This is a genomic window from Rossellomorea sp. NRS-1567 (assembly GCF_050467885.1).
GTDB classification, from domain to species: Bacteria; Bacillota; Bacilli; order Bacillales; family Bacillaceae_B; genus Rossellomorea; species Rossellomorea aquimaris_C.
In genome coordinates this window covers 1-57,671 of the sequence record NZ_JBITPL010000016.1, presented here as the reverse complement: position 1 = coordinate 57,671, position 57,671 = coordinate 1, and the positions used below count along the sequence as shown (strand labels likewise).

The 57,671-nt window shown below is 41.1% G+C and carries 46 protein-coding genes, 24 tRNA genes and 1 pseudogene (1 of these 71 running past the window's edge); 59 read left to right on the top strand and 12 right to left on the bottom strand.

The window, feature by feature from the left end:
- Window positions 1-610, bottom strand: partial view of a response regulator transcription factor gene (locus ACIFOD_RS11705; protein WP_430314775.1) — the 5' portion only. Its footprint begins 104 nt before the window's first position; 610 of the gene's 714 nt are visible here — the first part of the coding sequence; it begins with the start codon at window positions 608-610; the stop codon falls past the left edge of the window.
- Between the two features lie 107 nt (window positions 611-717).
- Between ACIFOD_RS11705 and ACIFOD_RS11700 the strand changes: the two genes are divergently transcribed.
- Both ACIFOD_RS11700 and ACIFOD_RS11695 read left to right on the top strand, forming a co-directional pair.
- The gene (locus ACIFOD_RS11700) at window positions 718-1,386 is read left to right on the top strand and encodes a hypothetical protein (RefSeq protein WP_430314773.1); all 669 of its coding nucleotides are present in this window, start codon (window positions 718-720) and stop codon (window positions 1,384-1,386) included.
- Window positions 1,386-2,315: an ATP-binding cassette domain-containing protein gene (locus tag ACIFOD_RS11695; RefSeq protein WP_430314772.1), complete on the top strand. Its 930-nt coding sequence runs from the start codon at window positions 1,386-1,388 to the stop codon at window positions 2,313-2,315. Before ACIFOD_RS11700 ends, ACIFOD_RS11695 begins: the two co-directional genes overlap by 1 nt.
- 144 nt (window positions 2,316-2,459) lie before the next feature.
- Here the strand turns inward: ACIFOD_RS11695 and ACIFOD_RS11690 are convergent, their stop codons facing one another.
- Window positions 2,460-2,672, bottom strand: coding sequence for a response regulator transcription factor (locus tag ACIFOD_RS11690; RefSeq protein ID WP_430314770.1), 213 nt, complete (start codon window positions 2,670-2,672; stop codon window positions 2,460-2,462).
- 219 nt (window positions 2,673-2,891) lie between these two features.
- Here ACIFOD_RS11690 and ACIFOD_RS11685 point away from each other — a divergent pair, with 219 nt between their 5' ends.
- From ACIFOD_RS11685 to ACIFOD_RS11670, 4 genes are read left to right on the top strand one after another with little or no spacing between them, the layout of a single operon-like run.
- Window positions 2,892-4,208, top strand: coding sequence for a sensor histidine kinase (locus ACIFOD_RS11685; protein ID WP_430314769.1), 1,317 nt, complete (start codon window positions 2,892-2,894; stop codon window positions 4,206-4,208).
- A gap of 10 nt (window positions 4,209-4,218) precedes the next feature.
- A complete protein-coding gene (locus ACIFOD_RS11680; RefSeq protein WP_430314768.1) occupies window positions 4,219-4,818 on the top strand; it encodes an accessory gene regulator ArgB-like protein in 600 nt (199 codons plus the stop codon).
- A 1-nt stretch (window position 4,819) separates the two neighbouring features.
- Window positions 4,820-4,942, top strand: coding sequence for a cyclic lactone autoinducer peptide (locus ACIFOD_RS11675; protein ID WP_430314766.1), 123 nt, complete (start codon window positions 4,820-4,822; stop codon window positions 4,940-4,942).
- A gap of 24 nt (window positions 4,943-4,966) precedes the next feature.
- On the top strand, window positions 4,967-5,662 hold the full coding sequence (locus ACIFOD_RS11670; protein WP_430314765.1) for a LytR/AlgR family response regulator transcription factor: 696 nt from the start codon (window positions 4,967-4,969) through the stop codon (window positions 5,660-5,662).
- Window positions 5,663-5,727: 65 nt separating this feature from the next.
- On the opposite strand, the gene ACIFOD_RS11665 is transcribed toward ACIFOD_RS11670, so the two are convergent.
- Both ACIFOD_RS11665 and ACIFOD_RS11660 read right to left on the bottom strand, forming a co-directional pair.
- Entirely contained in the window at window positions 5,728-6,081 is a 354-nt protein-coding gene (locus ACIFOD_RS11665; protein WP_430314763.1) for a hypothetical protein, read from the bottom strand.
- 133 nt (window positions 6,082-6,214) lie between these two features.
- Window positions 6,215-6,643 (bottom strand): helix-turn-helix domain-containing protein, encoded by a 429-nt coding sequence (locus ACIFOD_RS11660; RefSeq protein WP_430314762.1) that lies wholly within the window; start codon window positions 6,641-6,643, stop codon window positions 6,215-6,217.
- Between the two features lie 660 nt (window positions 6,644-7,303).
- Here ACIFOD_RS11660 and ACIFOD_RS11655 point away from each other — a divergent pair.
- A complete protein-coding gene (locus ACIFOD_RS11655; protein ID WP_430314760.1) occupies window positions 7,304-8,689 on the top strand; it encodes a hypothetical protein in 1,386 nt (461 codons plus the stop codon).
- A gap of 221 nt (window positions 8,690-8,910) precedes the next feature.
- Here ACIFOD_RS11655 and ACIFOD_RS11650 read toward each other — a convergent pair whose 3' ends face one another.
- Window positions 8,911-9,246 (bottom strand): hypothetical protein, encoded by a 336-nt coding sequence (locus ACIFOD_RS11650; protein ID WP_341357063.1) that lies wholly within the window; start codon window positions 9,244-9,246, stop codon window positions 8,911-8,913.
- 294 nt (window positions 9,247-9,540) lie between these two features.
- Between ACIFOD_RS11650 and ACIFOD_RS11645 the strand changes: the two genes are divergently transcribed.
- The 9 genes from ACIFOD_RS11645 to ACIFOD_RS11605 all read left to right on the top strand — a co-directional run bounded on the left by ACIFOD_RS11645 (window position 9,541) and on the right by ACIFOD_RS11605 (window position 17,241).
- Window positions 9,541-9,870: a 2Fe-2S iron-sulfur cluster-binding protein gene (locus ACIFOD_RS11645; RefSeq protein ID WP_430314758.1), complete on the top strand. Its 330-nt coding sequence runs from the start codon at window positions 9,541-9,543 to the stop codon at window positions 9,868-9,870.
- Between the two features lie 59 nt (window positions 9,871-9,929).
- Entirely contained in the window at window positions 9,930-10,700 is a 771-nt protein-coding gene (locus ACIFOD_RS11640) for a creatininase family protein (protein WP_430314756.1), read from the top strand.
- A 32-nt stretch (window positions 10,701-10,732) separates the two neighbouring features.
- Window positions 10,733-12,199 carry a hypothetical protein gene (locus ACIFOD_RS11635; protein WP_430314754.1) on the top strand — a complete coding sequence of 489 codons (1,467 nt, stop codon included), beginning with the start codon at window positions 10,733-10,735 and terminating at the stop codon, window positions 12,197-12,199.
- 255 nt (window positions 12,200-12,454) lie between these two features.
- Window positions 12,455-13,183 (top strand): TenA family transcriptional regulator, encoded by a 729-nt coding sequence (locus ACIFOD_RS11630; RefSeq protein WP_430314753.1) that lies wholly within the window; start codon window positions 12,455-12,457, stop codon window positions 13,181-13,183.
- A gap of 101 nt (window positions 13,184-13,284) precedes the next feature.
- Complete coding sequence (locus ACIFOD_RS11625; RefSeq protein WP_430314752.1) at window positions 13,285-14,748, top strand: aldehyde dehydrogenase family protein; 1,464 nt, start codon at window positions 13,285-13,287, stop codon at window positions 14,746-14,748.
- A gap of 23 nt (window positions 14,749-14,771) precedes the next feature.
- Entirely contained in the window at window positions 14,772-15,245 is a 474-nt protein-coding gene (locus ACIFOD_RS11620; protein WP_430314751.1) for a GlcG/HbpS family heme-binding protein, read from the top strand.
- 50 nt (window positions 15,246-15,295) lie between these two features.
- Window positions 15,296-15,892 carry a chromate transporter gene (locus ACIFOD_RS11615; protein ID WP_430314750.1) on the top strand — a complete coding sequence of 199 codons (597 nt, stop codon included), beginning with the start codon at window positions 15,296-15,298 and terminating at the stop codon, window positions 15,890-15,892.
- A complete protein-coding gene (locus tag ACIFOD_RS11610; RefSeq protein WP_430314748.1) occupies window positions 15,889-16,422 on the top strand; it encodes a chromate transporter in 534 nt (177 codons plus the stop codon). Before ACIFOD_RS11615 ends, ACIFOD_RS11610 begins: the two co-directional genes overlap by 4 nt.
- A gap of 141 nt (window positions 16,423-16,563) precedes the next feature.
- Window positions 16,564-17,241, top strand: a complete 678-nt coding sequence (locus ACIFOD_RS11605) for a GntR family transcriptional regulator (RefSeq protein ID WP_430314747.1) — start codon at window positions 16,564-16,566, stop codon at window positions 17,239-17,241.
- A 59-nt stretch (window positions 17,242-17,300) separates the two neighbouring features.
- Here ACIFOD_RS11605 and ACIFOD_RS11600 read toward each other — a convergent pair whose 3' ends face one another.
- Complete coding sequence (locus tag ACIFOD_RS11600) at window positions 17,301-18,107, bottom strand: aspartate dehydrogenase (protein WP_430314745.1); 807 nt, start codon at window positions 18,105-18,107, stop codon at window positions 17,301-17,303.
- A 172-nt stretch (window positions 18,108-18,279) separates the two neighbouring features.
- Between ACIFOD_RS11600 and ACIFOD_RS11595 the strand changes: the two genes are divergently transcribed.
- From ACIFOD_RS11595 to ACIFOD_RS11565, 7 genes and pseudogenes are all read left to right on the top strand, one after another.
- Window positions 18,280-18,627 carry a 2Fe-2S iron-sulfur cluster-binding protein gene (locus ACIFOD_RS11595; protein ID WP_044339899.1) on the top strand — a complete coding sequence of 116 codons (348 nt, stop codon included), beginning with the start codon at window positions 18,280-18,282 and terminating at the stop codon, window positions 18,625-18,627.
- A 263-nt stretch (window positions 18,628-18,890) separates the two neighbouring features.
- Window positions 18,891-19,370 carry a RidA family protein gene (locus tag ACIFOD_RS11590; RefSeq protein ID WP_430314743.1) on the top strand — a complete coding sequence of 160 codons (480 nt, stop codon included), beginning with the start codon at window positions 18,891-18,893 and terminating at the stop codon, window positions 19,368-19,370.
- Window positions 19,371-19,399: 29 nt separating this feature from the next.
- A complete protein-coding gene (locus ACIFOD_RS11585; RefSeq protein ID WP_430314742.1) occupies window positions 19,400-20,422 on the top strand; it encodes an NAD(P)/FAD-dependent oxidoreductase in 1,023 nt (340 codons plus the stop codon).
- 12 nt (window positions 20,423-20,434) lie between these two features.
- Entirely contained in the window at window positions 20,435-20,668 is a 234-nt protein-coding gene (locus ACIFOD_RS11580; RefSeq protein WP_430314741.1) for a ferredoxin, read from the top strand.
- A 172-nt stretch (window positions 20,669-20,840) separates the two neighbouring features.
- Window positions 20,841-22,364: pseudogene (locus ACIFOD_RS11575) on the top strand (YifB family Mg chelatase-like AAA ATPase).
- 53 nt (window positions 22,365-22,417) lie between these two features.
- Window positions 22,418-22,684, top strand: coding sequence for a DUF4160 domain-containing protein (locus ACIFOD_RS11570; RefSeq protein ID WP_430314739.1), 267 nt, complete (start codon window positions 22,418-22,420; stop codon window positions 22,682-22,684).
- 11 nt (window positions 22,685-22,695) lie between these two features.
- A complete protein-coding gene (locus tag ACIFOD_RS11565; protein ID WP_430314738.1) occupies window positions 22,696-22,995 on the top strand; it encodes a hypothetical protein in 300 nt (99 codons plus the stop codon).
- Between the two features lie 79 nt (window positions 22,996-23,074).
- Here ACIFOD_RS11565 and ACIFOD_RS11560 read toward each other — a convergent pair whose 3' ends face one another.
- Both ACIFOD_RS11560 and ACIFOD_RS11555 read right to left on the bottom strand, forming a co-directional pair.
- The gene (locus ACIFOD_RS11560; protein ID WP_430314736.1) at window positions 23,075-25,177 is read right to left on the bottom strand and encodes a GDYXXLXY domain-containing protein; all 2,103 of its coding nucleotides are present in this window, start codon (window positions 25,175-25,177) and stop codon (window positions 23,075-23,077) included.
- A 233-nt stretch (window positions 25,178-25,410) separates the two neighbouring features.
- Entirely contained in the window at window positions 25,411-27,585 is a 2,175-nt protein-coding gene (locus ACIFOD_RS11555; RefSeq protein WP_430314735.1) for a N,N-dimethylformamidase beta subunit family domain-containing protein, read from the bottom strand.
- Between the two features lie 426 nt (window positions 27,586-28,011).
- Here ACIFOD_RS11555 and ACIFOD_RS11550 point away from each other — a divergent pair, with 426 nt between their 5' ends.
- Window positions 28,012-28,722 carry a hypothetical protein gene (locus ACIFOD_RS11550; protein WP_430314734.1) on the top strand — a complete coding sequence of 237 codons (711 nt, stop codon included), beginning with the start codon at window positions 28,012-28,014 and terminating at the stop codon, window positions 28,720-28,722.
- A gap of 391 nt (window positions 28,723-29,113) precedes the next feature.
- Here the strand turns inward: ACIFOD_RS11550 and ACIFOD_RS11545 are convergent, their stop codons facing one another.
- The gene (locus ACIFOD_RS11545; protein WP_430314732.1) at window positions 29,114-30,181 is read right to left on the bottom strand and encodes a LysM peptidoglycan-binding domain-containing protein; all 1,068 of its coding nucleotides are present in this window, start codon (window positions 30,179-30,181) and stop codon (window positions 29,114-29,116) included.
- 527 nt (window positions 30,182-30,708) lie between these two features.
- Window positions 30,709-31,800 carry an acyltransferase gene (locus ACIFOD_RS11540; RefSeq protein ID WP_430314730.1) on the bottom strand — a complete coding sequence of 364 codons (1,092 nt, stop codon included), beginning with the start codon at window positions 31,798-31,800 and terminating at the stop codon, window positions 30,709-30,711.
- 1,030 nt (window positions 31,801-32,830) lie between these two features.
- On the opposite strand from ACIFOD_RS11540, the gene ACIFOD_RS11535 reads away from it, so the two are divergent.
- Window positions 32,831-33,154, top strand: a complete 324-nt coding sequence (locus ACIFOD_RS11535; protein WP_430314729.1) for a DUF2628 domain-containing protein — start codon at window positions 32,831-32,833, stop codon at window positions 33,152-33,154.
- Window positions 33,155-33,515: 361 nt separating this feature from the next.
- On the top strand, window positions 33,516-34,772 hold the full coding sequence (locus ACIFOD_RS11530; protein ID WP_430314728.1) for an MFS transporter: 1,257 nt from the start codon (window positions 33,516-33,518) through the stop codon (window positions 34,770-34,772).
- Window positions 34,773-34,809: 37 nt separating this feature from the next.
- Here the strand turns inward: ACIFOD_RS11530 and ACIFOD_RS11525 are convergent, their stop codons facing one another.
- The gene (locus ACIFOD_RS11525) at window positions 34,810-37,380 is read right to left on the bottom strand and encodes a ThiF family adenylyltransferase (protein ID WP_430314726.1); all 2,571 of its coding nucleotides are present in this window, start codon (window positions 37,378-37,380) and stop codon (window positions 34,810-34,812) included.
- An 823-nt stretch (window positions 37,381-38,203) separates the two neighbouring features.
- Here ACIFOD_RS11525 and ACIFOD_RS11520 point away from each other — a divergent pair.
- The 9 genes from ACIFOD_RS11520 (at window position 38,204) to ACIFOD_RS11480 (ending at window position 52,287) form a co-directional block, all read left to right on the top strand.
- Window positions 38,204-39,100: a DUF1672 family protein gene (locus ACIFOD_RS11520; RefSeq protein ID WP_430314725.1), complete on the top strand. Its 897-nt coding sequence runs from the start codon at window positions 38,204-38,206 to the stop codon at window positions 39,098-39,100.
- 16 nt (window positions 39,101-39,116) lie between these two features.
- Window positions 39,117-39,998 carry a DUF1672 family protein gene (locus ACIFOD_RS11515; RefSeq protein ID WP_430314723.1) on the top strand — a complete coding sequence of 294 codons (882 nt, stop codon included), beginning with the start codon at window positions 39,117-39,119 and terminating at the stop codon, window positions 39,996-39,998.
- A 46-nt stretch (window positions 39,999-40,044) separates the two neighbouring features.
- Window positions 40,045-40,968 (top strand): DUF1672 family protein, encoded by a 924-nt coding sequence (locus ACIFOD_RS11510; protein ID WP_430314722.1) that lies wholly within the window; start codon window positions 40,045-40,047, stop codon window positions 40,966-40,968.
- A gap of 54 nt (window positions 40,969-41,022) precedes the next feature.
- Window positions 41,023-41,418: a DUF1672 family protein gene (locus tag ACIFOD_RS11505; RefSeq protein ID WP_430314720.1), complete on the top strand. Its 396-nt coding sequence runs from the start codon at window positions 41,023-41,025 to the stop codon at window positions 41,416-41,418.
- Between the two features lie 10 nt (window positions 41,419-41,428).
- Window positions 41,429-41,950, top strand: a complete 522-nt coding sequence (locus ACIFOD_RS11500; protein WP_430314718.1) for a DUF1672 family protein — start codon at window positions 41,429-41,431, stop codon at window positions 41,948-41,950.
- 320 nt (window positions 41,951-42,270) lie between these two features.
- A complete protein-coding gene (locus ACIFOD_RS11495) occupies window positions 42,271-43,200 on the top strand; it encodes a DUF1672 family protein (RefSeq protein ID WP_430314717.1) in 930 nt (309 codons plus the stop codon).
- Between the two features lie 19 nt (window positions 43,201-43,219).
- Window positions 43,220-45,334 carry an SA1320 family protein gene (locus tag ACIFOD_RS11490; protein ID WP_430314715.1) on the top strand — a complete coding sequence of 705 codons (2,115 nt, stop codon included), beginning with the start codon at window positions 43,220-43,222 and terminating at the stop codon, window positions 45,332-45,334.
- A 663-nt stretch (window positions 45,335-45,997) separates the two neighbouring features.
- A complete protein-coding gene (locus tag ACIFOD_RS11485) occupies window positions 45,998-51,586 on the top strand; it encodes a pullulanase (protein ID WP_430314714.1) in 5,589 nt (1,862 codons plus the stop codon).
- A 398-nt stretch (window positions 51,587-51,984) separates the two neighbouring features.
- Window positions 51,985-52,287, top strand: a complete 303-nt coding sequence (locus ACIFOD_RS11480) for a DUF5658 family protein (protein WP_430314712.1) — start codon at window positions 51,985-51,987, stop codon at window positions 52,285-52,287.
- A gap of 79 nt (window positions 52,288-52,366) precedes the next feature.
- On the opposite strand, the gene ACIFOD_RS11475 is transcribed toward ACIFOD_RS11480, so the two are convergent.
- Entirely contained in the window at window positions 52,367-54,595 is a 2,229-nt protein-coding gene (locus tag ACIFOD_RS11475; protein WP_430314710.1) for a hypothetical protein, read from the bottom strand.
- A gap of 376 nt (window positions 54,596-54,971) precedes the next feature.
- On the opposite strand from ACIFOD_RS11475, the gene ACIFOD_RS11470 reads away from it, so the two are divergent.
- From ACIFOD_RS11470 to ACIFOD_RS11355, 24 genes are all read left to right on the top strand, one after another.
- Window positions 54,972-55,046, top strand: a tRNA-Glu gene (locus ACIFOD_RS11470).
- A gap of 4 nt (window positions 55,047-55,050) precedes the next feature.
- Window positions 55,051-55,126: transfer RNA gene (locus ACIFOD_RS11465), tRNA-Val, on the top strand.
- Window positions 55,127-55,151: 25 nt separating this feature from the next.
- A tRNA-Thr gene (locus ACIFOD_RS11460) sits at window positions 55,152-55,227 on the top strand.
- A 22-nt stretch (window positions 55,228-55,249) separates the two neighbouring features.
- Window positions 55,250-55,325 (top strand) — tRNA-Lys (locus ACIFOD_RS11455).
- A 53-nt stretch (window positions 55,326-55,378) separates the two neighbouring features.
- Window positions 55,379-55,463 (top strand) — tRNA-Leu (locus tag ACIFOD_RS11450).
- A gap of 9 nt (window positions 55,464-55,472) precedes the next feature.
- Window positions 55,473-55,547, top strand: a tRNA-Gly gene (locus ACIFOD_RS11445).
- Between the two features lie 5 nt (window positions 55,548-55,552).
- Window positions 55,553-55,641, top strand: a tRNA-Leu gene (locus tag ACIFOD_RS11440).
- A gap of 26 nt (window positions 55,642-55,667) precedes the next feature.
- A tRNA-Arg gene (locus ACIFOD_RS11435) sits at window positions 55,668-55,744 on the top strand.
- A gap of 5 nt (window positions 55,745-55,749) precedes the next feature.
- Window positions 55,750-55,826 (top strand) — tRNA-Pro (locus ACIFOD_RS11430).
- Between the two features lie 8 nt (window positions 55,827-55,834).
- Window positions 55,835-55,910 (top strand) — tRNA-Ala (locus tag ACIFOD_RS11425).
- A 76-nt stretch (window positions 55,911-55,986) separates the two neighbouring features.
- Window positions 55,987-56,060, top strand: a tRNA-Met gene (locus ACIFOD_RS11420).
- Window positions 56,061-56,088: 28 nt separating this feature from the next.
- A tRNA-Ile gene (locus ACIFOD_RS11415) sits at window positions 56,089-56,162 on the top strand.
- An 8-nt stretch (window positions 56,163-56,170) separates the two neighbouring features.
- A tRNA-Ser gene (locus tag ACIFOD_RS11410) sits at window positions 56,171-56,263 on the top strand.
- A gap of 36 nt (window positions 56,264-56,299) precedes the next feature.
- Window positions 56,300-56,373, top strand: a tRNA-Met gene (locus tag ACIFOD_RS11405).
- A gap of 135 nt (window positions 56,374-56,508) precedes the next feature.
- Window positions 56,509-56,585 (top strand) — tRNA-Asp (locus tag ACIFOD_RS11400).
- Between the two features lie 61 nt (window positions 56,586-56,646).
- A tRNA-Phe gene (locus tag ACIFOD_RS11395) sits at window positions 56,647-56,722 on the top strand.
- A gap of 36 nt (window positions 56,723-56,758) precedes the next feature.
- Window positions 56,759-56,842, top strand: a tRNA-Tyr gene (locus tag ACIFOD_RS11390).
- 25 nt (window positions 56,843-56,867) lie between these two features.
- Window positions 56,868-56,941: transfer RNA gene (locus ACIFOD_RS11385), tRNA-Trp, on the top strand.
- 17 nt (window positions 56,942-56,958) lie between these two features.
- Window positions 56,959-57,031: transfer RNA gene (locus ACIFOD_RS11380), tRNA-His, on the top strand.
- Between the two features lie 8 nt (window positions 57,032-57,039).
- Window positions 57,040-57,114: transfer RNA gene (locus ACIFOD_RS11375), tRNA-Gln, on the top strand.
- Window positions 57,115-57,116: 2 nt separating this feature from the next.
- Window positions 57,117-57,190: transfer RNA gene (locus ACIFOD_RS11370), tRNA-Cys, on the top strand.
- A 9-nt stretch (window positions 57,191-57,199) separates the two neighbouring features.
- Window positions 57,200-57,273, top strand: a tRNA-Gly gene (locus tag ACIFOD_RS11365).
- Window positions 57,274-57,283: 10 nt separating this feature from the next.
- Window positions 57,284-57,360 (top strand) — tRNA-Ile (locus ACIFOD_RS11360).
- Between the two features lie 9 nt (window positions 57,361-57,369).
- Window positions 57,370-57,444: transfer RNA gene (locus ACIFOD_RS11355), tRNA-Asn, on the top strand.
- The last annotated feature ends 227 nt before the right edge of the window (window positions 57,445-57,671 follow it).

The following is a 57,671-nucleotide window of genomic DNA, read 5'->3' as shown; positions in this document are numbered from 1 at the left end:
TTCTTATATGGACCATGACGGTGTTATCGTCCATCAGTAAATGATCTTTCCATACTTGATGATAGAGCTGCTCTTTTGAAAAGATCCTGTCAGAATTTTTACAGAAAAAAAGCAGGAGATTGTATACTTGAGCGGAACAAGGGACCAGGCGATCCTCAACCCATAACTCTGCCGATTTCGTATTCAGTTTAAAATGACCGAAGTCCAGGATTTCTCCTTCTTCCTTCTCTCCTTGAGAGGCAAGATACCGTTTCATTTGGACCTTTACTCGTGCGGCCACTTCAAGAGGGTTGAACGGTTTGGTGATATAGTCATCTCCGCCATGGGTGAACCCGGTCAATTTATCCAGATCAGAATTCCGGGCAGAAATAAAAAAGATCGGAGCGTTGGATTTCTTTCTGATCGTTGAACAAATATCATATCCATGCATATCAGGGAGCATCACATCTAAAAGGATCAAATCATACCGATTGCCTTCGATTAATTTGATTGCCTCCTCGCCGGTTGTGCATGTTTCCACAGACTGGAAACCTTCTTTCTGTAACACCAGCTTTATCATTTTTAGAATTTCCACTTCATCGTCTACAATCAGTATTTTTCCTTTTTCCATTTCTCGGCTCCTTTTTAAGGTAATGTTAAGGATGAGTTAAACTTATCTTAATTTACCAATAGTATACTATTTTTAGAAAGGAGTGGTAATGAATGTGGGCAATATGCATGAATGAATTTAAAGGACATTTTAAAAGTGTTAAATCGATCATCGTCATCGCAATCATCTTTGGGATAAGTTATTTATTGGCAGATTTCATGACTACGGTTGCAGATCAGTTGGATTTAGGTGGGAGTAAGGATGGATTTGCGATCGGAACCCTGATGATCGTATTTGGATTAGGGTTTTTATTTATAGCAGGCCTGTCTCATGATCTGATGAACCGGGAAATCAGCAGCCGCACGATGAGATTTTTAGTGACGAAGACCACCCGAACGAAGATTTTATTGGGAAAATATCTGGGGGGCTGGTTTTTCTGGTTCTTTTGCATAACGGTTTCTTATCTGTTGGTAACGTTTGTTTCGAAAGAATTTCTATGGCTTGGTGTTGTGGATTGCATGTTGTTTCTTTCGGTCGCCCTGGCATTGAATCTTATCTTTTCCATTGTGATGCCGAAGCCTGCTGTCTCGATGTTTTTCGGCATCGTATTCGCTCTTGTGTTCCCTGCGCTCAGTTTTTGGGCGATCTATGCCGATAGCATTTATACGAACTGGTTTAAGTATTTAACCCCCTATTATTATTCAACGCTCGGAAGTTACTATATCTTAATCAATCTCATTTATGCGGTATTACTATTCATCGTTGCAAGAGAGATCTTCAAGAGGAGAGATTTATAATGAATGTGATAGAGGCAAACGGACTCACGAAACAATTTGGTTCCAAAAAGGTAGTCAGTGATGTAAGTTTACATGTGGAAAAAGGGGAGATATACGGGTTCCTGGGAAGGAATGGCGCCGGAAAATCCACCTTTATCAATATGATCACCGGGGTGATAAAACCCACTTCAGGGGAATTCAAGCTGCTGGGTGAAACAAAGCTTGAGAACGTATACAGCCGAATCGGGGTTTTACCAGATTACTCAACCTTTTATGATTCCTTAACGGCTCTTGGCCATATAAAATATTTTGCCAGCATTAACGGCAAAAAAATCTCATCGGCACAAGGGAAAGAGGTTCTGGATCGAGTAGGGATTTTAGAACATGCAAACGTAAAGGCCGGAAAATTTTCTTTCGGTATGAAGAAAAAATTAGGGATTGCTCAGGCGATTGTTCATGACCCCGATCTGGTTTTTTTGGATGAACCTACTTCAGGTGTTGATGCTGAATCGGGACTTAGCATCCAGCAGCTGATATTGGATTTGAAGAGAGAAGGAAAAACCATCTTCATGACCTCCCACAACTTAAATGAGGTTGAAAAAATTTGTACCCGCATAGCTATCATGAAGGATGGCAAAATTATCAATGAAGGAACATTAGAGGAATTAAGGGCCCATTATTCTTCCTCCATCCAGGTGGAGATCAAGCATTCTTCCCTGGAAAACGGAAACCCTCATCTCATCAATCAATACCTTGAAACAGTTGGAAAAGAGATCGAGACAAGAGGAAATGTCACATCCCTTGTAATCGAATCAGAAAAGAAAATTCCACAAATCGTCCGGGCATTCACAAAGCAAAATATTGATTTATACAGAATCAATGTAGATGAACCATCTTTAGAAGATATATTCTTGCAAAACGAATCCGGGGCGCGGGTTTCCAGTTTCTGATCAAAAAAGAACACACCTTTCAATGAAAGGTGTGTTCTTTTTTTGGGGGGGGGACGTGGGGACAGGTCCCTTGTCCCGGAATCTAAGTAGAGATGAGGGGATTAGTCCCCTCGTCTTTTTCGTTTGTGTGCCTGTCCCCTGTCCCTATGTAATGATTTTGTTTTTATATGCTTTTACTATGATCCCAACTCTGGTTTGTACATCGAGCTTCTTTGAGATTTTATTTATATGATATTCTACCATCCGCTGCGAATAATTTAATTCCGATGCAATTTCTTTATTAGGCATTTCATTGGCAATCATTTGAATAATTGTTGTTTCGATTGCATTTAATAGTGTACACTTCTGACTTTTCAACTCTCATTCCCCCCCTGTTCCTTTATAGTTAAAATGTTACCAGAAGTTGGTTTGAGAAAATGTACACTTCAATCAGTTGGTCCAAATCACAATAAATCAGGTGCAGTTTTGTTCTTATTTTGTCCTTTTTTGTAAAAAAAGTGAAATTGTTTACGGATTATTGTGTTACTATAAATTAGAAATTATGGTAAATTTAATGAGGATAAAGGAGGATATGTTTTGAACTTACTCATCACCTTATTAGGCGGGATGATCGAAACCTTCTTAATCATATTAGTGGGATATACTTTAATGGGTATCGCCGTCAGAGGAAAAGTATATCCTTTGCTTTTTGTAAGTTTTTATGGAAGTGTCATTTTGACTATGCTGAAAGGCAGTGTCCCGCCATACATCTATTTATTCATTTTGATTATTTCGATTGGTATCCTTCTTACATTCATTGTTCGTGTAAGCGTTAAACTTTCTTTGCTGGCTATAGTGGCAGGGGCAATCCTTTTGCTTCTTTCAGAATTTGTCAGCTATCTATTTTTGTATCCTTTTCAATCGATCTTTCATTTAACCATTAAAGATATGCCGGCATTGGCAGTAGCCATCCCGCATATGCTCATCATGCTCTTAATCTATTTACTTATTAAAAAATGCAACTTACATATCCATACGAGTGAAGGCAGCCTTGGGATGAAAGGGAGCAATACCAAATTTTACTCGATTCTATTTTTTTTGTTTGCCATGCTGTTTCTCTACTATGCCATTATTTTCAATCATCATTCCAGCCCGGCTTTTACCTTACTATCAGCAGTGTTTTTAGTCATCATCACCATCTTGACGTTTTATGTCATACGATACTTGTTGAATAGTAATCTGGAATCATTGTCCATTCATTTAAATCATCAATATGAGGAAGACCTCAGCCAATACATTAGCAATGTTAAGCTTCAAAGGCATGACTTTGTCCACCATTTATTAGCTGCAAAGAAGATGCTGGATCATGGTCACTATGAAGAGTGTAAGGAGTATTTAGATGAGGTATTGGATGAGGCTTCGAGTGTAAGTGATGTATTGCCGCTTACCTCTGATGCTGTAGCCGGCATGTTGCTTTCCTATAAAGAACTCGCCTTTAAGAAGAACATCCTCATCCATTACACCATTTGCGATAACTTGAAAGATATTCCTTGCAGGGTATATGAACTAAACAAAATACTTGGCAACCTCATCCTTAATTCAATTGAAGCGGTAGAGATAGAAGAAGAGTCCAAGAGGCAAATTACGGTTGCGATTGGGAAAGACAACAATGAGTATTTCTTTGAAGTCAGTAATTTCACAAGGATCGATGAAATTGAAAAAAATATCAGCGACATTTTCAAAGCAGGATTCTCTACAAAAAAGGGAAACGGAAATCAGGGGCAAGGCCTGGCGATTGTTCAGTCCCTTGTGGAGAAATATAAAGGATACCTATATCCGGAGTTGTTAGATCATTCCGTTACCTTTGTAGTGAAAATCCCGTGTGGAGGAAAACATGCGAATTCTTACACCTAATACGATTTCAATGACTATTGCGAACACAATCATTATTTATAATCCTGATTTGAACAAGAAAAAGGACGAAATAAGGTATGGGCTGGAATGGATGATTTCCGGATTGATCCAGGTCATCCTGACATTAATGGTGGCTATCCCCCTTGGGGTCGTTACAGAAGCAGTCGTCATTCTGATAAGCGGGGCAGTCCTTAGAATGTTTTCTGGAGGGGCCCATGCGAAGAGCTATTTTAAATGTTTATTCCTCAGCCTTTTTCAAATCATTGGTATTTCTTTGGTGGTAAAATACACAACTGTATTGAATCAATACACCCCTGTTTTTCTGTTTCTGTTATTCATCTCTGTGATGATCATGTTTATCAAGGCACCGGTGCTGCATAAGAAAAAAGACATGTTCAATTCAAAGGAAAAGCGGAAGTTAAAGTACTTGTCCCTGTTTACATTTGGAATGTTATTTGCTTCTGGTTATCTGCCATACCTTTCTGACTTTAAGTACTGTATCTGGCTTTCCTTAATCCTGCAAAGTTTCACATTAACATTCCTATGGGAAAAAATTCTCTCCTATGGAGAGGATTTTAAATATAAAAGATTTATAAAGGAGGATATTTAAGATGAAAATCATTACTTATCTTATTGCAACTGCAGCATTATTTTTTAATTCTGTCACTTCACTGAGCAGTTGTTTCTGGTTTGCATATGAGCCTGAACTGCCGGAAAAACAGTCAAAGGAGTAGATTTTTATTCACCTTAATATTGCTGTGATTGATGATGAAGTAACAATATTGGATCAAGTGAAGGACATTACCAAAAAACTTCCCGGGACAAATCTGGTTCTTGCTACAACGGAAGTAACAGACCTCTTCTCATTAATAGATACAAAAGGGGCTGTAAATGTAGTGCTGTTGGATATTAATATGCCTGTAGCCAACGGATTTGATATTGCCCAATATATTAAGGATAAATCTCCATCGATTAAAATCATCTTTATGAGTGCAAATCCTGATTTTGCTTTACAGGGATACAAATATTATCCCGAAGATTTTTTAATAAAACCCATCAATCTGGTGCGCTTTAAACAAACTCTTGAAAGAATTCAAACTACTCGCACCAGAAGAAAAAAGATTGGTGTAAAAGAACAGGGCAGATTGCGATTGGTGGATACATCCCTAATATTATATATCGAGAGAAAAGGAAAGAAGACCCTTATCCACCTTGATGATCAGTCCGTGATTGTTTGCAGTGAAAGCTTAAATCGACTGGAAGACATGCTCAAGGAAGAACTATTTTATCGAACTCACCAATCCTATCTGGTCCCTATCGATAAAATAGAAACAATCGAACAAGACACCTTCATGAAATCATACAACGTCCAACTTAAAAACTGCCAAACCATAATCAACCTAAGCAGACACAAATACAGCCAACTCAAACTCCTCATGGCATCGTATTTCTAGGTAGGGACGGGGGACAGGCACTCTGTCCCAAATATAAAAGAGACGAGGAAATATATCCCTCGTCTTTATTTAGACGATTCCGGGACAAGGGACCTGTCCCTCCGTCCCAGAATCTCTTCTTTTCTCTTTTTAAGAAACGCAAGATGAGTATCGTCATTTCTCAATTCAAACATAAGGATGGCTTTATCTACATAAGGAAGTGCTTTTTTATAATCTCCGACTAGTTCATAATTGTAGCCAACATGATAATGCAGCTCCCCGAGCCCCCACAGATGTTCTTCATCGATACACCATTTAATGGCTCTGAGACAATAGTCAATGGACTCTTCATAATCTCCTGATTGTGTCAGGACCCGGGATAAATTATAAAATAACCGGGTTTTAATCGACTTATCATGAAGCTGTTCGGTATGGTTCAAGATTCCTACTACCCTTTTTATAATAGTAGAGAGCCTTTTGATTGTTGTGTGAGAGTGTTTCCCATGTCCCGAAGGTCATCAGGATTTCCATCTCTCTTTCAGTTGCGGCTTTTTTTTGATGGGCTGTCAGCTGTTACGCTTGTTCCAATAAGGAGAATGCGGTCTCTCGATCTTTCTCGATTTCAAATAGATAGATGGCTTTATGCCAGTAAAGAAGCTGAAGCTTTTCGTTATCTTTATAGAAAAATGGATTTTTTAATTCTGCTCTGACCATTTCCATTATTTCAGTAAATCTTCGTGTCAATCGAAGACTTCTCAATTGCCTTTCTACTTCTCTAAAATAATCGATGCGAGGAGTGGTCCCAATTTCAAAGAAGTAGTTCACATCCACTCCGAGTTTCAAGGAAATCTGATATAACGCCGTGGCACTGGGGTAAATATCGCCCTTCTCAATCCGGCTGATGAGTGCCTGCGTGCAAATCCCTTCAGCCAGATCCCTCTGCGTCAATCCCACCACTTTCCTCAACTCTCTTATCTTCTTTCCAATAACCGAATAATCCATCTCCTCACCTCCACGTACAAATTCTATTCTACTATTTTAACAGATGGTGGGAAGTGGGACAGGCACCGTGTCCCACTTCAAGGATGGTGTTGGGACAGGGGACCTGTCCCCGTGTCCCAAAAAAAGAGGTGGTCCTATTATTGGACCACCTCTTAGATCGGGTACTGAATTGTCTCCCAAATGAGAAATACATAGGACAGAATGTTATATCATTAAAACTTTAACGTTCGTTTTAGTCTGGCAAATTTGCGGTTTGCTTTTTCTAAAGCGTGTTTAGATCCAAATAATAGTTGGAACATATGGACCCCTCCCGGAGATTTTTATATAAATCTTTATGTCTTCATTATAAGCGGGATATTTTAGGAAGTCAACAATTATTGTATACCAAATACCTTGTTTTCGATGTAATCAACGTGAATAATAGACGAATAACGCATTATGGTATACCACAATAAAGAGCTGGATTTCCGAAAACCGCTTTAAATCCCTATTATAAGCCAATTATCAACAAGACACTGGTACACATGTTGGAAAAGGAAACAGTAAACCTAATCAAAAAACACTGTTTTTTCTGAAATAATGTATACCATACAATTGATTTTCATTCTCAAGAGGTTTAATATATAGAATAATCAGAAATAATTATGAATTGGTGATTAGATGATAAAACTCTTATCCGGTGTTTCCATCCTATTCTATTTGATCAACGAACTTTTCAGTGGTCTCAATATTTCTCCCATCATCTCTGTGATTTGCTTCCTAATTGTAATGATTACTTTATTCAGAATAAACAAGTTTGTGAGGGTAATAGGGGGGGCTTTTCTTGTATTGGGATTCATCATGATGATGAAGGGTGACGCCGGTTGGAAAGATATTCTGTTTTCATTCGGACCGATGCTCAACCTTCTGACATTGTTTGCTTTGGTTCCTTTGTTGGCACTTCCTATCAAGCTCGGAAACTATTCTGAGAATATTCAAGGCTTTATATCCAGAAGGGTAAAGTCTTCCACAAGCTTATACAGTTTGACGTCCGGAATTTCTTATTTCTTTAGTATTTTCATGAATCTGGCCACGCTGCCGATGACGTATTTCTCTGTCAGGCCGGCTGCGGATGCTTTCCCATTGGAAGATAAAGAAAGATTCATGAGCAGAGCCATCACTCACGGATTCTCCATGCCGTTGATGTGGGCCCCGGTCACCCCGATTGTCGGGATTGTGATTGATATGACAGGGGTGAAGTGGGGCGGGCTGCTTCCTTATGTCCTTCCTTTAAGTGTGATGGGGCTGCTGCTTGATTGGTATACGGGTGGATTCAGAAAGAGGAGAAATCGTCCTTCATATGGTACAAGCCCTGCCGCTAAAGAAACGGCTGCAGCCATGGAGGGGATGGATGGAAAGGCAGGGGCGGGAAAGCTGTCACACATTTTGATAGCGATACTTGCCTTCAATATTGTCATCTCATTCCTGGAGCATTGGTTATCTCTTTCGTTCTTGATCGTCGTCTCACTGCTCGTCATTCCATTTGCTTTCATATGGTGTCTATTGTTGGGAAGAGCAGGGGGTTTTAAAAATGGGCTGGTGGATCATTATCAGCACCATTTACTGAAAATGAAAGATCAGTTTTTCATCTTTCTGTCTGCAGGTTTCTTTATATCGGCGATTGAATTCTCCCATACGGATCATCTGGTGAATGAATGGATTACCGCTTTCAAGGATACAATCGGAATCGAAATCTTTGTCCTGTTAATCCCCCTGATTCCTTTGATACTGGCGTTTATCGGACTTCATCCAGCAGTGGCGCTTGCTTTACTGGCTGGAACCCTTGATCCCCAAAGCCTGGATGTTTCACCCTATATCCTGACCGTTTCCATGCTCGCAGGAGCAGTGTCCGCTTTCTTGATGGGACCGTATAACGCAACGATCGGTCTAATGTCGACCATTGTAAAGACAAGCTCCTTCAAAGTGTCAAATTGGAATTTCATATTTACGATTTCGTTCCTGGCATTGACCGTGGTGTACCTCATGATTTTGCAGATTCTTATATAAGAACAAAAAAACACCTTCGATTTTAGTATGTTTCTAAATACTAGAATCGAAGGTGTTTATATTTTGAATTGTTTATTTGTAATAGTGAATCGTAGACAAAGAAAGTTGGTTGGGGCGGAAATCAACCATCACTTTCATAAAAAGCAGACTTACCTAACCCTTTTCAAACTAAAGGATTGAGTAAGCCTGTATAAGAGCACATTGAGGTTAATACCGTTTTACTAAACAGCTAATTCATCAGATTTGACCAGCTTAGAATGTTTCGAGTCTTCACTGTTTCCATTAGCTTTCACAATTTCATATAACTCCTCACGTGCGCCTTCGATCGTCTCGAAGGATTCAAAGAACTTTACCCGGATATGATTGACATACTCTTTACCCTCATACTTTTCATATAATTGAATCTTGGCATCGTCATCCAGAACTCTGGCAATGGTATAGGAGGATTTCAATTTGTCGAAGAAATAAAAATGATACGTTTCTACAGGCTGGAATCCGTCATTTTCTAGTATAGTCTGAAAGGTATCCTTGTTGGTCAGTACAATATACTTTTCCATAATAAAACCCACTCCTTCATAATGGATCTGGCACACTTTGTATTTTGTATACCAAATCTTCTTGTCTACAGTGTAAAGGAAGAGTCGGATTAAATCAATATAGTTTTCAGAATTTTTATTTTTTATGGTTTTGCCGCTAATTTACCGATATTTATCCCCTAGAACTTACAGTCTTTTCCAATCGCGTTTTTTGTGAGAAAACCTTACGAAAGGGTTTACATTTTTATAGATTCATATGTATACTTAAGAAAATTCTAAAAATTGTGATAAATGTCACAGTGAAGGAGTGTTTGTATGCCAAATGTCAGGCTGCATGTTGAAGGTGGAATCGTTGAACAGGAAGTGAAAGATGGCGCTAATTTGGTTGTACTGGCTGGAATAAAGCAGTTTCCGAAACTGAAATATGGATGCGGGATGGGGAAATGTACGAAGTGTACATGTAAAGTACTGAGCGGTGGTGAAAACCTGGATCCACCAAATTGGAAAGAGGATAAAATGCTGGGGGAATTGCTGAATGAAAACTACCGGCTCACGTGTCAGTTATATATTAAAGCGGATATTGAACTGACTCAGGAAGGGGTGGACGTCAAGAAGAGAAGAGCGGCGGCAGAGGCAAAGGGTTAATTTTTTTTGTGATTCCATTAGGTATACAAAATACCGTAAATGTGTAAAGGGTGGTTGCATTGAATTCGTACGTACTGACAAATATGACTTGGGAAGAGGTAGAGGATGCATTAAAAACCGTTAAGATGGCGGTCATACCGATAGGGGCCCATGAACAGCACGGTCCTCACATGATCGAAAGCTGTGATGCGGTACTTGCAACCGAGATGGCGAAAAAAATCGCTGAACGGATGCACCCGCATCTGATCGTTACCCCGACGGTCAATATGGGCGTATCCCCCCATCATATGAATTTCCCCGGGACCATCTCCCTGAAGCCGGATACATTGATTGCGATTTTAAGGGATATGGTTCGTTCTTTAAAGCATCACGGAATCAACAAGTTTTTGTTTCTAAATGCGCATGGGGGAAATCAATCGACCCTAAGTGTGGCAAGCACTGTTTTGTCTGAGGAGGAAAAGGCAGAGGTTTATTATGCCAAAACAACCGCATCGGCCAAAGAGTCGATTCAGCATTTCATTCATTCTCCCATTTTTGGACATAGCTGTGAACGCGAAGTATCAGAAGCTCTTTATTTAGCACCTTACTTGATTAGACCGGACAAATTGACGTCGGGAGATTTCTGTGAAGGGGGGAGATATAAACAGTTAAGACCGGGAAAAGCCATTCAAGGGTTTTATCATTATGAAGAAATGACGAAAAACGGATGTATCGGGGACGCAACAAAGGCATCGAGAGAATTAGGAGAACAGATTGTCACAGAAGCAACAGAGAATATTGCACAAGCATTGAGAGAATTATTAGGTCTCGAAGTTGAAATGCTGAATTAAATCGCTACAAAAAAGTGGGAAGGGTGAATGCTTTGGATTTATCTGCTGCTCATTGGTTGTATGCATTGGTTACTGTACTTGTCATTGTTACGATGTTGTTTCGCAAGGGGGTTGTACTGCCGACGATCGTAGGGACCTTTTTGGTTGCCTGGTTATATAAAGGATCCCTCGTCGGCGGTTTTATGGCGGTCTTTAACGCCAATCTGGTTGCAGCCAGAGAATTATTCAGTATCTTTTTAATCATTACCCTGATGGTCGCTCTATTAAACTCACTGAAAGATATCGGAGCAGATCAACGGATGATCGTGCCCATCCAGAAAGTCATGGTCAACGGACATATAGCTTTTTTCGTATTAATGGTTGTAACGTATGTCATTTCATTGTTCTTCTGGCCGACACCGGCTGTTCCACTCATTTGTGCTCTGCTCGTTCCTGCTGCCATGCGTGCAGGTCTGCCGGCGATGGGGGCCGCGATGATTGTGGCTATTGCAGGACAGGGGATGGCATTATCATCCGATTACATCATGCAGATCGCACCGATGCTGACGGCTACTTCCGGTGGTATGGAAACGGTACAAGTTGCGGATAAAGCGATGATCTTATCGGTTATTACGGGGCTGACAGCAGTTGGGGTTGCTTATGCGATGATGTACAAGTCAATCTCCAAGCCCAATAGCGAAGAAGCGGAAAATGCGGTCAACTTATTGAATGCCATGACTGCTGACAAAAGTGGTGTGGAAGCTGAAGTATCCGCAGCGTCTGAGCTTGAGCTATACAGAAGCAGAAAAGAAATATGGGGAAAAGTGTTTGCTGTTCTCGTTCCACTATCTATGCTTGCCGTCATGATTTTTATGTTTTCTACCAAGTTTAGTGATGCTGAGTCGGGGAGATTTGCAGGTGGGGACGGTGCTGCCTTTATCGGTGGAGTCGCAGCCGTACTGCTGATTTTGGCTTCCATTGCTTTTGGCCGGATCCATGCTTTGGATAAAATCGGTGATCACATCACAGACGGTTTTGTCTTCGCGTTTCGTGCCATGGGTCCTGTTATCCCGATTGCCGGATTCTTCTTCCTGGGGAGCTCGGATTTTACCGGGTCGATTCTTTCGCTTGGGGAAGAAGCGGCCAAGCCTGCGTTTCTATTTGATCTCGTTCAGTCTGCACAAGCATCCATTCCTAAAAACGCTTTCTTTAGTGCCTTTGGTATCCTTTTAGTTGGTATAATCACTGGTTTGGATGGTTCGGGCTTCTCAGGGCTTCCTTTAGTGGGCGCATTATCAGGTGCCATGTCAGGTTCAGCCGGGATTGATCCTGGTACGCTGGCGGCGATCGGTCAGATGGGATCTGTTTGGACAGGCGGTGGAACACTGATCGCATGGTCATCCCTGGTGGCGGTGGCAGGTTTTTGCGGCGTTTCTGTTCTGGAGCTCGCCAGGAAGAACTTCATTCCCGTCATGACAGGGCTGGTAGTGGCAACCCTTGCTGCCATATTGTTCATGTAGTTTAGCGTAAAAGTTATAATTTTTAAAAAAATCAGAAAAGTATATTTACAAAGTAAGAATCATAGGTTAGTATAAAGTCAATGGTATACCAAATGAACAAGCTAAGGTAGTTGTTTTCACGAACTGTATCTCTTTAGATTCTGTCAATTCAGTCGAAAAGGAAGATATGGTTGTTTTTTCAACACTATATGGTATACAAAATACCCAATACAATGTGCAGTACAGCTGCAGCATACTTTTAGGAGGAGATTGATCGTGTCAAAACTATTATCTAAAGATGAATTCCGTAAAGAACTGGAAGAGGCAATCAAGGGGAATCATAGTCAAAAGGCTCCTTTTACAACCGCTTGGGCAGAAGGAAAACTTGAGAGAAAGCACTTTGCCAAATGGGCTGAAAATCATTACCACTATGTTGGGCCTTTCGCAAACTATCTTTCTTATATCTACCACAATACGCCGGATCATCCTAAATTCGAAGACGCGAAAGATTTCACCCTTCAAAATATGTATGAAGAGGAAATTGCCGCAGATCGCCATACTGACCTGTTGATTCGTTTTGCTGAAGCTTGTGGAACGACAGGTGATAGAGTAAGAGATCCGAAGAATATGGCTGCAACGACTCTTGGACTACAAAGCTGGTGCTACTCGGTGGCAGCACGTGAAAACTTCGTAGTGGCAACGGCAGCATTAGTAGTAGGTTTGGAATCACAGGTACCTGATATTTATCGGAAACAAACGCCTGTTCTTCGTGAAAAATATGGGTTCACTGATGAAGAAATCGAATTCTTCGACCTGCACATTGTATCGGATGAAATTCATGGAGAGCGCGGATACAAAATCGTGTTGGAACATGCTGATACGCCGGAGCTTCAAGAAGAATGTCTGGAAATTGTGCGTGTAGGAGCGAAAATGCGCCGCATGTACATGGACGGACTGTGGAAGGAATATCTAGAAAAAGATTTAGGTGCTCTTGTAGAGGCTTAAGATACTTAGAATATTAAAAAATTAATAAGTGGCAGTTTCCTTGTATGGGAACTGCCACTTGTTCATCATATCCGAGAAATGAATAGGAAAGGATGTTTCGAGTGCTAGTAGCAAAAGCCGAATTATACAAAAACTACATTAATGGTCAATGGGAGGATTCCTCCAGTGAAAAAACGTTTATCAGCCATAATCCAGCCAATAAAGAAGAAGTGATTGGTGTCTTTCAGGCGTCAACGCAAGAGGATGTGAAAAGAGCCATTGAATCAGCGGATGCCGCTTTTCCTTCCTGGTCTGAAATGGCGCCTTCCAAGAGGGCTGCCATCCTGAACAAGGCAGCTCAATATTTAATCGACCATGTAGATCAATTTGCAAAGGAATTAACACAGGAAGAAGGGAAACCGATCGGGGCTGCCCGTGGGGAAGTGCTTAGATCGGCTCAAACATTGAAGTATTACGCGGTGGAAGGACAAAGCCATAGCGGAGAGACCTTTCCCCAGGATGATCCCAACATGGATGTATCATCGAAGCTTGAGCCGCTTGGTGTCATCACCGTCATAACTCCATGGAATTTTCCATTATCGATACCTGCCCGCAAAATTGCGCCTGCCTTGATCACTGGAAACACGGTTGTGTTCAAACCATCCTCTGAAACACCATTAGTTGCTTACAGATTAGTGGAAGCTTTGGTCCACGCCGGACTTCCGGATGGGGTGCTGAATTTTGTTACGGGCAACTCACGTGAAATCGGTGACAGCCTGGTCGATCATCCAGCGGTGAAGGCTGTGACGTTTACAGGATCGACAGGGGCCGGGGAACGCATTCACCGCAATGTTTCCTTTGATACGAGAACACAGATGGAGCTTGGCGGGAAGAATCCATTGATCGTGATGGAAGATGCCGATATAGAACTTGCAGCTACATTGACCGTGAACGGCGGCTACAATCTGAGCGGCCAGGCCTGTACGGGTACCAGCCGGGTCATCGTGCTGAAAGAGGTCAAAGAGAAATTCCTCAGTGCTTTGGTGGAAAAAACTAAGAACCTCAAGATTGGTAACGGCTTTGAAGAAGGGGTCACGGTTTGTCCGTTAGCAAGTGAGAAGCAATTAACGAGTGTGTTGAAATACATTGAAATCGGTAAAGAAGAGGGTGCCTCCTTACTGTACGGGGGAGAGCACGTAACGGAAGGCGAATATGGAAAAGGCTATTACGTTCGTCCGGCGATCTTTACGGATGTTGATCCATCCATGAGGATTGCGAAGGAAGAAATCTTCGGACCTGTCATTGCGGTTATCGAAGCTTCTGATTATGATGAAGCGATTAAAGTGGCCAACGACGTTGAATACGGACTTTCCGCTTCGATTGTCACCAATAACTTAAAGACGGCCCAACAGTTTACGAAGGATATTAAAGCCGGCACGGTGAAAGTGAATCGAACAACGACCGGTAACCTGATGAATGCACCATTTGGCGGCATCAAGAAGTCCAGTACGTCCACTTTCCGTGAATCAGGAAGAGCAGGACTCGATTTCTTTACTCAAATCAAGACCGTATATATAGGATATTAAAATTTTCTGGGGGTAACGACGATATGAAAACTGTACTAAGACTTGAACTGGAAGAAGCAAAAGTGATCATAGAAGAGGCAAAAAGAAAATCAGAGGAAATCAATGTGCTTGAGACCATCGCGGTTGTCGATGACGGCGGACATGTCATTGCACTTGAACGTATGAACGGTGCACGTATCACCGGTCCTGACATCGCCATTGCCAAAGCGTTTACGGCAGCGGGGCATAAGCGTTCCACTCATTTATTTAATAAGGAACCGAACGGGCCTGTGCTTCCGGGGAATGAAGCATTTGGTATACAACAGATGCTTCCAGGGAAGTTCGCGGTATTTGTTGGGGGATTCCCGATTGTAGTGGATGGTGAAGTCATCGGTGGTATCGGGGTCAGCGGCGGTAACGGTGAACAGGATACTGCTGTAGGAACAGCTGCGCTGAAAGCATTGCAGTCTCACTTAAAGGATCATGACGTAGTTACTGATGCAGATATTAAGAAATAATTCATTGCAGCCAAGGTCCTGACGATAAAATAATGAAAGAAGGAGTAGGCATGAAATCTTATTTGGACCTTACGGTTGGCTTTGCCAGAACGGGAGTGACCGGATATGGAGGAGGACCCTCCACCATTCCATTGATTGAATATGAAGCTGTGAAGAAATACGAATGGATGACAGAAGACGAGTTCGGCCAGACCCTGGCACTTGCCAACACATTGCCGGGTCCGATCTCCACAAAAATGGCTGCGTATATCGGCTATAAAGTCAATGGCAATTTAGGAGCCACAGTAGCGATCCTGGCCCATATCCTTCCGTCTTTGTTCGGGATGCTGTTCATGCTCGGCCTTCTTTACAAGTATCGGACGTCCCCAATTGTAGGGGGGATGGTACAGGGAGTGACGCCGATTATCGGGATTATGCTGCTTGAAATGGCGTATAAGTTCGCAGACAAGGCACGAAAAGGTCTCGGATTGCCGATAGCATTTGGGCTGGGCGGTGTTTCCCTTGTGCTGATCCAGTTTTTGAATCTGCATCCCGGGATCATGATCGGGGCTTGCCTATTGGGAGCCTTTATCGTGGCCGGATATAAGAACCGGACGAAAGATGTGTCCGAAGACATGTATGAGCCAAGAAAGGAAAAGAGCGTATGATTTATTGGGATATTTTCTGGGCGTTTTTCATATCGAATCTCCTTGGGTATGGCGGTGGGCCATCAACGATCCCATTGATTCAAAATGAAGTGGTCAACCGCTATGAATGGATGACACTGAACGAGTTTGGGGACCTGTTCGCGATTGCAAACGTCCTGCCCGGACCGATTGCAACCAAGATGGCAGGGTTCATCGGCTATGAAATGGGAGGCGTATTAGGGATGGTGATTGCTCTAGCAGCAACCATTCTTCCATCAGCTATTGCGGTCATCATCCTTTTCAAATTCGTGAACTTATTCAAGGATTCTCCACAGGTAAAGCTAATGACACTATCCGTACAGCCCGTCATTGCCATTTTACTCGGTGTACTGGCGTATCAATTCTTCCTGTCTGCCTTTGAAAAAAGTGGAGTTTTGCATCTTGTGATCCTCACTGCCGCAGGGTTTCTAGTCATGAAAAAGCTGAAAATCCATCCGGCAATCGTGATCGTATGTGCACTATTTTACGGAGGTATCTTTTTATCGAATTAATTGGAAGGGCGATCAAGTTCTGCTTGATCGTTTTTGCTTTTCATCAATTCTACCCTAAAATATCTTAATAATATAAAAATGACTGAGTCTTTGATAAAATAGATAGACAAGTGATTTTATATCGGAGAAGGGGATAATGAAATGAAGTGGGAAGAAGAGGAATTACTTTCAATCCGTGAGCGTGCATATATTTATTTAAAAGACCTGATTCTGGGCGGAGAATACAAGCCTGGAGACCGCCTGATCGAAAGGGAAGTGGCAAGTAAATTAAATATCAGCCGGACCCCGATTCGTGAAGCACTGTTCCGGCTTGAATCACAAGGCTTCGTCAAGACAGTCCCTAGAAAAGGTGTCATTGTTTCCAATATATCTGAAGAGGAAGTCATCGAAGTGTTTACGATTCTTTCTTCCCTGGAAGTATTGGCGGCAAAGCTTGCTGCACAGAAGATGGAGGATGACATACAAAAAGAATTCAATGAAAAGATTGAAAAGCTGGAAGCCTTGGAAAAAGGAGAGGGAGAAGGGATTGATACGGAACATATCGAGATGAACCTCCTCCTCTATAAAGCCGCCAAAAGCCCGAAGCTTTTTCAAATTCTTTCGGGGTTGACCGATTATATTCAGATGTCTGCCAGTATGGGATATGAAACCCCGGGGCGCAGAAAGGAATCTTTAAAGGAACATATCCAAATCATGAAAGCGGTAAGGGATAAAGAAGCGGATATGGCCGAGTTCTTAACGAAGATCCACATCGAAAACTCCAAAAAAGCCTATATCCATTTCATTGAAAAGCAAAAAGAAAAAGTGAAGAAAAAATAAAGAGGGACTGTGTCTGGATGATGAGACACAGTCTTTTTTGTGGAATATTTATGCTGAACTCAAATCCCTATGACAACAGGGGAAGTAAGGTTATTCAAGGCCTTGCAAATGCTCATCGCTACAATATAGCCTGATTTCGGATTATCTGCTGACGGGGTATTCTGGATGGTCAGTTCCACCTCCCCAAAGTATCCTTTTGCGATGATTTGGTGCGTATTATGAGTAACTTCCGGGTCTACAAGCACCTGTACTTTCGTTTGATCAAACCCTACACCTGCAATGCTGAGGGCCGCTGAAACATTCGTGCTCTGCGGAAAGAGCTTAGCAGATTCACGAGCCGTACCTTCATAGAGTGTAAACTCTTCACTGATGGTATCTAAATCTACTTTTTCTTCAGCGATCGTCCCTCTCCATGCTAAAGGAGGTTTACGGGTGATGAGCTTAACTTCATCCAGCTCGTTGATGGAGGACGCTGCGATTCGATCCAAGCCTCCAATCGCAGCAGAAGGGAGAATCAATTTCCGGCCATGTTTCCTTGCTGCTTCGACGACTTTATCATAAAGGTCCCCATCAGAGAAAGCTCCTACGGATACCGTTATAAAGTGGCTACCCGTTGATAGAGATTTCACTGCATATTGATAGACGGCTTCATGGCCTGCACATTCTATGATCACATCTAATCCGGAAGAGAAGAACGTTTCCTCGCTGTCTATTACCATGAATCTCTCATTCTTTAATTCTTCATATTGCTCAGAATTCCTTACGAGAATCGCGTGAACCTCCGCCCCTTCTACCTTATCTTCCTTTATATATGAAACAACATCTTTTCCGATCGCGCCATACCCGATTAATCCTACTTTTAACATGATGGAATCCTCACTTTCGTCATAATGGATTTTTGTATACCAAAAAGTATAGCAATAGAATATAAGTTAATCAATAAAATTCAGAAAAATGAGAAATAACTAAAAATATATTGTCAGAATATTTCGTTTGTGGTATATTGTATACCAATAAGGATCAAGGGAGGAATACTCGATGCCTAAAATCAATTATTCTACAAGTGGAAAAGTTCTGGATGTACCTGAAAACTCTAATATATTACGAATGTCTTTACGATATGATGGCGATCTTCCTAACAAATGCGGAGGCGGGATTTGCGGAAGCTGCCTTTGTAAGATTGAGGAAGGTGCCGAGAACCTGGACAACGTGAAGGTCCAGGAACGGAGAAAGCTTGGGGAAGAGTGGCTTGAAAAAGGGTATCGCCTAGGGTGCCAAACATTTGTCACAGATGGGGATGTCACCATTTCGTGGGATGAAGAAACCACAAAAGTCGTGAAGAAAAGAAAGCCGGACAAAATCCAAAAGCAAGTAGTCAATAAATAAGAACAAACACATTAAATGGAAGAGGTGAAGCAAATGTGGACATGTAAAAAACATGTGACGAAGGCAATTGAGTTATTGGATGTCCCTCATATCCGCAAGGCTCCGGAGGGTGTGAATTGTTCTTTTTGCAATAAACAGGCAAACCTCAATGTGTTCTATTCCCATCAACCAAGTAAATTCAAAAATAAAAAGGAAACGTTATTACAAACATCATAATCTACGGCTTCTTGATTTAATGGCACTCGCCAGGAAGGAAGATCGATGTGGAGAAACAATTGATAAAGGTTGAAGAGAGACTTGAAGAGATGGGACTAGTCCTTCCGGATAAGCCTAAACCGTCGGGGCATTATTTGGGATCGGTACGAGCAGATCCATTTTTATTCGTCAGTGGGATCACGTGCAAGTGGAATGGAGACCTTCCTTATAAAGGCAGGGTCGGGGTGGACGTTTCCTTAGAGGAAGGCTATGAGGCTGCCCGCCTGACCACCCTTAATCAGCTGGCCATCGTGAAAGATGTATTGGGATGCTTCAGCCTGATTGATCGTATTGTTAAAGTTACTGGATATGTCAGCTGTCACCCTGGTTTTCCGGATGTTCCAAAGGTGATAAACGGTTCATCCGATCTACTGGTTGAGTTATTTGGAGAAGACGGGAAGCATGCCCGATGTGCTGTGGGCGTCAGTTCTCTTCCCGGTGATGCTGCGGTTGAGACCGATCTGCTTCTATTACTGAAGAAGATGTAAGTATTTTTTGAAGAAAAGAGGTTACGTATATGGAAGAAGGTCCAGTTTTTGATGTCACCATTATCGGGGGAGGGCCGTCAGGATTATTTACCGCTTTTTACGCAGGGATGCGGCAGATGAGCGTGAAAATCATCGAAAGTATGCCTCAATTAGGAGGCCAGCTGTCGGCACTGTACCCAGAAAAGTATATTTATGACGTAGCGGGATTTCCTAAGGTGCTTGCGAAGGATTTAGTTGACGGCTTAAAGGAACAGGCTTTTCAGTTCAACCCTTCTGTAGGTCTCGGGCAAACAGTGGAAAAAGTAGAAAAGCTTCCTGATGGGTCTTTCTTATTAACGGCGAATAATGGGGAAGTCCACCAGACCAAAACCATCATCGTCACAGCAGGTGCGGGGGCATTCAAGCCACGCCAGCTGGGAATCGAGGGGTTAGACGAGGAATATCAGAACCTTCATTATTTCGTTAATGATTTACAACGTTTCAAAGGGAGGAAAGTGATGGTCTGTGGAGGAGGAGACTCTGCGGTTGATTGGGCGAATATGCTTGAGCCGATTGCAAGCGAAGTGACACTCGTTCATAGACGGGATAAGTTCAGAGCCCATGAACATAGCGTTCAGCAGTTAATGAATTCCAGTGTCCGGATCATGACACCTTTCAATGTAGCGGAATTGAATTCAGAGAGCTCTACGATCCGTCACGTCGTCCTTCATCATGCGAAAGGGGAGCGGACTGAAATCGTGGATGTGGATGATGTTCTTGTCAATTACGGATTCATTTCTTCGCTTGGTCCCATAAAAGACTGGGAGCTTCAAATCGAGAAGAATTCAATTGTCGTTGATTATAAAATGGAGACGAATATAAAAGGGATCTTTGCCGTCGGCGATATTGCCACCTATCAAGGGAAGATCAAATTGATCGCCACCGGGTTCGGTGAGGCCCCTGTAGCAGTAAGCCATGCAAAGCAATATGTCGATCCAACTGCCCGGGTACAGCCATTACATAGTACAAGTGTGATGGGTAAGGTGGAAAAGAAAGAATCCATTAAAGCGTAAAGGAGATTGAAGATGGGTAAATACACAATGATAGATCAGGAAACTTGTATTGCCTGTGGATCTTGCGGAGTATCCTCACCTGAGGTATATGACTATGACGAAGAAGGACTGGCATTCGTGTTGTTGGATGATAACAAAGGGACAACGCCCATTCCAGAAGAGTTCATGGAAGACGTGGAAGAAGCGTATGAAGATTGTCCGACGGAATCTATTAAGCTATCGGATACGCCGTTTGATCGGAGATAAGAAGCGAGGGGACCTCTTGCTTCTTTTTTTTGAGGCTTTTTGGAGAATTGACAGGGGTAAATACATAAAGTAAAATAAAATTAGAACATGTGTTCTGTTCTTATCATTTTTTCTAGCTCATGTTTTCAATTCTATGTGGAAAATAAACTTGAAAAGTTGAGGGGGAAAGTCCATGACAAGTAAAGTGACTAGCATTGGTTTGAAAGGTTTAGATGGCTACAAGGTAAGCGTAGAAGTGAGGTCCATACAGGGGACAAAAGCATTTGTAACTGTCGGATTGCCTGATGCTTCCGTGAAAGAATCAAAAGAGCGGATCACTGCAGCCCTTCATGCCATGGGCTATACCCTTGAGAATCAGAAGATCATCATCAACTTATCTCCAGCTGAGTTGAAAAAGACAGGTCCGCTTTATGATCTATCAATGGCCATTGGGATTCTCATAAGTATGAAAGAAATCACGTGTCAATGTTCAGAATCAACCGCTTTCTTAGGTGCTTTGTCCTTGGATGGCAACCTTCGCACAGTTGAGGGAATACTTCCTGCTGTGTTGGCAGCCAAGAGGATAGGGGTCAGAAAAATCTACATGCCCTTTGACCCTGAACTGCCACCCCTTGAAATGGAAGACTTAGAAATCGTTTATGTTTCATCTTTACAGGATGTTATTCACCACCTCTCCGGGAAAAAGATCCTTCCAATTGTTCCAACGGAATATAAAGAGAAGGAAGACCCTTCTATCCCTGTTAATTTTAATCAGATTATCGGACACTCATATGCAAAGCGTGCTCTGGAAATTGCAGCAGCAGGTGAGCACCACCTATTTATGATGGGTCCACCTGGATGTGGAAAGAGTATGTTGGCTGAAAGCTTCCCATCCATTCTCCCGAAACTGTCTAAGGAAGCTCAATTTGAAGTTATGAGTTTGTATCAGCTTAGTACAAGTATAAACCGATATTCTTCCCAGCCCCCGTACCGGAACCCTCATCATTCAGCTTCTGGTGTTTCCATCATTGGGGGAGGGCAAAATCCAAAGCCTGGTGAAATCTCTTTAGCTCATAGAGGCGTACTCTTCCTGGATGAAATTGCAGAGTTTACAAAGAAGACCTTGGATATGCTAAGGCAGCCCCTCGAAAGCGGTAATGTCACAATCTCCAGAGTGCATTCCACCATCACTTACCCTGCAGAATTCATATTGATAGGAGCCATGAATCCTTGTCCCTGCGGCTATTTGGGTTCACTGACTCACTACTGTACATGTACTCCCAAACAAATTGTCGCCTATCAAAACAGGCTGTCAGGACCGATGCGAGACAGATTTGATCTATTTCTTAACCTATCTCCTGTGAATCTAAAAGATCCTAAACAAAGTAAACAGGAATCTTCTCATGCGGTTCAACAACGCGTGAAAAGTGCCAGAGAACGACAATATGAAAGATACGGAGAAGAGATATGTAATGGAAGAATCAATTACCAGAGGTTAATGAAGGAAAGTCCCACTCTTGAAGAACATCTTTCTTTTTTACACAACCTATCCTCTAAATACCACTGGAGTAACTGAACGCATATAAAGGTTATCCGCCTTGCCAAAACGATTGCGGACTTGACTGACTCTCACCCGGTCACAGAACAACATATTTGGGAAGCGGTTAAGCTACATAGACGACCGAGTATTAAGAAAACACCCATTCTCGCACGATAGGTGAATCTTTACCCAGATAATATAGGTATAAGAAAAAGAGGTGGGATAAACGTATGCCAAAGATCAGCGAATTTGGAGGGATATCCATTCACTTATATTACAATGATCACGATCCTCCTCATTTTCATGTTATTTATTCTGGTTTAATGACAAGAATAGAAATAATAACAGGTGAATATATTAGGGAGGATGATCCTTTACCACGTACTAAAGAGAAGGATGTTATGAAGTGGCTTGATATTCATAAGGATGATATGATAAAAGCGTGGGATGAGTGCAGGTGTAAAATAGCGCCGCGCAAGATACCGCCCCTATATTAGGAGGTGTTCCGATGATTCTTATTAATAAAGTGGTTACGATCCCGGGAATGGATGGATGGCTTCTTGTTGATTTTACAGATCGATCAAAAAAATTCGTTGACATCAGGCCTCATATGGAAGGGATTCTTGAAAAATTAAAAGATCGGGAATTCTTCAGCAAAGTATATGTTGACGATGATTTGAAAATTGTTACATGGCCTGGAGAATTAGATTTGGATCCCGATCAGTTATACAGAGAAGGTATTGATTTAGTTGAAATTAAAAAAATGATTGAAGTAGCACAAGATACCAATTTTTTAGAAAGAGCTTGATGAAATAGAAGTTGACTAATAAGGAGCATTTTTCATTATTAGTCAACTTTTTTCATTCAAAGTGGATCAGACCTGACTCCTAATAACGCAACCGCTCCAAAATCCCATTCCCCTTATCACTCACCTTCACCACCGCAGCTTTTACCTTTCCTTCCACATCCAGTCCGGTTCCTTCCGGGATGAAGAAATGTTCGATTCCGTATTTGACCTGGGCATTGTTGTCCCATGAGCTTGTAACCTTTCCATTTAAGAACACATCCCCGGATATCTTTTCATAAGGAGTATTCCATTTCTCGTTTAACCTATAAACACCTGTAAATTCGTGGAGTCCTTGTGGGTTTTCACGTAACACAATGGTGATGGGCCCTTTGTCATCAATAGAGATGTCTTCAAGCTGAGAAATCGTGTAATTCAATTCCACATAGTCACCCTGGAGGAGAGATCTCGGATCGACAGGTAGAAGCTCTAAAAGAATCGTTTCCCCGTTTTGTAAAAGGGTTTCGTTTGAATAGACTTGATACCCGATCCATCCCGCTTGAAGGAATATGATGAGAAGGATTCCCAGCCTTTTCCCGGCAAGCATTGATTGGGATTGCTGATTAGAACCTACTTTTCTGTCCATGTAAACAGCCGTCATCAAGAAGAGGACACCTAATACGGCTAAGAGCAGGGATTTATTAACGAGCTTCCAGGCCAGATCATAATACAGCTGAACGATGAGCATGAACCAGAATACTAGCGATGAAACCCAATAGAAGGTGCGATCCTGCTTTTTGAAAAAATAGACGCATCCCGTAGCGGTCAGAAAGAACAGAGAGGTATAGATAATATGAAGCGTCGATGAAAGATCGATGGCAGTTAACGAGAAAAAAGCAAAGAATCCAATGAGAAACGCTCCATACTGGATGACATGTTTTTTATTCAGAGCAAGGTACACTGCAACATTCAGGACCACCATCACGACAAGGAGGGCATGAGCGCCCAAGTCCATCGTTTGCCCTAAGAAAATCGCTGTGTTCAGTTGAAACAGAAGGTAGAATACAAACCTCGCGGCGAACTGTTTCTCAACATAAAACACATAGGCCAGAACGAAGAACATAACAAAGGAAAATTCATCAAACGTACTTGCGATCATCCCTATTACGATACCGGTCATCATGAGTGAATACTTTACAGGGGACGGCCAGCTGGTTAGCGTGCTTGGTACGACTAGGAATACCGTCGCGAATACAAAAAGAGTGACCATTGAGACATCCACCATGAGTAGTGAAAGCAGTCCGAAAACAGACGCTATGATGAAAACGGAGGCGATGGTGGTGACGCTTGCAACGAAGATCGTCTTCGTCCAATGAAGGGAAGAGGAATGCTTCCGTAAATAGTTAACAAGGAATACACTTCCCGCTAATAACAGAAATGCGGTTAATAACAGACTGACAAAGAAAAGACTGGACACATACTGTGCCATCAACTCGAACATTTTGATGATGATGAAGCCCGTTCCGAATATCGAAAGAATGATAAAGATGGATGTTTCTTTATGAAAGTACCGGTACACCCCGACCCCTAGGATAAAAACATAAAACAGGGTGAAGAAAACGGAATACTCATTATCGAATGCAGTGACTATGAGGAGAAGATTGGCTGAGATCAGACTCAGATAAAGCAACGGTTTTGAATGGATGTAGCCCTTTTTTATAATCAAAAATAAGAACGTGTTTATGATTCCGACTCCGAACGCAATCCATGTATGGGCGAGTGTCCAGTGCCCAAATGGAGACGAAGGGAACAGATAAAAGTAAATCGCCAAATGGATGAGCATATGGGTTAATACGTAAAATCCACTGTACCTTGTGTACAAGCTAAAAAGGAAGGCCGGGATAGCCCAAATTAGAAACAATAAGTAGCTGTCCGCGTGAGAATTGTACAGCTGCCCGAGTAAAGCGACAGATAGCCCAAAGGATATCACCCCGCTGAGCATCAACCAGTTTGAAAGGAAATGGGCCCCCTTTAAAAAACGGTCCAGCAGAAAAGAAGCTCCATAGAACAATAGAATCAAAGAACTCGCTAAAGCCACTTTCTCCAATCGTGAAAACATCTGCCAGTTGGATGCGAAAAAATAAAGAGCACTGGCTAATAGAAACACAACCCCAAATAAATACGTTAGTGATATCAATTTCTTCAAACGGTTCACCCCTTTTTCGTGAATTCAACCTTGGGTATACACTTCATAATCTACTATATGAGGGTAAGGGGAAATATAGCCGTGTTAGATGGGAGGAGAGGCACCTTGATCCATTTCTTGAGAAGAATTCTATTTAAGAACTTAGGGGAAGCTTTATGTAAAGACAAAGGTTTATTGGGTATACAAAAAAGAGTGCAGGGGACCGGACCAGATTCCCTACACTCTTAAATTTTTTACTTATTAAAGTGATTCAAGACGTTTTTAACCATTTGTGAAATATCTTTATCTGTTTCCAGGGTCCCGGTGAATGTTAGTGACCCCACTGAAAAGACCCCTCCTCCGTTTGGAGTATCATAATAAATCATATCGGATCCGCCTAAAATAGGGTTTAATCCTTTGGCAAGACGCACAAAATTTTTGGGTGTATATGGAGTGATCTTATCTGTCTCCCCACCTGCTGCACCGCGGCCGTTTATTCCGGATTCTCCGATTAAGGCACCTGTTTTTAATCCTGTATTTTTAAAGATCCAGTGATTGGGTTTCTCCACTTTGTAAGGTGTATAGGTTCCGTAGCCCAGGTGATTATAGGCTACACCTAAGTATTTCGACTCAGGTCTCGCCAAATCTCTCCAAAGCCCGCCTTTTTCCTTTGTCAATGTATGGAAACCTTTATCTTTTCTCACTTCAATTTGATTTTCTTTTACAGCCACTTTCCAGTAAATGCTGTTAGCAGAAAGATTGAGAACATTTCCCCCTTTTTTCAAGAAGGCTTCGAATTCATCATACATACCAGTAGTCCAGTACTCACTGTGTGAATTTAAAGCCAGGGTTTCGTATTCCTGAAGAATCTCCGGATGATGATGCAAATCATACTCGGATATTACATCGTATGCATAACCGTTTTTCTCAAGCCAGGACAGTAAAAATTTCTCTGCATAAGGCAGATGAATACTATCTTCATATGGATTGATTTGTGGGTTAGGTCGTTGGAAATTCAGAATCTGTGCATTGGTGCGTCCTGTCCCATCTTCAATTTTATAACCATAGAAGGAACCTCCTCCCCACCTGTTATAGGCTTCCCACGTAAAGGTATTGGCAAGTACAGCAAGTTTTGGTTTCGGGTTGCTTGAATTCCTGATTGTGAACATGATGTAGAACTCTTTGCCGCTATCATCATATATTCTTGCTCCGTACATGCCGCTCTTCCAGTCGGTTGGAACTTTAAGTGAATAACTGGTCGTCCAGTCGGCCCCGCTTTTGTATGCGTATTTTCGATAGTTTTGTTTGGTCCCTTTTATTTCAGCATCTTCGAAGACGATCGATTCTTTTTCCCCGAATCTTTTCACCTCTATAGAGAAGGTGGGCTGGAGCGTATGAACTTTCAATTCAATGGTTTCACCGGGGGAATAGCTTGGTTTCGCCCCATATCCTTCAATGGGATGCTGATTATCAATAATCAAAGCATCAGAGTATGGGTTCAGAACTTCTTCCCGAACAGATGCAGGTCCACCCAAAATCAGATAATTGCTTATGTTCTTTTCTTCTATAATATTCTTCGTATCATCTGGCAGGACGTCGGATCTGGTCAGGAGTATGGGGGTATTTTCTTTAGCAGCCAAAACGGAACCAGTAAGAGCATCTGCAAAGGACAGGCCGGTTGCTATGTATGCTTTTTCTGATGGCAGATTTTTTTCTTTGATTAAATTGGCTGCTACAGCATATCGGTCGGATCCTCCGATTCGTTCAGGTTTTGGAAGCTTCGAAGCCACTTCTTTCCCTACACTTCCTTCTCCTCCCATGATGATAGTGGAGGTGATTGTTTTATCGTTAATATAATGTGCAATTGGTGCTGGAATGTCGCTTTTTCTCGTAAGGAGAATGGGATAACCATTTCTTGCGGCGTAGGGTGCTATCGACAGTGCATCTGCAAATGTCATCCCTGTTGCGATAACAGCTTGTTCTGTTGAATGAACGTAATTTGCTACATTGGCAGATACATCATATCTGTCTTTTCCGCCAATTCTATGAATATCTCTAATGCCCATATCCTGTAAGTCCTCTACGATGTTATGAGAGATACTACCTGTACCGCCAATAAGTACAACTTTTGATGCTTGCAAGCGATTGAGCTCATCTTTCGTGACACCAGTTAAAGAATTAGCATGTGTAAGCAAAATCGGTGCGTCTGATTGGTAAGCTAACGGAGTGGCAGACAGTGCATCGGCAAAGGCGAGGAAGTTCACGATATAAACTGTTTGGGCTTCTGTCCAGCCTTTCTTTGAAACATTTACCGCAACTTCAAAGCGGTCTTTACCTCCAAGTCTTTCTACCTCATTTTCATTGGCCGTTACTTCTGAGGCGAAAGCGAAGACTAATAGAAGTAGTAACACAATTTTTATCTCTCTCATTTTCATCCCCCTAATTCTTGTAAAACTGGTAATCTAGTACCTAATAATAGCATATAAATTCCTTTTAGTTCCATAAAAAGTAATATATTCGTGCTATTATGCTCAGTATAATTGTGTGAAATTGAAAAGATAGATTAATTACCAAATCAACGCTATCAATTGTGTACACTAGACACTGTTTTCTACACCGAAATTTAATGCTCCAATGATCACTTGCCTCTGACATTTTAAAGCAAGATAATTCTCTCATTTTCAACAATAAGTCTAAATATATTTGACATATTTCCCAAAGGTGAATGGTAATTAGTCATAGAATATATACTGTATCTGATAATTTTAGCGGGAGACGGATAAGGAGAATGTGGGGGTGATTCCTTAAGATCCTCTTTATTTAAAATAAAAATCTATAGATCTGAGTGATGACATGTGACAGATAATAAGAATAACCGTTACTTGTATCTAAGCCACTTCCTTTTCATATTAGGGTTGCTTCTTATTACTCTTGTAGCCTATTTTCTGATCCAATCTATAAGGGAAACATTCTATCAAAACCGATTTGAAAAACAGTATGACTTCATTTCTTTAGTGGAAGATGGTGAGATTGATCCTGTTCAGGTTTTCCATGGAGTGAAGGTAAATACGTTTTTACAGGGTGAAGAAGAATCAGATAAGCAGAGTGGGAATATCATCTTTGAAGTGAAGGATGAGACGGAAGTGAGGTTTAAGGGGGGGAAGGTCCATTCAACTCAAAAAGGAATGAGTGCCTTTGTTGACGTGATTCAGTATAAAGTAATGGTAGAAAAAGGGAAGGGCAGTAAGTCGTTCATTATTGTCATGCGCATGACTCCTATGTCAGAAAAGTTGAGTTCAACCCCGATTAAGTACCGGACTTACAGCATTAATGAAAATGGTGTTATAAGCAAAAGTGATTTCACGACAGATACCAAATCGAAACTGGAAACACAATGGATCAAAGGCCTTTTTGGAGAAAATCATGGGTATTACACGAACCTGCCGTATCAAAAGGGCGGGACCATATCCCTGCTTTTCCTTACCCTAATCGGCATTCTTTCCATGATTGGCGGAGTTTGGTTTCGACGAAGAGGCCTTTTTGCCGATGGGGAAAAAGCAGCGTAGTAGTCCCTTTGAGGAAAGTACGGGAGATAGCTGTTGGGGTGGGTGTCGGAAAAACATGGGTGCCGGGACTATGACATGAGGGATATGAACAGGAGAGGACTTTACAATAAGAGCAGATCTCTTAACTGAAAATATTAAATCAAAAGCCCTGGCCAATAGATATCTATTGGCCAGGGCTTTTAGTATGTTTAGGGGATTTTTGAATCTCAGCTCATTAAAAAAGTAACACAATATTTTTATAAAAGCCTTAATGGTATGAAGATATGATAGAGAAGATGATGGAGGGGAATGAGATATCCTGGCCTTAAAGGGCCTCTGTTAAATGAATAGAATGAGTAGTGAGATTCTAAATAAAGAAGCTATGGAACTTTCCATAGCTTCACAATACTTACTACTGAATCTTCAATATTTCCCCTATATATATGCGATCGCTTATTAACTTGTTCGCTTTCTTTATTTTACTTACGGACGTCTTATATTTTTTCGCAATGGCAGATAGAGTATCGCCTTTTTTCACCTTATGAGTAGTGACTTTCGAAGGTGAAGGGTTCTTATCTTTAGCAGGAGTTGATGCTGTGCCTGTTACTTTTAAAACCTGTCCCGCATATATTCGGTCACTTTTTAAGTTGTTTATTTTCTTTAGGTTTCCCACGGTCGTTTTGTGTTTTTTTGCGATGGAAAAAAGAGTATCTCCTTTCTTAACTTTATAAGTATAGGACTTATTAGGGGTAGAGCTCTCATTCTTGGAAGAGGCTGCAGCAGAACCGGAGACTTTAAGCTCTTGTCCTGGATAAATTCGATCACTTTTTAGGTTATTGATTTTCTTTAGGTTGCTCACACTGGTCTTATATTTCTTGGCAATGGCATAAAGGGTATCACCGCTTTTTACTTTATGCGTACCTGTTATTTCTGCTTTTACAGGAGGTGCTTCTCCCAGGAGGTAATACATGTCGTTACTGAAGGTAATGTGATGCTTTGATTTATAGGTCGTAGCGACTTGTTTGAACTTTTTCTCAAGATTTTCTACACTGACCTCCATGTCATTCATGGCGATACCGTAATCCTGCTCTGAGAGGTCACCATTTAAAAAGTCAATTGTATCCATTTCAAAATTATATACTTCTATTAGACTGTTATAAATAAATTCATCCATGTCCACAATCTCCGAATTGGTAGCGTTGACCGGGGCATCCTTCTCTAATACAGCATCAAAATAGCCGAGATATTCGTCATATATCTTCATGGCTTCTTTTTCAGATTTTGCTGAGTCTATTTTGATTGTATAGCTTTCTAACACACGTAATATTTTCGCATAATATGAGGCAAATTGATTTAACTCCAGCTGATAGTTTACGGTTTGGGCCGCATGTACCGAGTGGCCCGTAGGTAAGAGAGCACTGCTCGAAAATACAAGGGTGGTGGCCAATACGGAAGCCGTTATCGCTTTTTTGCTGATCATGTTCATTCTCCTTCAAGAAAATATAAATAGGATATTTATTCCTGTTATCATTATAATGAGCTATTTCAGAAAAGAAAATAGATTTTCAATGTAGTAGAATGGAATATTTTTCGACAAAAGAACTAGGGGGAATGTACTCCAAGTCTACACCCTTTTCCATAAAGAAAATAAGGATGAACAATATGGATTTAAAATTTTATGATTGACAGCAACCTGGCGCAATACCGGATTGGTAATTATCTTTTGCTTATCATAGCATCCATTCTATTTTTATAAATGAAACCGTTATTATTTCTCACCAAACATTTTAGACTTGCATCAGAACTATTAGAAGAACAGGGAAGCTGGTCAGTTGAAAAAAGCCTGCTCATTTTTTTAATGGGCAGGCTTAGTGTTTGTCTAAAGTCATAGATCTTGTCTTGACCTTGTCTTGCGTCAACAAAATCTTTTTATACTTTCATCAATGAATACTTACCTAGATAGAGATGCTAAAGCATCTCTATCTGGCTACTGTAGATAGGAAAAATTTAAGAGTTCATACTGTATTTAGATTGTTGGATTCTCTGCTGTGTTTTGATTTTTGGGACGGTTAAAATGTATTGATTCCAAGGTAATAGCTGTATGGCTTTTACCATTAAGATTGTCCCCAGAAGAATGATCAAATAAATCACCGGGAAAAGGGACGTTTTCCAAATATACTGAGGTGCAACTTCCTGAAAGCAGTAAAGTACAAATGGGTGAGCCAGATAAATAGCCATGGATAAGGCACCAATTTTTGACATGAACATGTTTGTCCATTTAAGTCTTGTAATGTTGGATCCTACTCCAATGATAAACAATGTAATAATTGGAATGTTAATAATATTTGTTACCCTGTTGGAGGCAATCGACCCCATGACTTTATATTCCCATACTGCAGCTAAGGTGATTAGTATTACAGCTACTCCTAATAATCCTTTATATCTTTTTGCGAAAGAAGATAAAGGTTCCCAGTAATAAGCTAAGAAACCGCCGAAGATAAAGAAATAGATCCAGTTTGGCAGAAATGCACGTTGACCCAGAATATCACCCAATAAACCTCCCACTTCCCCAGGTGAAAATACCTTCAGAGAATACACGTTTATTAAAATTGATATGCCCAATAAGACTGCCCAACTCTTCTTTGAACGAACGAGTTGTAGAAGCGGAAATAGTAAATAAAACTGAAAGACAATGGACATAAAGTAGAGGTGGTAAAAAGAATTTCCGAATGTAAAATTCACAAGAAATTGTTTCTCCCCCACCTCTAGTGGGTTCACCCCTTCTGCCACAAACATGAATAGAAGATAAAAGATACTCCAAAATAAAAAAGGTAATCCAATTTTGGTGAAACGGCTGGAGACAAATCGACTAAAATCGAACCTTTTGAAACGCGCTTGATAAAATAGAAGAAATCCGCTGATCAGAGCGAACATTGGGGTCCCAAACCGGCTGATTTGATTGATGAAAAAAGTCAGGTCATTAAATTGCTGACCTTGCTGGTAATAGAAAGTCGCTGAGACATGAACAAAAAGCACTAGCAAACAAGCAATTGCTCGTAATATATGAATTTCGGATATATGTCCGCGTACGTTACTCATAGATGTCACATCCTTGTAATAGAAAAAATAACTTCAATTCTAGTACATGGTATATGAATAGTTGTCGGAAAATCCTGTTTGTCATCGTACTTTAAAGAAAACGTAGTGGCGGGATAACAAAGCATCCATTTGTTAGAAGAGATGGAAGGAAATGAATTGTAACGAATCTGATGAGGTTCATGGTTAGGAAATATTATATATGGGTATATAAGAGGTGCATGGGTGTTTTTGAATACGATGAAACGTAAACATATTTGAGAATAAGAATTCAGTAGAATAATGTCGGAACTCGTTGTCGATATTTTCTCTTGTATTAAAACTATCAAACTATTCTGATTTTGGTGTATATTAAAGAGGTAACAGTAATACCAATCAAACTTGAAAGGGGAGGCTCATTTGCCGGTCTATTATATGAAAGAAATTTGGACGCCGTTAAAGTTCATTGGGATAAAGTTATACAAGTGTGAAGAGAACGAGTTATATATCAAGGTTCTAAAGAGTCCACGAAGACGATTATTTAGCTAAGAGGTGGAGAGTGCGGGTACCAAAATAAGTAGTTTTATCCACAGGGATATTACTATTGATATTGAAATCACTAGAAATTTGTCAAGGAGAAAGAATTATGAGTGACAATGAAATCTATAACGAAGATACAGTATAAACCTCAATTAGCATGGAGTGCTAATGAGGTTTATATTTTTTTACAAATCGTTTGATATAACCAGATCATTTACTCTATATACTCTGATATTTTTTGATGAGTACCTTCTCCTTTGAAGTAGGTATTTTCACTATGTTTGTCCGGGAAGCGAGGGGACGGACCTCTTGCTTCTCATTTTTTCATTTTCTATGAGAAATAGAAGTTCCTGGACTATGCACTACACGTTTTCATTCTTCCTTACGCTATCCCAAACGAAATCTGACTAAATATAATATTAATAAATTAATATTATATTTGGTAATAATGTAAATATATTCATGAAATTTATAGTATAATCTAAAAGTACTATGACGAAAGGAGGGGTTATTGATGAAAGCGCGTTTGCAAAATCAGGCTGGTGTTACAAAAGAAGTTAAGGTTGGGTTTAGCTGGACTACATTCTTCTTTGGTTTCTTTCCTGCCCTTTTCAGAGGGGATTTAAAATGGGCAGCCATCATGTTTATTATGGCTGCTGTAGTAGGTGTTTTTACCTTGGGTTTTGGAGCTTGGATTCCAGGAATTATTTTTTCATTTGTTTATAACAAGATCTATATTAAAGATTTACTTGAAAAAGGCTATCGTCCTGCAGATGAAGCCACTCAAAATGAACTTCAGTCCAGAGGGATTGTCTCTGTACTCCCGGATGCCGTGTAACGGAAAAAGCTGATTATGTCATGTAATCAGCTTTTTCTATTTTCTTCCCGCTTGAATTATTGACCTGGGGAAGGATGGTAGAGATATTGGGGTCAGCCCCATGACTTAGATGGGGTTTCTTAATCTGAAAGACTGGTGGGAAGGAAAGATGCGATCTTTAAGATGGTAATGAGCACCCTACTCCCTTATTCCTTCGCTTATTCTTCCATGGATGGTAGTCCATCCACTCTCTTTATGAAGACAAAAGAGATTTACAAATTCTAAAATGAATATTTTGAATATAAAATTATGTAAAATATTTCAATTTATTCCATTAAAGAGTATATTAGAAATATCAGAATTAACATTATAGGAGGCGAACATGTTTAAAGTATTAAAAAATAGTAATTTCTCATACCTTTTTTGGGGTAGAATCGTCACGAATATGGGTGATAGTTTATATAATGTTGCAGCTATGTGGCTGGTGTACGAAATGACAAACAGTCCATTATACACAGGTATTGCAGGTGCACTGATTATGATTCCTCAAGTGCTGGAATTTTTAGTGGGGCCTTTAGTAGACAGATGGAAGATAAGGTCTATATTAATTTCCACACAGTTGCTACAGGGTGGTCTCATATTACTTATTCCAATTAGTTATTACCTAGGGTTCAGTAATGTATGGTTTGTTATGTTCATCATGTTCGGGGTGGTTGCCATTGAACAGTTCGTATATCCTGCGCAATCAGCGATGATTCCTAAGGTACTTAATAAGGAAGATTTGCCTGAAGCTAATTCATTAATGAGTATCGCTTATAAAGGAGCGGACTTTGTTTTAACCGCGATAGCGGGTATTGTAATTGTGAAGATAGGAGCAATTAATATTTTTCTTATCAATACGGTCACCTTCTTACTAGCTGTCATGCTCTTTAAGAACATTAAATATCATGAGAATAAAGAAAGGGTAATTGAAGACCATCCATCCATCAAGTCCGGCTTTCAAATGTATAAGAAGGAGCTTTCAGAGGGATTCACCTTTGTGAAGAACTCTTCCATTCTTCAATTTATTGTTCCATTGATCGTTGCTAATTTTGTCTTTGGGATGGTCAATGCGATCCTTCCTGCATATGCGGATTTTCGGGGAGGGGAAAGATATTATGGATACTATCTAGCTTCGTTATCAATCGGTATGCTAATAGGATCCCTGGTAGCAATGTATTTCAAGAAAATCCCTTTGGGAAGAGTAATCATCTTATCGTTTATCCTTTCTAGTGTCGCATGGGGGGGTTCTGCTTTCATCGGATCATCTCTTCTTTCCATTATACTGTTCGGGATTTCCACGATTGGTATAGGAATTGCGAATATCCTTATTTTTTCAATGATTCAGGCACTGCTGCCGGAAGATATGATGGGGAGGGTGTTTTCGTTTATTTCCAGTATCGCAACCATTCTCCTTCCGTTAGGCTCTTTCCTGGGAGGTTACCTGGCTACGATTATTGGTAGTGAATATATATTTGCAGGTGGAAGTCTATTATGTTTATTCATCGTTTTTTATTGGTCAAGTAATAGACCATTACGAAGTCTTCCTCCATATCTGGAGATTAACGCCGAGAATCATTTAAAAAGAAAAGCTTCATAACAAGAAAGGGAACCTGCTATTGCTGGTTCCCTTTATACTATATAGCAGATTTAGTTCCTGCAGCGATAAATCCATGTAACGCTTTAAGACCATCCCTTACGAGTGAGTGGACGGTCTCATTCGTGTCCAGTAATTCCTTAGTGAATACTTCAATTCCCGTATGACTGTTCTCTAGTGCACTTTTCACCTTAAGATCAAGTAAATTTTCTTTCCCTTTGTATTTGGTCAGTAATGAAAAGGCAAGAAGATAAGCGATTGGATCAGTGATGTGATCTCTATATCCAAAGACAAAGGATGTGTTTAATAATGCATTCATATGAGTGAATTCTTGATTGATATAGGTTACATTTTCAGGGGTTAATTTCTTGTCTAAGTCACGTTGAATCGCTAAATAATCAGATAAAGTCAGGTCATTATGTTCGGTGATGAAATCAATTAATGTATCTTCCAGTTGATAGATAGAAAATTGAGATAGGACAATTTTATTTACCCGATGGATATATTGAGTGTGAATATCACTTTTTATATCATCCGGGAGGTTTCCGTTATGAATAATGGATTGGAGACATTGTAATTCAAATAAATAAGCCAGTGCCTCATTTAGAATTTGGCGGCTTTGTTCGAAATAAGAATGACCATACATATTATTATAGTAAGCGTGGCCCAACTCATGGCAGAGAATGAAGAAGTCTTCTAAAGTCCCTTTGTGGGTAAGAATGATTTTGTTATCTTTTGTTTGAGGGAAGTAATACGTTCTATTGATACCATGATGGTTAGAATCTTCAATCACTTTTATATGAAATCCATTAAACATTCTCTCTACATGTTCAACCATGAACGGATTGTTAAAGTTGGTTTTTAAGCTGTTAATTAGTAATTCTTTAGAATTCTCTATATTCTTAACGAATGAATTGGTGCCACTTGGTATCTCATAAAGGTAATCGATCAACGTCATTTTATCGTCACTGGATGGGAACAAAGTTTTTCCGAATAGTGTTATCAATTCACCTTGATGGTCCTCTAATAACTCTTTGAATAAGAATACGGTTTCGTTTTTCACTCCCAAGGTTTCTTTGTAATAGCTATTTAAGGAGACCTTCTTGTAATTCTTTTTAACCTTTATAAAAAAGTCCAGTAACTCTTCCCCTTTTTCGACCATGGAATAATGGCTCATTTGCTGTAGTCCTAATCTCTCATTATAATCCTTAACAGTGTTTAAGTTGTTTAATACTTCATAAATGTGCGAGTTAGCAAGATCAGGAATCTTAATGTTCTTGACCAAATTTAAATAATCATTATACAGTTCTTCGGAATAATAGACCGTGCCGTCCGGCTCTTCATTATCTAATCGATCAACCAGTTCTAAAAATTCTTGATAAACAGGTTCAAGGTTATACTCCTCTATTGCACCCAGGTTGAGCAGTAAATCAAAGATTTGGTACATGGATAATACTTCTAATTCTACATGGTTTGGGATTTCATTAATAGATTCAATGATTTCCTTTAGATAATTCATTTTATTTCTGATTTCCTGCTCATCTAATGGCATTAGTTGAGATAGTTGAGACATGAAATCATTACTATATGTAGATTGAGTTCTATTGAAAAGACTTGTAGCATTTAAATCACATAGGTTAAAACTTAAGTTAGAAGAAGTCCTATTATCCAGAAGATGATCTACGAGTATCTTGCTGATGAGAATGGAGCCAATTAAGCTCTGAATAATTGTGCCGCGATTTTCACTAATATAATAAGATGTAGCATTCTTATAGCTCTCATGCAATGTAAGCATCCCTTGCTGACTAGTCAGGTCGTTGGCAAGGGTTGAATCATTAAAGTAGCCAAGGACAATGTATTTTGATGAAAGGTCGTTAGCATGGGATGCGATGGCGTTGTGGAGCGTCTCTGAAGATTCATCAAAACACCCGAATATAAAATGAAAAGGTTCTAAGTTTAGATCCAGCAGGTCATCTATGTTATTGATTCTTTGAGAGTATCCGTTGATCACGCATTCAGGCTCTATTGAAGCGAGCTTATCCTTAATGACATTTACTTTATATTCATTCACATCTTCGTAATCAAACAAGACCTGAGCCCTGATGTTTTTATCCTCTACAAAATCAGGATCTATAATACTGATATTCTTAATACCTAATTTTGCGAGGGTCAAGACGAGTGTAGCACCAATCGTTCCAACCCCGATAATGACAATATGTAAGCTTTCAATCTGGTCAAGGATAGTTCTTGACTCTAAAGAGGGATCATAGACATTAAAGTAGTTGAAATTTCTGGAGTTCCGATTTACATGTGTAGAAGTTGGAGGTTCTTCATATAAAAAACCGTTTTCCTCCAGAAAAGAGCATAGAACCTCACACTCTTCATTTAAGATGCTGAACTCTTTTTGCCACTGTCTCCTTTTTTCTTTTTGCAGCTCTTCATTTTCCCCTCTATATGTCTCTAATAATGTCCATATAGCGTGAAAGTCTTCTACTTCCAATACCTTATCTTCTCCATCATAATACATGATCTCATTCTTCTCTGGAAAACCTCTAAAATTTAAGCTTTCTTTCAGTTTCTTCACGAATGCTCCCGCCTTTTTAGAAATCAAAATAAAAAGAAGGTGAAAAAATCCCACCTTCTTTCAGAGTAAGTACTAGCACTTTGCGTAACACATGCAAAGGTTTTGATTTTGAATAGTGCGTTTGATTTTCACTTTGATTTTCATAATATTCACCTCTTTTTTAATTATTTGATGATTCAGTTATATATTAACTTTATTTGTTATTTTTTTCAAAAATGTAAAAACATGTAAATATTGGGTTCTTGTGTAATTCATACTATAGTCATGGCATTATTCTCCCTTTTTCGCTAAAAAGTATTCTTTTAGGAATATTTTTTGTGAGTCTAAGGTAATAGTCAGGGGCAGGCTTTGTAATGTACTCAGCAAAGTAGTCACAAAAATAAGTAGTTGGTAGAGTAAGGATTTAACCATCTAACTTTCACTTTGATCCTCAAAACTAGTAGTAGAAGTCAAGACTAGTGAAGAAAGGGAATTTTCATCTGTATTTCCTGCTAGCTTAGTTGATTCCAGAATTAAAGTTTCGATTAGAGAGCCACGGGAGTTTGTCATAAAGAGCTGACTCCTTCATCATTCCAAGACTTTGTTTCTTGAGAAATAGGGATTTCTTAATGATAAAATACATGAGCCAACCAATGGTTATATATAGGAAATTGGGGTATTTATACAATTATGTAATTTATATGTTGCGGTAAATAGTCCAATATATAGTTATTGAATCTAAGCAATGATTTAGAAACTAAAAATATCTCTATAAGCCTACGGATTCTAAAGATTACTTCTATAAATACAGCAATTTCTTTAGAGGCTCAGTCTGGAGCGTGGGGATTATATTATAAAGGAATGATGAGGATTGAAAAAGAAAACGATTACCACATATGCAACCATGATTCTGCTAGTAAGCGGTTGTGTTGAAAAAGAAGAAACTCCTAAAGTGAACCCGAACACCCAATATGAACGGGTGCAGGACTATAAAGGAGAAGGTTACTTCCTGAATCAGGGATCGGAAAACGACAAGATCGCAGGAGCTAATAAAGAGAAGATTGAAAAGGAAGTCAAGAAGTTCTTTCTGGAGGAGTATAGGACAGAGGTTAAAGTTCATAATCTGGTTGGGAATGTAGATGGAGCCACAGTGTATGTTGAATCTGAAGGACCGCTCCATTTTTACACGTATGCGGTGATTCCGTTCGATGGAGAGAAAGTGAGTACGAATCGCGTTTTTTCACAGGAAGGGCAGGTGGAGAGTGGGATAACGGATGGATTATACAGGATGATATTTGATAAAGAATTTGATCGTCTTGATGAGTATCTTGATAGGATCGTTGCCGAAGAGGAGGTTGTTGGCCGTACAGTTGAATCTCTTGGAAACGTTGGTGGGGCTGGATATATGACCCCTTACTACTTCATCGGGTCGTCCACCATTGACGATGAAGCGATCCTGCCTGCATATGAGTTGTACTTGAGGAACCCGCAAGCATCGGCAGAACAGTGGAGGGAAGCTTTCAATGAAGAAAAGTTTAACGCGGACAATCTGAGAGTTTCCATCATGCTGTTTATGGAAGAGGAGGACGCTAAACCCAGCGAGGAATTGTTTGATAAGGTTACGGGAGATATCGAAAGGATGGATGGAATTCCAAAGGGAACCTACAGTGTATTTATCAATGACAATCGGGTACATAAAGAATCGTTTGGTGGTGTAAAAGACAATTCTCTCGAACGGGCGTTTCCAAATGAGATTGTCAGAGATTAGAAGGGAGGGTGTAAGAATGATCGGGAAAAAGAGATGGGCAGCATACGGCATTGGGATTTCATTGCTACTTGGAGGATGTGCGGATTCAGACAATACACCTCAGTTCCAGGATCAATATGAACGGGTGCAGGATTACAAAGGAGAAGGCTACTCACTGAACAATGGTGAAGAAAACGACAAGATCGCTGAAGCTCATCGGAAAGAAATTGAACAAGCGGTAAAAACCTTTTTCTTAGAGAACTATAAGACAGAAGTGAAGGTTCATAATCTGGTAGGGAATGTGGATGGAGTGACGGTATTTGTCGAGTCAACAGGGCCTGTCCATCTCTATACATATGCCATTGTGTCACTAAATGAAGACACCATTGTAGATGGAGTAAGGACTCAGGAAGGAGAAGTAGAGAGAGGGATTCGGGAAGGGTTATACAGATTGGTCCTTGAAAAGGAGTTTCATCAACTGGGTGCTTATCTAGAAAAGGTGGCTTCGGAACATAAGGTTGTTGGAAGAACCATTGAATCCCTTCAAAATGTCGGTGGTTCAGGACATATGACCCCTTACTACTCTCTAAGCTCTTTAAAAGATGATGAGGCAATCAAGCCAGTCTACGATCTTTATATGGAAAATCCGAAGACTAAAGTAAAGAGGTTAAAGGAAGCATATGAAGCGCAGGCATTTGAAGCAGACATGCTTAGAATCAACATCATGTTATTTATGGAAGAAGAAAACGTACCCCCCAGTGAAAAGGTCATGGAAAAGGTTGCCAGAGATTTGCAGGATTTAGAATCCATTCCTCCGGGGACATACAGGGTTGCGGTCAATGATAATGGAGTTCATAAGGAATCCTTTGAGGGGTTTAAAGATAATTCGGTGGAAGAGGAAGTTATTCTGACGGATTAAGAATGTATAAAATGTTTTAAGTTCAATAGTGGAGGTGTATACGTTCATGGTCACTAAAAATAAATGGTATGTATGCGAAATCGCGTTTTCATTGTTGCTAGGCGGATGTGTGAATGGGAATGGTGACAATGAAAAAGTAAACCCTGAAAAGCAGGTCAAGAATCAATATGTAAGTGTCCTGGATTACAATGGCGAAGGATACACCCTTAAAAATGGGGAAGAAACAGACAAGATTGCTGAAGAGAATCATGAAGAAGTTGAGAAAGCGGTGAAAGGTTTTTTCTTGAAAGAATATAAGACAGATGTAAAGGTTCATAATATTGTGGGCAATGTGGACGGAGCTACAGTATTTGTGGAATCAACTGATCCTCTTCATTTTTACACGTATGCAGTTGTGCCAATTGATCTGTCAAATGAGAAAATCCAGTCTGACAGTGTGTTTTCTCAAGAAGGGCAGGTTGAGAGCGCCATAACAGAAGGTTTGTACAGGAAGGTTCTTCATGATGAGTTTGAACGTTTGGATGATTATTTAAAGAAAATTGTAGAGGAAGAACCTGTTACGGGGAGAACGATTGAGTCCCTTCAAAATGTTGGAGGTTCAGGCTATATGACACCCTATTACTTCTTGTCTTCATCTATTGTAAATAATGAAGCGATAAAACCAGTTTATGATCTATATATGAAAGATCCTCAGGTTAGTACAGAAAAATTAAGGGCTGCTTACAATGAACAAGCATTTGATCCGACAAAGTTTGAAGTAGTTATAAATTTGTTTATGAAAGATGAAGATGCTGATCCAGATGAAAAAGTATTTAATAAAGTAGTAAGCGATATTGAAAACATGGATGATATACCAAAGGGGACTTACAGTATTTTCGTCAACGACAATGCCGTCCACAAACAGTCGTTTGAAGGGGTGAAAGAAAATTCTCTCGAAAAAACGACTCCTGATGAGATAGTTAAGGAGTAGGGTAGTGTATATCCAAGTACATAGAAATTATGAAGATCGGGGGATCAGGCATATATGAATGCTAAACAAAAATGGATTATATACGGAATCGGACTTTCATTATTCCTTGGAGGATGTATGAATATGGATAATGAAGAAAATGTTGATTCAAAAGAGGCTACCGGAGAATATAAAGATACTTTTGTGAGAGTGCAAGATTATAAAGGTGACTCATATGTCCTTAGAAATGGAGAAGAGGCAGATAAGATTGCAGAGGAAAAAAGTGATGAAGTAAAAAAAGCAGCTAAGGATTTCTTTATGGAAACCTATAAAACAGATGTCAAAGTCCGTAACATAGTCGGAAATGTGGATAGTGCGACGGTGTTTGTAGAGTCGACAGGGCCCGTTCATTTCTTTACAACTGCTATAGTGCCAATTGATTTGAGTCAAAAAAAAGGTTGTAGGGGATAACGCTACGTCTTTGGAAGGGGATATTGAGAGCGCCATTCAAGGAGGTCTTTATCACCTTATATTTGAAGATGAATTTAATAACCTGGATCAGTATCTAAGTAAGATAGTGTCCGAAAATGAAGTTGTAGGGAAAAGGAAAGAATCACTTGGAAATGTCGGAGGGGCAGGTTATATGACCCCCTATTATTATCTATCCACTCCACCGGACGACAAAGCTATCCAACCAGTGTATGAGGCGTATCTGAAAGATCCTGGCACACCCATCAGTGAACTTGAATCTCTATTCTCAAAAGCTGATTTCGTAGCAGAAGATTATAATATTACGATTCAGTTATATATGGAGTATGAAAATGTAGAACCTGATAGAGAAATATTCAATAAAGTTCAACAGGATATTAAGTCAATGAGTTCGATACCTAAAGGGAATTACAGTGTAATCATTAATGATAATTTAATTAATGAAAAAGTAGACGATGGGATCAAAGACAATTCTTTGCAGTTAACGTTTCCGGATTCCATTATAAAGAAGTGATGTTAAAGTGGTGAGCTGTATGCCGTATCTAAGGTCTGATAGTTATAAATTTCAGGAAATTTATTTTCAGGATTTATAGGTTATCATTTGAATAATTGGGGTAATTATACAAATATATAAGTCTGAAGGCATGAGTTGAATATACAAAATGAATAGTATAAAAGAAACGTAAAAAAGAAGTCTGCTCCCCTACTTTTTTCCTGTTTTATCTGATTGCTCTAAGTAATACCCGATTGAACTGTTAATACTTTACAGACTTTTATACAATATAAAGGTAATTCTTTAAATGAACCCATCCAATTAGGGAGGATCAGACATTCATGAATACGAAAAATAAATGGATTATATGCGGAATCGGACTTTCATTACTACTTGGAGGATGTATGAATATGGATAATGAAAAAAATAATGTGGATTCAAAAGAGGTAACAGGTCCATATAAAGATTCTTTTGTGAGAGTGCAAGATTACAAAGGTGAAGGATATGTACTCAGAAATGGAGAAGACGCAGATAAAATTGCAGAAGAAAAAAGTGATGAAGTTCAAAAAGCTGTTAAAGATTTTTTTATAGAAAAATATAAAATAGACGTCAAAGTGCACAATATAGTAGGGAATGTGGATGGTGCGACTGTGTTTGTCGAATCAACAGGACCTGTTCACTTCTATACGACCGCAATAGTGCCAATTGATTTGAGTGAAGAAAAAGTGATGATGAATGAAGTAGTAACTCTTGATGGAGAAGTGGAAAGTGCAATCCGTGGAGGACTATATCATTTAATGTTTGAGAAAGAGTTTGCTGAACTTGATCAGTACCTTAATAAAATAGTGGCAGAGAATAAGGTGGTTGGTAAAACAAGAGAAGCTATAGAAAATGTTGGAGGAACCGGATATATGACCCCCTATTACTTTATAACGACCTCTTCTTCTGACAAAGCTATAAAGCCTGTTTATGATGCGTATATTGCAAACCCAAACACTTCTCCTAGTGAACTTAAATCCCTTTTTTCAATGGATAAGTTTTCGGTTGAAAATTTAAAGATAAACCTACAGCTTTTTATGGAAGAGGAGAACGTAGAACCTAGTACGGAATTATTTAACCAGATTCCTGAAGACTTAAAGGAAATGAATTCTATACCTAAAGGTAGTTATAGTTTAATTATTAATGATAATTTAATTAATGAAAAAGTGGATGATGGCTATAAAGACAACTCATTACGTATAGGGGTTCCTGACTATATTGTGATTAAGTAAGGTTGGGGTGAATAAAAAAATGGGAAGAAACTTAAAGGAAATGGATGTTAATAATAATATAAATGTTGCAACAAACGATAGGAACTTAGTAGAGTTAGCAGGGTTACATGCCTATAAATATCCTAGACTTGATAGTACTGTTGAAGTCAATGGTATAGAGTACTTAGTAATGGATACAAATTATAATACTCCAACTGGATTAGACGCGTTTACTGTCCGAAATGAATCAACAAAAGAAATAACCATAGTATATGTTGGTACAGACGCAGCTGCTGAGAATGGAAAGCAAGACTTATTAACCGATGTTCAACTGTTAAGCGACCTAACATTGCCTCAACTTGAAGCTTCCGCTGAATATTTAAATAGAATACAAAAAGAGTATATGAATGAGGGGGGAGTTAGCTCCGTTACCGGAAACTCCCTAGGGGGTCCTCTTGCAAACTACGCTGTAAGAAATCGACCTGATATAAAATCCGTTACTCTAAATCCAGCATTATTTCCAAAGGGTGTAATCGATCCAAACAAAAGCTACGACAACATCACCAACTACTTCACCAACTATGACGTCTTAACCGGAACTCTTATCGCCCTGAATCTCGATTCCCGTATCCCTGGAAAGAGATACGATATTTCGACAGGTATACCGATGATCGGCGAGAAGTTCAGTATCCTGACAAACAATCATACGGGGTATACCGACGGTGGGAAATACGTAATTGGTCTAGATGGGGAACCTGGTTACGGTGAAATCCATGTTGAGGCTGATGCCCACATCATGACAAGCATCTGGACGGGGGAACCTCTCTATGGAGGTCATTCAGACAGGATCGAAATCAATCGCGAGAATCTGAACCTGTTGGCTGAGGCCCTGTCAGGTGATGTCACCACAAGGTTGGGATACGCCCAGGACTACCTGTCCAATTCGCAGGAAATCGCCCAGCATGAAGGAGACCGATACTCAGAACGGTTGAGCCGACTGCAGATGATCTTTGAGGATTCTTTCGAAAACTTGATTGGTAATCCTTTATTCATCGGCATCACGACGACTGGACACCGTTTGACCTCGGAAATCGACCACCTTATTTCTCTTTTGAATATGGCTGAAAACGCCAGTAAATCTCTCAATGGTGTGTTGAATTCCCCACCTGTCGAACTCGTGGAGCATTTATTCAACCGAAGCATCAGTGTCGAAAGCATTTTCGGTCAGGCCCGGAATCAGCTGCTTGAATTCAAACAGGAGATTAACAGTCTGACAGGATTCCTGCAGAACATCCTTCATAAAGAAATCCCGGAGCTATTTAGCGGGGGAAAGGAAACCCTGGAGGATCTCCTTGTGAACGAGATGCTGGCACACTATGAGATTATAAAAGCCAATAGTGTGAAAATGAATAGTCACATAGCAGAATTTCAGAGTCAGGTTGGGGACCTTGCAAAAAACTTTGGAGAACGTGATTCTTCTTTAAGTGCAAGCATTTCGGGAGAGGCTTCGGTTCAACATGAAGTAGTGATGCCGAAGAAAAACGATTACGTGCTGGAAACGTCCAATCACATGCTCATTGGCATGAAGGTGAAAGAGATTTATTTAGATGGATCCTTTGAAGCTTTCAAAGGAGTTTCACACCGTTTTCTATTACCGCTTTTAGGCGGATTGTCGGGTATTGCTTTTACGATTGAAAACACATTGGAGGTCATTTCCGCCCAAATCAAGGGTGCCATGAATATTGCCCTGAGTGGGACGGTTCCTGGAAAGATCATCAGCATCTTCTCGGACTTCGATGACAAAATCCGCTCGTACGTTTCTTCCGCACTGGAGCCGATTGATGAGCTGGCTGCGACCATAGAAGGGCTCCGGGACGGATTAACCAGATTGACGATCGGATTCCCCGCGTTACTTGACAGCTTCAGACCCTATATCGACTCAGCGATTTTTGATAAAACGAGTTACTCCAATATCCATATTTACAATGTGTCGGCCATGGCCATTCATGAAGAAATGGAAATGCTCTTTGACGACATCGTCCACCAGCTCAGTCAACATAAAGGAAATTCAATTCAAGCATTGTGTGAAATCTCACAACGAGTGAAAGACAACATGATCCAACTGCGTCAACAAGTGGATCGTGTGACATTGTAGGGACAGGTCATCCGCTTGTTCCTATTTTTTTGGCTCTTTGGCAATCGGTAGATGAGGAACGTCGACTTGAATGATCACTGCTTCCCGGCGCCCCTGGGCAAAGAAAATTCGTCACGGAGGATCAATTATTCGCAAAGAGGATCAATAAATCAAAATCAAGATTAATAATCTTAAAACAGGATTGATAACCTCATATCCGGATTGAATATAGCACAATCCGGATTGATTTCTCTGCGAGAGGGTTCCGTATCAGGATTAAAAGCCAAACCGGCCCCCACCACTCCGTTCAGCTTCCCACTCCAGCTAAAAAAAGACAATCTTAAGTCATTTTCCGTTCATAAGCATACAAAATATAGCCGTTGGATCTTCAATCGAGCAAAGTCTCACCCCAAAAGAATCTGCCTGCAGTGAAATCTACTACTATAAAGTAGCCGCTATGTTTACGATAATAATAGGAATAAAATCCCCCTTTTGTCATATAGCCACTCCTATGAATGTGTTGTAAAATAAAATAGACAGATAATTGCAAGCGTTTGCACTAGTTCGAAATAACTATACCAAGAATAACCTCACATTTTTTTACCTGTTTGTGCAAACGTTTCCACAACCATCAAGAGCACTTCTATTATTCTATTAATCCAATTTAAGAGGGGGAAAACATGAATGGGAAATAGGACTAAGCGTCGATTCTCAATTTTAATGACTTTAATGATGCTGCTAAGTCTGTGGTCACCATTTGCACCGGCAGCTTCTGCAGTGGCGGATGGAAATGCCACAGTTGAATCAGCAGAGTCTAGTGATCGCACGGTGCGCTTCACGTATATCCGTGAAGATCAAACGTATGGTGATTGGAATATATGGGCCTGGAATACAGGAGTAAAGGATGATCAAATCAACTTTGACTCCTATGAAAACGGAGTGGCGGTAGCAAACATTGCCGTTGCATCTGAAACAGAGCAATTCGGATTTGTTCTTCGCAGTACCGAGGATTGGAATACGGCGGAGAAGGAGTTTGGCGATCGTTTTATTAAAGTGAACCAAAACGACACCATCACCAAGTCATACATAACAAGCGGTGTCGAGGAAATCCGCATTGTACCCGATGGATCGGCTCCAGTGATCGATCAGGGTAATGCGACGTTCTATTATCGTGATAAAGAATTGTTCGCAAACGATGCGATGGATACGATTGAAAAAGTAGAGTTGAAGTACAACGGGGAAACAAAGGAAATGACGTATGAACCGGAGAATGAGAGATTCGTACTTGCCTACGACAACATTCCAAACGGGAAAAACGCTTACTCCTTTTTAATCACGAAGGACGGTGTGACGACAGAAGTTAGTGACCCTTACAATACAGTGGACGGCGAGTCGTTTCTTGATTTCCAAAAAGCGGATCTGACGGTTACGGGTTCAGTGTCACCAACTGCCGTGGACTATAATGAAAACGCTGTCTTAACGGTGGCTGTCGATGGACTGACAGAGGATGTGAAAATCCAAAAAATCACGGCGGATGCTTCTTCATTAGGCGGATCAGAGAAACTTGAAATCGATCCTTCATTAAAGGAAGTGACATTAGCCGTCGATGATGACGTAACGGCAGGAACGAAATCGATTCCTCTGACCCTAGTGGATTCTTACGGGAACTATTATGAGGGAACGACTGAAATCGAAGTAAAAGCAAGACAGTCTGTCGGCGATTCGGATCTCGATTGGGATGAATCCATCATTTATTTCATGCTGACAGACAGGTTCTTCAATGGGGATACGTCCAATGATGATCCTTACAATCTGAATTATGATCAAAGCAAAAGAGGAACGTACCAGGGTGGAGATTTCAAAGGGATCACGGAGAAACTTGATTACCTTGATAATCTTGGTGTGAATACGATCTGGATCAGTCCGGTCGTTGAAAATATCAAGTATGATGTCCGTTCCGTTGAAACAAACGGGGAATCGGATCAGCCTTATTTTGGTTACCACGGCTACTGGGCGAGTAACTTCGGTGAGCTGAATCCTCACTTTGGGTCCATGGAAGAATTCCATACGCTAATCGATGAAGCACATGACCGCGGGATTAAAATCATGGTCGATGTGGTGTTGAATCATACAGGGTATGGATTGAAAGAAATCAATGGAGAACTTGCTGAGGATAAGCGTCCTGCAGGTTATCCGACGGATGCAGAAAGAGACCAGTACAGCGACATCGTTCGTCAAGGTGCTGATGTCGGTGCGGATGAAGTGGTCGGTGAATTAGCAGGACTTCCAGACGTCATCACGGAAAATCCAGAAGTTCGCCAGCAAATCATCGATTGGCAAACGGATTGGATCGAGAAAGCGACAACGGCAAAAGGGAATACGATCGACTATTTCCGTGTCGATACTGTAAAGCACGTGGAAGATACGACATGGATGGCATTTAAAAACGCCATAACGGAAAAAATGCCTCAGCACAAAATGATTGGTGAAGCATGGGGAGCGAGTTCTGATAACCAATTTGGATATCTTGATACTGGAATGATGGACTCCCTTCTGGACTTCGGTTTCAAAGGTATCGCTCATGAATTCGTAAGCGGCAACCTGAAATCAGCCAATGATAAACTGACGGCACGAAACGGAAAAATCGATAACACAGCAACACTTGGACAATTTTTAGGAAGTCATGACGAAGACGGATTCTTGTATTCGTTAGGCGGAGATGAAGGCAAACTGAAAGTGGCCGCTTCACTTCAGGCAACGTCGAAGGGACAGCCGGTCATTTATTACGGTGAAGAACTCGGGCAAAGCGGAGCGAACAATTATCCTGAATATGATAACCGTTATGATTTTGCCTGGGATGATGTAGAAAATAATGACGTGTTGGAGCACTATTCGAAGATTTTAAACTTTAGAGGGGCACATTCCGATGTGTTCGCTAAAGGGGAGAGAATAACTGTAGGCGGTTCAAATAGCGATAAATTCCTCGTTTTCTCCCGTGACTATAAAGAGGATTCCGTATACGTTGGTTTGAACGTGGGGGACGAAGCGAAAGAGATTACGTTGATAGTGGATTCACCTGAAGCAGTCGTGACGGATGTTTATTCCGGGCAAGCATACAATGCTGACGGAGGAAATGAAATTACGTTGACCCTTCCTTCTAAAGCAGCCGGCGGTACCGCGTTGTTGACCGTTGAAGGTGGAAGGATTACAAGTGCTGAAGAAGGATCAGGTTCAGGGGGAGAAGGTCCTGAAGTAGAACCTGTTCCGGAAAACAATATCCGTATCCACTACAACCGTACCGATGGAAACTACGAAAACTACGGTGCATGGCTATGGAACGATGTGGCTTCACCATCGGCTAACTGGCCGACAGGTGCTACCATGTTTGAAAAGACCGACAGCTATGGAGCGTACATTGATGTTCCCCTGGCTGAAGGCGCAAAGAATATTGGCTTCCTTGTAATGGATATTACCAAAGGGGATGCCGGTAAAGATGGTGGAGATAAAGGATTTACGATCCCTTCACCAGAGGTAAACGAGATATGGATCCAACAAGGATCGGATAAGGTGTATACGTATGAGCCGGTTGATTTGCCGGAGAACACGGTGCGTATTCATTATGAGCGTGAAGATAGGAATTATGAGAACTTCGGTTTATGGACGTGGGGAGACGTGAAGAATGCCCCTGCCACGTGGCCGACAGATGCCATTGATTTTACAAAAGAGGACCGCTATGGTGCGTATGTAGATGTTGAACTTAATGAAGGTGCCAAAAACCTTGGCTTCCTAGTAGTGAATGAAGCTACGGGAGAGAAAGATGGGGGAGACAAGTCTTTCAACTTACTGGATAAGTATGATCATCTGTGGGTGAAGCAAGGTGAAGACAATGTCTATATTTCCCCACATGGCGACGTGGCTACAGGGCTGATTTCTTCTGAGGTCCTTTCAGACGATACGATCCGTCTGAATTTCACGATGACAGATGGTTTGACAGAAGAAGCGTTATTGTCCGGTTTAGCCATCAAAGACAGCGCTGGATCCGATGTGACAGTGGAAAGTGCTGAAATCACCGGAGACAAAACAGTGGAAGTGAAAGCTGATTTTGACCTGGAAAAACTGCCGCTATCCATCACCTACTCGGGCAGAACGGTTTCAGCAGCGGCAGGCTGGAGATTGCTTGATAATAAGTATGCTTACGATGGTGATGACCTTGGTGCCACCTATGAAAAAGGAAACGCAACCTTAAAACTATGGGCGCCGAAAGCTAGCAAAGTCATCGCGAACTTTTTTGATAAAAAAGATGCCGCGAAACCAATTGGCAGTGTGGAACTGACCTTTGGTGAACAAGGTGTCTGGTCAACGGAAGTAAAAGCAAAAGACTTAAAGGTGAAAGACCTGAAAGGCTACTACTATCAATATGAAGTAACCAATGACGGCGTAACGAAAAAAGTCTTGGATCCTTACGCTAAATCAATGGCTGCTTTTACCGTTAATACAGAAGGTGAAGCAGGACCTGATGGCGATAACGTCGGGAAGGCAGCAATCGTTGATTTAAAAGGAACCGATCCTAAGAAATTCAGCCATGCTTCCATTGATAAGTATGAAAAACGTGAAGATGCGGTCATTTACGAGGTTCACGTCCGTGACTTTACGTCTGATCCTTCGATTGAAAAAGATTTGAAGAAAGAAAGATGGGGTACTTATGATGCCTTCATCAAAAAGCTTGATTACATTAAGTCAATGGGTGTGACCCATGTTCAACTGCTTCCGATCATGGCCTGGTACTACGGCGATGAAACGAATATGGGCGAACGTGAGCTTGAGTATTCAGCGGGAGGGAATGAATACAACTGGGGCTATGATCCTCACAGCTATTTCTCCCCGGATGGTGCGTATTCACAGGATGCCGCTGATCCGCAATTGCGAATCGAAGAAACGAAACGATTGATCGATGCGATTCATGATAAGGGTATGGGTGTCGTCCTCGACGTGGTCTACACGCATATGGCGAAAACAAGCACACTGAACGACATCGTTCCTAACTACTATGCATTCCAGGACGACAAAGGAAACTTCCTTGGAGGTTTCGGAAACAACCTGGCAACCAACCATACCATGGCTGAAAAGCTGATGGTCGACTCAGTGAAATACTGGTTCGATGAATACAAGATCGATGGCATGCGATTCGATATGATGGGCGACGCAACCTACCCATCCATCCAAAAAGCCTATGACGCAGCGGCTGAAATCAACCCGGATGCACTGTTCATCGGTGAAGGCTGGAGAACATTCGCGGGACACTTATCTGATCCTTCATTAGAAGGAATGGGTGCCGACCAGGATTGGATGGACAAAACCGACGACGTAGGAGTCTTCTCAGACGAAATCCGTAACGAACTGAAGTCAGGATTCGGTTCAGAAGGAGAGCCACGATTCCTGACAGGCGGCGCACGCGACATCAACACGATTTTTAACAACATTAAAGGGCAGCCGGGCAACACGGCAGACGACGACCCGGGTGATATGGTCCAATACATCGCAGCACATGACAATCTGCCGTTATACGATGTCATTGCTCAATCGATCAAAAAGGACCCGGCCATTCCGGAAAACAACCTGGAGATTCATAAGCGTATCCGCCTTGGAAACTCCATGATCCTGACATCGCAGGGAACGGCCTTTATCCATGCAGGACAGGAATACGGAAGAACCAAGCAATGGCTAGGGGAAGGCGTACCGGAACAGAAATATCATGAACTGGAAGACGAAGCGGGCAACCCATTCGGCTACTTCATCCACGACTCATATGATTCATCCGACGCCATCAACAAGTTCGACTGGGAAAAAGCAACGAATAAAAAGAAATATGAAATCAATACAACGACGAGAGAATATACAGAAGGTTTGATTAAGCTTAGAAGATCAACGAATGCTTTCCGTTTAGGTGAGCAGGAGCTGGTTGACCAGAATGTATCTTTATTGGATATTCCTGAAATGACTGATACAGACTTGATGCTTGCTTATAAGAATGTATCCACTGATGGTACGGGAGAGTACTATGTATTCGTCAATGCCGATAGCGAAGAGCGTACCCTATCGGTGGGTGACTATGACTTCTCTAAAGGCAAGGTTGTAGTAGACAACGATGAGGCGGGAACAAAGCCGGTTTCCAAGAAGTCCGGATTTACATTGACGAAAGATACTTTGACTTTGGATCCTTTGACTACTGTTGTGATTAAGGTGGATGAGAAGGGGAAGAAAAAGAAGCAATAGACTTGACCACTGAGGATCTATAGCAACATACAAAACCACAAAACCTCAACCCTGGTAAAAAGGGTTGAGGTTTTATTTGGTATTAGACTATTGATAGATTGAGGAAGTATCAAGTAGATTTCGTTTTTTAAACAAACGTTTGATTAACGGCTAAATCCTTATGAGGACAGGCAATAATTCGAGTAAATAAACGTTTGTTTAAGATTTTGAAGGTTTCAAGCAATGAGTGTTTTTTTCTGTTGAGGATGGTTCTGACACGGTGATTTCCATACCTTGGACATTTTAGTTCTTAATAATGAATTTATTTACTATGCGATAGGAAATATATTGTATTATAATAGGTTTGTGTGTTCTTAAAAAAGAACGATTATTCCTTTATGAATAGGAGAATCCATTCCATGAGGCTACTACTCCTTTACATCGCAATTCTAAACCTCTTAGATGCAGCTCTGACTATGTATGGCTTACATTTCGATTACATAACAGAAGCCAATCCTCTTATGAATCATCTCTACCTTACCAGTCCATGGTTATTTCTGCTATTGAAAGGTGGACTTTCTCTAATCTTATTTCTTCTTCTATGCCGTATGAATTCGGATAAGAGGTCTTCTGGCATTTTACTCAGTGTTTCAGCCATTGCAGCCGTCTCCTATAGCTTCACCTGTTTGATGCACAGTTATTGGCTATTGGAGATTTTTTGAATAGGGAAATGGATTCCTTACTACCTCTTCCAACTTTATTAGAAAGGGGAATTCGGACAAGGGGGATGTCCCCTCGTCCCTAAACAATGAGCCGTGAAAACGGACCTGCCTTCCCGTCCCTTAACCATCCGATATTATTCTTAATTTCAATAAGAGAAGACTCGCTGATATTTAGATAGCGTATGTTTTCCTTCCATACATAGTCAGATGGAACGCCGCTTTCCTGTTCCTCCCGAAATAGATCAAATTGATGATTACAGTAGCGGTAGATCGTCCGATTGGTCCTTTTTCTGGCATTCAAGGCGATGATGAATTTCATGACGGCTCCCCATATCCCTGTATAGCTCATATTCTTGATCGGGCTGCTCGTAAACTGATGTATCTTCAATCTCCGGCCATTGCGAAAGGTAATGTCGGATTGTACGGACGAAGCCGAATGAACATCACCGGATAAGATGATGCAATCGCTTGGGTCCCAGGCGGCTATCTGATGAAGGAAGTCACTGAAGCCTTTCCCGTTGTATTTCCAGGCTTCTAAGTCGAAATTGCTTTGCACAGGTAAACCAAACGTCCTGAGGGGGAGCATGTAGTCATGGAGAAAGTTCTCGATCAATCCGATTCCATAAAGAGGAGAGGGGGATACCATGATCAGGGATTCTCCTTTCTTCCATCCTGACGCTGCCAGTTTAGTCGAAATCCGGTTCCACCCCTCTCGATGAAGAAGGTTTGGACTATATCGTTCCTCGTTTATCCTTGTACCAACCTTCACGGGGTTTGGTTTATTTACATAACCCCGCTGGGTTCTGGTATCAAGAAAAACAGCTATCGGGGTAGTGGGTGCGGTATAATGCCAAGAATCATAGTTCCATAGGGAATGTATCCAGTTGGAGTGGGGGAGAGATCCAGGTTGTAGCGAATCAAAATAGGTTTGCATGGTTTGACCGAAATGGGTAAACGTATCAGGCTCATTCCCCCAACTTTGAAAAAGCCAATAGGATGCCAAACCGTTACTAATGACATGTCTCCCCAATGGAGCGTTCCAAACACCCCTTTTCCAATCCTGTGTCAGATTCCAATCATCGGTTATATCATGGTCGTCAAACATCATATAGGTCGGTGTATTGGCTAATACTCTTCTGACAGAGTATAAGCTTTCTTCCAGTTTAGCCAGTTCTTTCATCTGCTTTTGATAGCGTGCTTGAAGCTGTCGATATTCGAACTTATGCTCCTTGGTTTCTGGATCTTTAAAGACAAAATAGAATTCATTCTTATCCATTGCTTCTTGAAAGGTTTCGAACATTCCTTCCTTGTGTGCAAGTTCCCATAATGAGGGATTCCACGACAAAATATACATGGCTGCATAATCACTCAAGCTGAACAGATGATTGGCAGCTTTTCTGGACGTGAATTTGCAAAAGTGTTCCGTAATATATTGCCTGCCATTGATCTGCTTAATTCCCTGCTTAAAAGGATCTTCTTTTAAGCGTGGTTCAATGGAACCAAGGTCTTCTTCTTGTCCCACCAGTTCTTTACCGAACCTTGTGATGATCTTAAATAGGGGATCTGCTACATCATCGGCATATATTTGATCTCCCATTAAAAATAGAGAGGATGGTCTATCGGCATTATTGAAGGTTGACGCAATGGTTTTATCCGCTTGAACCAATACATCTGTTCCAACACCGTGCAGCTTTCGACAGGATCCGTATAGAATATTCGATGTATTTCCTTCGTTCATATAAAAGGTTGGGTATGCGAGATTTTCGTAGACAATCGAGTGTGGATGAGTGGGGGAAAGTAAGTCAAAGCTGCCGAGGTCCAGTGTTTCCACACTATTTTCAAACAATAAATTGTATCCCAGTAATTTATCAGTAGGAAAGGATCCGGCATGTGGAGATACGTTCATTATACTTATATATAAGTTCTTTCCTGCTTGTACCGTTTTCGTCTCAGTCTCACAGGTTATTCTTTTATAGTCATAAAGATGAGAATGGTCCCCTTGTTTAATCTTGAATAACTCTGCTTTAATATCATACGGCTTGCTCAATGCAATCCATATAGAAGCTTTTGCAGGCTCCACCCGACGAATAATCGGCCCGCACAGTATCGTTGCAAGCTCCATGAATCCATCACCCCATTTATAATCTATTACCATCGTATTCAACTCCCAAAGAGATGGTGTAAACAAGCTTAAACCTGAAAGTCCGTCCCTCATCACTTTAAAGCGATGAGGGACGGACCTTTTTTGAAAATCTACAATTTCATTTATTGAGAGAGGTGGACAAATTTCAACAACACTATTCTTCATCGTCCCTCTTAATTCCAATGAGTTAAGCTGATTAGATATTAAAACGCTCTATATCTATGTTGGTGAAAGAAGGCAAAGCCTATCATTAACTGAAATGATGGAAGGAGATTAGTGGGTGTTGATCAATTTCACTAAAGAGGGGAGGGATCATGAAAAGTTTTCACGATGAATGAGAAATCAACAGTGAAATTGAAGAGATTCTTAAATTCACTATTGATATAAACTTTAAATATGTGGTATATTCTTTTTCGGCTTACAAAAATGTTAAGCTGAGTATGGTAAAAAAAGTTTTCGTTTTTTGTTAACTAGAAGTTGACTTCTGCGAAATTAACTGATATAGTTATACATGTCCTTAAGCGGGACGCTTTGACAAGATGGCCCATTGGTCAAGCGGTTAAGACACCGCCCTTTCACGGCGGTAACACGGGTTCGAATCCCGTATGGGTCACCAATATGGAGGATTAGCTCAGCTGGGAGAGCATCTGCCTTACAAGCAGAGGGTCGGCGGTTCGATCCCGTCATCCTCCACCATTATTTGTTAGTGGGTAATTAATATGCCGGTGTAGCTCAACTGGTAGAGCAACTGACTTGTAATCAGTAGGTTGGGGGTTCAAGTCCTCTTGCCGGCACCATTTGATTCCTTACTGTATAGATGAGCCATTAGCTCAGTTGGTAGAGCATCTGACTTTTAATCAGAGGGTCGAAGGTTCGAATCCTTCATGGCTCACCATAGATTTTTGCATAAGCAAAATATTTTATCGTTTTGCGACAGCGAAACACCATGCGGGTGTGGCGGAATTGGCAGACGCACCAGACTTAGGATCTGGCGCCGCGAGGCGTGGGGGTTCAAGTCCCTTCACCCGCACCATAATATTTCGCGGAAGTAGTTCAGTGGTAGAACACCACCTTGCCAAGGTGGGGGTCGCGGGTTCGAATCCCGTCTTCCGCTCCAAACTAGCCGGGGTGGCGGAACTGGCAGACGCACAGGACTTAAAATCCTGCGGTAGGTGACTACCGTACCGGTTCGATTCCGGTCCTCGGCACCATTGTTTCTTATAAAATGAATTGTTTAGCGCCCGTAGCTCAATTGGATAGAGCGTTTGACTACGGATCAAAAGGTTAGGGGTTCGACTCCTCTCGGGCGCGCCATATATCGGGAAGTAGCTCAGCTTGGTAGAGCACTTGGTTTGGGACCAAGGGGTCGCAGGTTCGAATCCTGTCTTCCCGACCACTTCTTTTGGGGCCTTAGCTCAGCTGGGAGAGCGCCTGCTTTGCACGCAGGAGGTCAGCGGTTCGATCCCGCTAGGCTCCACCAAAGATTTTTGCGTAAGCAAATAAACTTCATTGAATCTTACTTAATCAAGATTCAGATTGAATAGTAAACGTTTCGTGGCGGTGTAGCTCAGCTGGCTAGAGCGTACGGTTCATACCCGTGAGGTCGGGGGTTCGATCCCCTCCGCCGCTATTACTAAATACATGACGCACGATTATAAGGACCCTTAGCTCAGTTGGTTAGAGCAGACGGCTCATAACCGTCCGGTCGTAGGTTCGAGTCCTACAGGGTCCATTATACACGGAGGAATACCCAAGTTCGGCTGAAGGGATCGGTCTTGAAAACCGACAGGGGTGTAACAGCCCGCGGGGGTTCGAATCCCCCTTCCTCCTCCATAATTCCTTTCGTGGGAAATTTCATACTTATATCGTCGCGGGGTGGAGCAGTTCGGTAGCTCGTCGGGCTCATAACCCGAAGGTCGCAGGTTCAAATCCTGTCCCCGCAATACCATTTTGACTTAGGATAGGATATCCCTTGAAGAGTCACGCATGGATAGTTATTTTGACTGTCGTCAAGGTAATGAAACCTATTTTGCTTGCGCAAATAATGAAAGTTATTTTGACTATCGTCAAAAAACTCTGGTCCGGTAGTTCAGTTGGTTAGAATGCCTGCCTGTCACGCAGGAGGTCGCGGGTTCGAGTCCCGTCCGGACCGCCATTTTCAATTACTTAGTAATAGGGAAGTTGATCATTTGAAAATTTAATCTTCTTTATAATATGGCTCAGTAGCTCAGTTGGTAGAGCAATGGACTGAAAATCCATGTGTCGGCGGTTCGATTCCGTCCTGAGCCACCATTTATACTTAAGAATCTTTAAGTATTTATTTTATTTGGAGGGGTAGCGAAGTGGCTAAACGCGGCGGACTGTAAATCCGCTCCTTCGGGTTCGGCAGTTCGAATCTGCCCCCCTCCACCATTTTTAACAAAACTCTCTATTATATAGGGGCATAGTTTAACGGTAGAACGAAGGTCTCCAAAACCTTTGGTGTGGGTTCGATTCCTACTGCCCCTGCCAAAGATATGTTAAGCATGGCGATTGTGGCGAAGTGGTTAACGCACCTGATTGTGGTTCAGGCATTCGTGGGTTCGATTCCCATCAGTCGCCCTTTATATTGGGCTATAGCCAAGCGGTAAGGCATCGCACTTTGACTGCGACATGCGTTGGTTCGAATCCAGCTAGCCCAGCCAACGGCGGCATAGCCAAGTGGTAAGGCAGAGGTCTGCAAAACCTTTATCACCGGTTCAAATCCGGTTGCCGCCTCCAATTCTTCATGCGGGTGTAGTTTAGTGGTAAAACCTCAGCCTTCCAAGCTGATGATGAGGGTTCGATTCCCTTCACCCGCTCCAATTTTTTAATGGGCCTATAGCTCAGCTGGTTAGAGCGCACGCCTGATAAGCGTGAGGTCGGTGGTTCGAGTCCACTTAGGCCCACCATTTCATTATTCCGCAGTAGCTCAGTGGTAGAGCTATCGGCTGTTAACCGATCGGTCGCAAGTTCGAATCTTGCCTGCGGAGCCATTTTCTTCATTATAGAAGGTGGAGTGGTTCTCAATATTTTTTTGATGAAGTTTTAAAAAGAAGTTGACTTCTGCGAAGTTAACTGGTAAAGTATTATTTGTTGCCACAAACGGCTAACAAAACACGATGAACTTGATCATAACAATTTCAAAAAAGTTATTGACATCAAATGATTGATCGTGTAACATAGTAAGGGTCGCTTCGAGAGAAGCACTTACACATTGAAC

What these genes read in the sequence shown, in the direction of transcription:
- ACIFOD_RS11480 (WP_430314712.1), top strand. Translation starts at nt 51,985, where the DNA reads ATGAGGCTACTACTCCTTTACATCGCAATTCTAAACCTCTTAGATGCA.
- ACIFOD_RS11565 (WP_430314738.1), top strand. Translation starts at nt 22,696, where the DNA reads ATGATTCTTATTAATAAAGTGGTTACGATCCCGGGAATGGATGGATGG.
- ACIFOD_RS11680 (WP_430314768.1), top strand. Translation starts at nt 4,219, where the DNA reads ATGACTATTGCGAACACAATCATTATTTATAATCCTGATTTGAACAAG.
- ACIFOD_RS11700 (WP_430314773.1), top strand. Translation starts at nt 718, where the DNA reads ATGAATGAATTTAAAGGACATTTTAAAAGTGTTAAATCGATCATCGTC.
- ACIFOD_RS11660 (WP_430314762.1), bottom strand. Translation starts at nt 6,643, where the DNA reads ATGGATTATTCGGTTATTGGAAAGAAGATAAGAGAGTTGAGGAAAGTG.
- ACIFOD_RS11505 (WP_430314720.1), top strand. Translation starts at nt 41,023, where the DNA reads ATGAATGCTAAACAAAAATGGATTATATACGGAATCGGACTTTCATTA.
- ACIFOD_RS11595 (WP_044339899.1), top strand. Translation starts at nt 18,280, where the DNA reads ATGCCTAAAATCAATTATTCTACAAGTGGAAAAGTTCTGGATGTACCT.
- ACIFOD_RS11570 (WP_430314739.1), top strand. Translation starts at nt 22,418, where the DNA reads ATGCCAAAGATCAGCGAATTTGGAGGGATATCCATTCACTTATATTAC.
- ACIFOD_RS11655 (WP_430314760.1), top strand. Translation starts at nt 7,304, where the DNA reads ATGATAAAACTCTTATCCGGTGTTTCCATCCTATTCTATTTGATCAAC.
- ACIFOD_RS11475 (WP_430314710.1), bottom strand. Translation starts at nt 54,595, where the DNA reads ATGAAGAATAGTGTTGTTGAAATTTGTCCACCTCTCTCAATAAATGAA.
- ACIFOD_RS11510 (WP_430314722.1), top strand. Translation starts at nt 40,045, where the DNA reads ATGGTCACTAAAAATAAATGGTATGTATGCGAAATCGCGTTTTCATTG.
- ACIFOD_RS11495 (WP_430314717.1), top strand. Translation starts at nt 42,271, where the DNA reads ATGAATACGAAAAATAAATGGATTATATGCGGAATCGGACTTTCATTA.
- ACIFOD_RS11535 (WP_430314729.1), top strand. Translation starts at nt 32,831, where the DNA reads ATGAAAGCGCGTTTGCAAAATCAGGCTGGTGTTACAAAAGAAGTTAAG.
- ACIFOD_RS11555 (WP_430314735.1), bottom strand. Translation starts at nt 27,585, where the DNA reads ATGAGAGAGATAAAAATTGTGTTACTACTTCTATTAGTCTTCGCTTTC.
- ACIFOD_RS11540 (WP_430314730.1), bottom strand. Translation starts at nt 31,800, where the DNA reads ATGAGTAACGTACGCGGACATATATCCGAAATTCATATATTACGAGCA.
- ACIFOD_RS11620 (WP_430314751.1), top strand. Translation starts at nt 14,772, where the DNA reads ATGAAAACTGTACTAAGACTTGAACTGGAAGAAGCAAAAGTGATCATA.
- ACIFOD_RS11545 (WP_430314732.1), bottom strand. Translation starts at nt 30,181, where the DNA reads ATGATCAGCAAAAAAGCGATAACGGCTTCCGTATTGGCCACCACCCTT.
- ACIFOD_RS11515 (WP_430314723.1), top strand. Translation starts at nt 39,117, where the DNA reads ATGATCGGGAAAAAGAGATGGGCAGCATACGGCATTGGGATTTCATTG.
- ACIFOD_RS11695 (WP_430314772.1), top strand. Translation starts at nt 1,386, where the DNA reads ATGAATGTGATAGAGGCAAACGGACTCACGAAACAATTTGGTTCCAAA.
- ACIFOD_RS11485 (WP_430314714.1), top strand. Translation starts at nt 45,998, where the DNA reads ATGGGAAATAGGACTAAGCGTCGATTCTCAATTTTAATGACTTTAATG.
- ACIFOD_RS11600 (WP_430314745.1), bottom strand. Translation starts at nt 18,107, where the DNA reads ATGTTAAAAGTAGGATTAATCGGGTATGGCGCGATCGGAAAAGATGTT.
- ACIFOD_RS11645 (WP_430314758.1), top strand. Translation starts at nt 9,541, where the DNA reads ATGCCAAATGTCAGGCTGCATGTTGAAGGTGGAATCGTTGAACAGGAA.
- ACIFOD_RS11605 (WP_430314747.1), top strand. Translation starts at nt 16,564, where the DNA reads ATGAAGTGGGAAGAAGAGGAATTACTTTCAATCCGTGAGCGTGCATAT.
- ACIFOD_RS11650 (WP_341357063.1), bottom strand. Translation starts at nt 9,246, where the DNA reads ATGGAAAAGTATATTGTACTGACCAACAAGGATACCTTTCAGACTATA.
- ACIFOD_RS11490 (WP_430314715.1), top strand. Translation starts at nt 43,220, where the DNA reads ATGGGAAGAAACTTAAAGGAAATGGATGTTAATAATAATATAAATGTT.
- ACIFOD_RS11615 (WP_430314750.1), top strand. Translation starts at nt 15,296, where the DNA reads ATGAAATCTTATTTGGACCTTACGGTTGGCTTTGCCAGAACGGGAGTG.
- ACIFOD_RS11530 (WP_430314728.1), top strand. Translation starts at nt 33,516, where the DNA reads ATGTTTAAAGTATTAAAAAATAGTAATTTCTCATACCTTTTTTGGGGT.
- ACIFOD_RS11610 (WP_430314748.1), top strand. Translation starts at nt 15,889, where the DNA reads ATGATTTATTGGGATATTTTCTGGGCGTTTTTCATATCGAATCTCCTT.
- ACIFOD_RS11675 (WP_430314766.1), top strand. Translation starts at nt 4,820, where the DNA reads ATGAAAATCATTACTTATCTTATTGCAACTGCAGCATTATTTTTTAAT.
- ACIFOD_RS11580 (WP_430314741.1), top strand. Translation starts at nt 20,435, where the DNA reads ATGGGTAAATACACAATGATAGATCAGGAAACTTGTATTGCCTGTGGA.
- ACIFOD_RS11585 (WP_430314742.1), top strand. Translation starts at nt 19,400, where the DNA reads ATGGAAGAAGGTCCAGTTTTTGATGTCACCATTATCGGGGGAGGGCCG.